At 67.5% G+C, this 56803-nt stretch carries 50 protein-coding genes (2 of these 50 cut by a window edge); 27 read left to right on the top strand and 23 right to left on the bottom strand.

Going from position 1 to position 56803, the window contains the following annotated elements; genetic code table 11:
* From rseP to N440_RS04250, 10 genes are all read left to right on the top strand, one after another.
* Positions 1-471: the 3' end of an RIP metalloprotease RseP gene (gene rseP / locus N440_RS04295; RefSeq protein ID WP_008264625.1), read on the top strand. 888 nt of this gene lie to the left of the window's left edge; the window shows 471 of its 1359 coding nt (coding positions 889-1359); its start codon lies beyond the left edge, outside the window; it ends in the stop codon at positions 469-471.
* A gap of 74 nt (positions 472-545) precedes the next feature.
* Entirely contained in the window at positions 546-2909 is a 2364-nt protein-coding gene (gene bamA, locus N440_RS04290) for an outer membrane protein assembly factor BamA (RefSeq protein WP_133934204.1), read from the top strand.
* A 385-nt stretch (positions 2910-3294) separates the two neighbouring features.
* Positions 3295-4317: a UDP-3-O-(3-hydroxymyristoyl)glucosamine N-acyltransferase gene (gene lpxD, locus N440_RS04285; RefSeq protein WP_133934203.1), complete on the top strand. Its 1023-nt coding sequence runs from the start codon at positions 3295-3297 to the stop codon at positions 4315-4317.
* On the top strand, positions 4314-4772 hold the full coding sequence (gene fabZ / locus N440_RS04280) for a 3-hydroxyacyl-ACP dehydratase FabZ (protein WP_006426901.1): 459 nt from the start codon (positions 4314-4316) through the stop codon (positions 4770-4772). The genes lpxD and fabZ overlap by 4 nt, the downstream gene beginning before the upstream one ends.
* A gap of 15 nt (positions 4773-4787) precedes the next feature.
* Positions 4788-5579, top strand: a complete 792-nt coding sequence (gene lpxA, locus N440_RS04275) for an acyl-ACP--UDP-N-acetylglucosamine O-acyltransferase (RefSeq protein WP_133934202.1) — start codon at positions 4788-4790, stop codon at positions 5577-5579.
* A 53-nt stretch (positions 5580-5632) separates the two neighbouring features.
* Positions 5633-6835 (top strand): lipid-A-disaccharide synthase, encoded by a 1203-nt coding sequence (gene lpxB, locus N440_RS04270; RefSeq protein ID WP_239684269.1) that lies wholly within the window; start codon positions 5633-5635, stop codon positions 6833-6835.
* Positions 6832-7491 (top strand): ribonuclease HII, encoded by a 660-nt coding sequence (locus N440_RS04265; RefSeq protein ID WP_133934201.1) that lies wholly within the window; start codon positions 6832-6834, stop codon positions 7489-7491. Before lpxB ends, N440_RS04265 begins: the two co-directional genes overlap by 4 nt.
* 210 nt (positions 7492-7701) lie before the next feature.
* Entirely contained in the window at positions 7702-11289 is a 3588-nt protein-coding gene (gene dnaE / locus N440_RS04260; RefSeq protein ID WP_133934200.1) for a DNA polymerase III subunit alpha, read from the top strand.
* 64 nt (positions 11290-11353) lie between these two features.
* Positions 11354-12223: a hypothetical protein gene (locus tag N440_RS04255; RefSeq protein ID WP_133934199.1), complete on the top strand. Its 870-nt coding sequence runs from the start codon at positions 11354-11356 to the stop codon at positions 12221-12223.
* 113 nt (positions 12224-12336) lie between these two features.
* Complete coding sequence (locus tag N440_RS04250) at positions 12337-13296, top strand: acetyl-CoA carboxylase carboxyltransferase subunit alpha (RefSeq protein WP_133934198.1); 960 nt, start codon at positions 12337-12339, stop codon at positions 13294-13296.
* A 325-nt stretch (positions 13297-13621) separates the two neighbouring features.
* Here the strand turns inward: N440_RS04250 and N440_RS04245 are convergent, their stop codons facing one another.
* Positions 13622-14077: a CopD family protein gene (locus N440_RS04245; RefSeq protein ID WP_014036492.1), complete on the bottom strand. Its 456-nt coding sequence runs from the start codon at positions 14075-14077 to the stop codon at positions 13622-13624.
* Between the two features lie 149 nt (positions 14078-14226).
* Between N440_RS04245 and N440_RS04240 the strand changes: the two genes are divergently transcribed.
* Both N440_RS04240 and phaZ read left to right on the top strand, forming a co-directional pair.
* Positions 14227-14817 (top strand): class I SAM-dependent methyltransferase, encoded by a 591-nt coding sequence (locus N440_RS04240; RefSeq protein ID WP_133934197.1) that lies wholly within the window; start codon positions 14227-14229, stop codon positions 14815-14817.
* Between the two features lie 93 nt (positions 14818-14910).
* Entirely contained in the window at positions 14911-16218 is a 1308-nt protein-coding gene (phaZ, locus tag N440_RS04235) for a polyhydroxyalkanoate depolymerase (RefSeq protein ID WP_133934196.1), read from the top strand.
* A gap of 143 nt (positions 16219-16361) precedes the next feature.
* Here the strand turns inward: phaZ and N440_RS04230 are convergent, their stop codons facing one another.
* Positions 16362-17351 carry a sensor domain-containing protein gene (locus N440_RS04230; protein WP_133934195.1) on the bottom strand — a complete coding sequence of 330 codons (990 nt, stop codon included), beginning with the start codon at positions 17349-17351 and terminating at the stop codon, positions 16362-16364.
* A complete protein-coding gene (locus tag N440_RS04225; protein WP_049458153.1) occupies positions 17348-17713 on the bottom strand; it encodes a PadR family transcriptional regulator in 366 nt (121 codons plus the stop codon). Before N440_RS04225 ends, N440_RS04230 begins: the two co-directional genes overlap by 4 nt.
* Before the next feature lie 136 nt (positions 17714-17849).
* Between N440_RS04225 and N440_RS04220 the strand changes: the two genes are divergently transcribed.
* On the top strand, positions 17850-18752 hold the full coding sequence (locus N440_RS04220; RefSeq protein WP_133934194.1) for a peptidylprolyl isomerase: 903 nt from the start codon (positions 17850-17852) through the stop codon (positions 18750-18752).
* 588 nt (positions 18753-19340) lie between these two features.
* Here the strand turns inward: N440_RS04220 and N440_RS04215 are convergent.
* A complete protein-coding gene (locus tag N440_RS04215) occupies positions 19341-20213 on the bottom strand; it encodes a DMT family transporter (protein ID WP_133934193.1) in 873 nt (290 codons plus the stop codon).
* 115 nt (positions 20214-20328) lie between these two features.
* Here N440_RS04215 and N440_RS04210 point away from each other — a divergent pair, with 115 nt between their 5' ends.
* Positions 20329-21273 carry a LysR substrate-binding domain-containing protein gene (locus N440_RS04210; RefSeq protein WP_133934192.1) on the top strand — a complete coding sequence of 315 codons (945 nt, stop codon included), beginning with the start codon at positions 20329-20331 and terminating at the stop codon, positions 21271-21273.
* 69 nt (positions 21274-21342) lie between these two features.
* Entirely contained in the window at positions 21343-21636 is a 294-nt protein-coding gene (locus tag N440_RS04205) for a hypothetical protein (RefSeq protein ID WP_005408721.1), read from the top strand.
* A 41-nt stretch (positions 21637-21677) separates the two neighbouring features.
* On the opposite strand, the gene N440_RS04200 is transcribed toward N440_RS04205, so the two are convergent.
* On the bottom strand, positions 21678-22460 hold the full coding sequence (locus tag N440_RS04200; protein WP_133935973.1) for a DUF4349 domain-containing protein: 783 nt from the start codon (positions 22458-22460) through the stop codon (positions 21678-21680).
* A gap of 32 nt (positions 22461-22492) precedes the next feature.
* Positions 22493-22849 (bottom strand): GFA family protein, encoded by a 357-nt coding sequence (locus N440_RS04195; protein ID WP_133934191.1) that lies wholly within the window; start codon positions 22847-22849, stop codon positions 22493-22495.
* A 112-nt stretch (positions 22850-22961) separates the two neighbouring features.
* Between N440_RS04195 and N440_RS04190 the strand changes: the two genes are divergently transcribed.
* Positions 22962-24770 carry a DUF885 domain-containing protein gene (locus N440_RS04190; protein ID WP_133934190.1) on the top strand — a complete coding sequence of 603 codons (1809 nt, stop codon included), beginning with the start codon at positions 22962-22964 and terminating at the stop codon, positions 24768-24770.
* Positions 24771-24853: 83 nt separating this feature from the next.
* Here the strand turns inward: N440_RS04190 and N440_RS04185 are convergent, their stop codons facing one another.
* On the bottom strand, positions 24854-25090 hold the full coding sequence (locus tag N440_RS04185) for a hypothetical protein (protein WP_049456456.1): 237 nt from the start codon (positions 25088-25090) through the stop codon (positions 24854-24856).
* Positions 25091-25255: 165 nt separating this feature from the next.
* Here N440_RS04185 and N440_RS04180 point away from each other — a divergent pair, with 165 nt between their 5' ends.
* The gene (locus N440_RS04180) at positions 25256-26254 is read left to right on the top strand and encodes a polysaccharide lyase (protein ID WP_133934189.1); all 999 of its coding nucleotides are present in this window, start codon (positions 25256-25258) and stop codon (positions 26252-26254) included.
* A 9-nt stretch (positions 26255-26263) separates the two neighbouring features.
* Here N440_RS04180 and agp read toward each other — a convergent pair whose 3' ends face one another.
* From agp to N440_RS04165, 3 genes are all read right to left on the bottom strand, one after another.
* Positions 26264-27475: a bifunctional glucose-1-phosphatase/inositol phosphatase gene (agp, locus tag N440_RS04175; RefSeq protein WP_133934188.1), complete on the bottom strand. Its 1212-nt coding sequence runs from the start codon at positions 27473-27475 to the stop codon at positions 26264-26266.
* Positions 27472-29304, bottom strand: a complete 1833-nt coding sequence (gene smrA / locus N440_RS04170) for a multidrug efflux ABC transporter SmrA (RefSeq protein WP_133934187.1) — start codon at positions 29302-29304, stop codon at positions 27472-27474. Before smrA ends, agp begins: the two co-directional genes overlap by 4 nt.
* A 132-nt stretch (positions 29305-29436) precedes the next feature.
* The gene (locus N440_RS04165) at positions 29437-30999 is read right to left on the bottom strand and encodes a serine hydrolase (protein ID WP_133934186.1); all 1563 of its coding nucleotides are present in this window, start codon (positions 30997-30999) and stop codon (positions 29437-29439) included.
* Between the two features lie 110 nt (positions 31000-31109).
* Here N440_RS04165 and N440_RS04160 point away from each other — a divergent pair, with 110 nt between their 5' ends.
* Positions 31110-31553: a VOC family protein gene (locus tag N440_RS04160; RefSeq protein WP_133934185.1), complete on the top strand. Its 444-nt coding sequence runs from the start codon at positions 31110-31112 to the stop codon at positions 31551-31553.
* Positions 31550-32425: a DUF72 domain-containing protein gene (locus tag N440_RS04155; RefSeq protein WP_133934184.1), complete on the top strand. Its 876-nt coding sequence runs from the start codon at positions 31550-31552 to the stop codon at positions 32423-32425. Before N440_RS04160 ends, N440_RS04155 begins: the two co-directional genes overlap by 4 nt.
* On the opposite strand, the gene N440_RS04150 is transcribed toward N440_RS04155, so the two are convergent.
* Positions 32346-32945 (bottom strand): Pr6Pr family membrane protein, encoded by a 600-nt coding sequence (locus N440_RS04150; protein ID WP_243831285.1) that lies wholly within the window; start codon positions 32943-32945, stop codon positions 32346-32348. The two genes, N440_RS04155 and N440_RS04150, sit on opposite strands and share 80 nt — an antisense overlap.
* A gap of 94 nt (positions 32946-33039) precedes the next feature.
* Between N440_RS04150 and N440_RS04145 the strand changes: the two genes are divergently transcribed.
* Positions 33040-33987 carry a DMT family transporter gene (locus N440_RS04145; protein ID WP_133934182.1) on the top strand — a complete coding sequence of 316 codons (948 nt, stop codon included), beginning with the start codon at positions 33040-33042 and terminating at the stop codon, positions 33985-33987.
* 30 nt (positions 33988-34017) lie between these two features.
* Here N440_RS04145 and N440_RS04140 read toward each other — a convergent pair whose 3' ends face one another.
* The 6 genes from N440_RS04140 to N440_RS04115 form a co-directional block, all read right to left on the bottom strand.
* The gene (locus N440_RS04140) at positions 34018-35178 is read right to left on the bottom strand and encodes an AAA family ATPase (RefSeq protein WP_133934181.1); all 1161 of its coding nucleotides are present in this window, start codon (positions 35176-35178) and stop codon (positions 34018-34020) included.
* Between the two features lie 163 nt (positions 35179-35341).
* A complete protein-coding gene (locus N440_RS04135) occupies positions 35342-36412 on the bottom strand; it encodes a sensor domain-containing diguanylate cyclase (RefSeq protein ID WP_133934180.1) in 1071 nt (356 codons plus the stop codon).
* A gap of 133 nt (positions 36413-36545) precedes the next feature.
* Positions 36546-37268 carry a pseudouridine synthase gene (locus N440_RS04130; RefSeq protein ID WP_005408708.1) on the bottom strand — a complete coding sequence of 241 codons (723 nt, stop codon included), beginning with the start codon at positions 37266-37268 and terminating at the stop codon, positions 36546-36548.
* A 34-nt stretch (positions 37269-37302) separates the two neighbouring features.
* Positions 37303-38967, bottom strand: a complete 1665-nt coding sequence (locus tag N440_RS04125; RefSeq protein WP_133934179.1) for a GGDEF domain-containing protein — start codon at positions 38965-38967, stop codon at positions 37303-37305.
* Between the two features lie 109 nt (positions 38968-39076).
* Complete coding sequence (locus N440_RS04120; RefSeq protein WP_049456446.1) at positions 39077-41497, bottom strand: EAL domain-containing protein; 2421 nt, start codon at positions 41495-41497, stop codon at positions 39077-39079.
* A gap of 227 nt (positions 41498-41724) precedes the next feature.
* Positions 41725-43671 carry a DEAD/DEAH box helicase gene (locus N440_RS04115; protein WP_133934178.1) on the bottom strand — a complete coding sequence of 649 codons (1947 nt, stop codon included), beginning with the start codon at positions 43669-43671 and terminating at the stop codon, positions 41725-41727.
* A 236-nt stretch (positions 43672-43907) separates the two neighbouring features.
* On the opposite strand from N440_RS04115, the gene N440_RS04110 reads away from it, so the two are divergent.
* The gene (locus N440_RS04110) at positions 43908-44129 is read left to right on the top strand and encodes an RNA-binding S4 domain-containing protein (RefSeq protein WP_006426190.1); all 222 of its coding nucleotides are present in this window, start codon (positions 43908-43910) and stop codon (positions 44127-44129) included.
* A gap of 11 nt (positions 44130-44140) precedes the next feature.
* On the opposite strand, the gene ubiM is transcribed toward N440_RS04110, so the two are convergent.
* The 4 genes from ubiM to N440_RS04090 form a co-directional block, all read right to left on the bottom strand.
* Positions 44141-45319, bottom strand: coding sequence for a 5-demethoxyubiquinol-8 5-hydroxylase UbiM (gene ubiM / locus N440_RS04105; protein WP_133934177.1), 1179 nt, complete (start codon positions 45317-45319; stop codon positions 44141-44143).
* Between the two features lie 80 nt (positions 45320-45399).
* On the bottom strand, positions 45400-45789 hold the full coding sequence (locus N440_RS04100) for an MAPEG family protein (RefSeq protein WP_133934176.1): 390 nt from the start codon (positions 45787-45789) through the stop codon (positions 45400-45402).
* Between the two features lie 11 nt (positions 45790-45800).
* Entirely contained in the window at positions 45801-46346 is a 546-nt protein-coding gene (locus N440_RS04095) for a DUF4019 domain-containing protein (protein WP_053449184.1), read from the bottom strand.
* Between the two features lie 58 nt (positions 46347-46404).
* A complete protein-coding gene (locus tag N440_RS04090; protein ID WP_133934175.1) occupies positions 46405-47568 on the bottom strand; it encodes a hypothetical protein in 1164 nt (387 codons plus the stop codon).
* 423 nt (positions 47569-47991) lie between these two features.
* On the opposite strand from N440_RS04090, the gene N440_RS04085 reads away from it, so the two are divergent.
* The 3 genes from N440_RS04085 (at position 47992) to N440_RS04075 (ending at position 51370) form a co-directional block, all read left to right on the top strand.
* A complete protein-coding gene (locus N440_RS04085) occupies positions 47992-49470 on the top strand; it encodes a DNA-3-methyladenine glycosylase 2 (protein WP_049458875.1) in 1479 nt (492 codons plus the stop codon).
* Complete coding sequence (locus N440_RS04080) at positions 49467-49958, top strand: methylated-DNA--[protein]-cysteine S-methyltransferase (RefSeq protein WP_049458877.1); 492 nt, start codon at positions 49467-49469, stop codon at positions 49956-49958. The genes N440_RS04085 and N440_RS04080 overlap by 4 nt, the downstream gene beginning before the upstream one ends.
* A gap of 161 nt (positions 49959-50119) precedes the next feature.
* Positions 50120-51370, top strand: a complete 1251-nt coding sequence (locus N440_RS04075; RefSeq protein WP_133934174.1) for an ectonucleotide pyrophosphatase/phosphodiesterase — start codon at positions 50120-50122, stop codon at positions 51368-51370.
* A gap of 100 nt (positions 51371-51470) precedes the next feature.
* Here the strand turns inward: N440_RS04075 and N440_RS04070 are convergent, their stop codons facing one another.
* Together N440_RS04070 and N440_RS04065 are read right to left on the bottom strand one after the other, a co-directional pair.
* Positions 51471-51650, bottom strand: a complete 180-nt coding sequence (locus tag N440_RS04070; RefSeq protein WP_004150462.1) for a 30S ribosomal protein THX — start codon at positions 51648-51650, stop codon at positions 51471-51473.
* Between the two features lie 110 nt (positions 51651-51760).
* The gene (locus N440_RS04065) at positions 51761-52174 is read right to left on the bottom strand and encodes a MerC domain-containing protein (RefSeq protein ID WP_008264835.1); all 414 of its coding nucleotides are present in this window, start codon (positions 52172-52174) and stop codon (positions 51761-51763) included.
* Between the two features lie 135 nt (positions 52175-52309).
* On the opposite strand from N440_RS04065, the gene N440_RS04060 reads away from it, so the two are divergent.
* The 3 genes from N440_RS04060 to N440_RS04050 form a co-directional block, all read left to right on the top strand.
* Positions 52310-54526, top strand: coding sequence for a TonB-dependent receptor (locus N440_RS04060; RefSeq protein WP_133934173.1), 2217 nt, complete (start codon positions 52310-52312; stop codon positions 54524-54526).
* A gap of 227 nt (positions 54527-54753) precedes the next feature.
* Positions 54754-55320 (top strand): TetR/AcrR family transcriptional regulator, encoded by a 567-nt coding sequence (locus N440_RS04055; RefSeq protein WP_053508296.1) that lies wholly within the window; start codon positions 54754-54756, stop codon positions 55318-55320.
* Positions 55320-56803, top strand: the 5' portion of a protein-coding gene (locus N440_RS04050) for an MFS transporter (RefSeq protein ID WP_133934172.1). 190 nt of this gene lie beyond the right edge of the window; only the first 1484 of its 1674 coding nucleotides appear in the window; it begins with the start codon at positions 55320-55322; the stop codon falls past the right edge of the window. Before N440_RS04055 ends, N440_RS04050 begins: the two co-directional genes overlap by 1 nt.

Here is a 56803-nt window from a genome sequence, read left to right as displayed (position 1 = left end):
AACCCGGTCTGGCAGATCGGCGTCGGTTTCCCCACCACCTACAGCCCCGCCTACGACACCCTGCTGCGCTATGGGCCGCTCGACGCGGTGACCGTGGCCGTTCGCGAAACCGGCCGCCTGGCCGCCGACTCGCTGGGCATGATGGGCCGCATCGTCACCGGCAAAGCCTCGCTGCAGAACGTTTCCGGGCCGGTCACCATCGCCCGCGTGGCCAATGTCTCGGCCAAACGCGGCCTCGACTGGTTCCTGCAGTTCCTGGCCCTGCTGTCCCTCAGCCTGTGCATCATCAACCTGCTGCCGATCCCGATCTTGGACGGCGGCCACCTGCTGTATTACCTTATCGAGTTGGTCAAGGGCAGCCCGCTGAGCGAGCGTGCCATCGCCGCCGGCCAATACATCGGCCTGGCGTTGCTGGCCGGGCTGATGGGGTTGGCGTTCTACAACGACATCCTCGGCCTGGTCCCGCGATGAACTTTTCCACGTTGTTGCCGTCTACAGCGTCGGCATCCCGCACCAATGAAATCGACCTTCCTACCGGACGTGACATGACGCGACTCCCCAATCGCCGCCTGCTGGCCCTCGCCCTCGCCGCCGTCACCGGCGCTCCCGCCCTGGCCCAGGCAGCCGAGCCCTTCACTGTCAGCGACATCCGCGTCGATGGCCTGCAGCGCATCAGCTCGGGCACGGTGTTCACCTACCTGCCGGTGGAACGTGGCGAGACCATCACCGACAACAAGGTCGGCGAGACCATCCGCGCCCTGTACAAGACCGGCTTCTTCGAAGACGTGCAGCTGGACCGCCAGGGCAACATCCTGGTGGTGACGGTCAAGGAACGCCCGGCGATCAACAAGCTGACCGTCACCGGCAACAAGGACATCAAGTCCGAGCAGCTGCTGAAGGGCCTGTCCGACATCGGCCTGACCGAAGGCGGCACCTTCGACCGCCTGAGCCTGGATCGCGTGACCCAGGAGCTGCGTCGCCAGTACAACGACCGTGGCAAGTACACTGTCGAGATCACCCCGACCGTGAGCCCGCTGGACCGCAACCGCGTGGACATCGCGATCGCCATCAAGGAAGGCAAGGCGGCCAAGATCCGTCACGTCAACCTGGTCGGCACCGAGAAGTTCGAGAGCAAGGACATCCTGGAAACCTGGGAGTCCAAGGAGCACAACTGGGCGTCGTGGTACCGCCGTGACGACCAGTACTCCAAGGAAAAGCTGTCCGGCGACCTGGAAAAGCTCAACTCCTGGTACCTGGACCGCGGCTACGTCGACTTCAGCATCGATTCGACCCAGGTCTCGATCAGCCCCGACAAGCGCGACATGTTCCTCACTGCCGGCGTGACCGAGGGCGCGCAGTACAAGATTTCCGAGATCAAGGTCAGCGGCGACACCATCCTCCCGCAGGAGGACGTCGAGCGCATGGTGATCCAGAAGTCCGGCGACACGTTCTCGCGTGCGCTGCTGGAATTCAGCTCGGACACCATCACCAACTCGCTGTCCAACATCGGCTACGCGTTCGCCAAGGTGAACCCGATCCCGACCACCAACCGCCCCGACCAGACCGTGGCGATCAACATGCAGGTCGTGCCGGGCCCGCGCGTGTCGGTGCGCCGCATCCTGTTCCGTGGCAACACCCGCACGTCCGACGAAGTGATGCGTCGCGAAATGCGCCAGTTCGAGAACAGCTGGTACTCGCAGGCCGCGATCGACCGCTCCAAGATCCGCCTGCAGCGCCTGGGCTACTTCGAGTCGGTGGACGTCGAAACCCCGGCCGTCAGCGGCAGCAACGACCAGGTCGACGTCGTCTACAACGTCAAGGAAACCACCTCCGGCAGCTTCGTGTTCGGCTTGGGCTATTCGCAGTCCTACGGCATGACCACCTCGGTGCAGCTGTCGCAGAACAACTTCCTCGGCGGCGGCAACCGCGTGTCGGTCGAAGCCTCGCGCAGCAGCTACCTGCAGCGCTATGGCTTCAGCTACACCAACCCGTACTTCACCGATGACGGCGTGTCGCTGGGCTACAACCTGTCCTGGCGCGAGCTGGACTACTCCGACTTCAACACCGCGCAGTACAACAGCACCAATGGTTCTGCGCAGGTGGTATTCGGCGTGCCGCTGACCGAGACCGACACCGTCTCGCTGATGTTCGGCATCGACAGCAACCAGATCACCACCTACCAGGGCTCGACCCCGCAATCGATCATCGATTACATCAACGCGGTCGGCCAGCGCACCTTCCATGCCTGGCGCACCGAGCTGGGCTGGGCACGCGACTCGCGCAACGACTACTTCATGCCGACCCGCGGTACCTATCAGCGCGTCGGCCTGGAAGCCACGCTGCCGGGTTCGACCATCGAGTACTACAAGCTGAACTACCAGATCAGCAAGTACTGGCCGATCATGCCGTCGCTGGTGATCAACACCCGTGCAGAAGTGGGCTACGGCGATGCCTATGGCAATGACTACACCCGCACGCTGACCAACCCGGACGGCACCACCCGCACCGTCACCGCGAGTGGCCTGCCGTTCTTCGAGAACTTCTACGCTGGCGGTACCAACTCGGTACGTGGCTTCGAAGACAACACCCTGGGCCCGCGCGAAGTCACCAATGGCTATCCGGAAGGCCAGCCGCTGGGTGGTTCGCTGAAGACCGTCGGTTCGGTCGAAGCCTACTTCCCACGCCTGTTCGACAGCCCGTCGGCGCGCGTGTCGGCCTTCGTCGACTTCGGTAACGTCTACAACGGCACCAAGAACTTCAAGGCCAACGAACTGCGCGTCTCCACCGGTGTCGCCCTGCTGTGGCGCGCCCCGGTCGGCCCGATCTCGATCAGCTACGCCTTCCCGCTGAAGAAGGAAGACGATGACAAGATCGAACGTCTGCAATTCACGTTCGGTGGCCAGTTCTGAGGAACTTTGTTCCTCAGAACTGATCCACTTCCGGTGAATTGCCCCCGCATTTCACCTATCCCCCGCGCCGTCGGCGCGCCCCCCTTAACAGAAGGGGGGCTCTCCACCAGACGGGGTGCGAAGCGCCGGGCTCTGCCCGGCGTTTTCGTTGATGCAGATGACACTGCACGGGACAGGCTTTTGGCCGCGCTCGCAGGGAACTGTCCAGAGGCGGCGGGTGGCCCTGGACAGGACCGTTGGCGCCATGGATGGCGCCATCGAGCACCATGGAGGGGCTTTTGCGTGTCCTGGCCAGGGCCACCCGCCGCCTCCCGCTCGTACCAGGCAGGCGCCAAGTCCTCGCCCCCCGCATGACCGCAATGGCGTCACACGTTAAACTCCCGCCGTGAATACTCCCACCTACACCGCCCAGCAACTCGCCGAGCAGTTCGGCCTGCAGGTCCATGGCGACCCCGCCACCGCCATCCATGGCGTGGCCACCCTCGCCCATGCCGGTCCTGGCCAGCTGACGTTCCTCTCCAATCCGCGCTACCGCGCCCAGCTGGCCGACAGCCAGGCCTCGCTGGTGGTGCTGCGTGCCGACGACGCCGAGGCCGCCCCGGGCGCCGCGCTTGTGGCCAAGGACCCGTACACGGCCTTTGCCAAGATCGCCGCGCTGTTCGACATCGCGCCGACACGGCCGCCGGGCATCCACCCCAGCGCCGTCATCGATCCCACCGCCCAGGTTGCAGCCAGCGCCCATATCGGCCCGTTCGTCTCCATCGGCGCGCGCGGCGTGGTCGGCGAGAACTGCATCATCGGCACCGGCAGCGTGATCGGTGAAGACTGCAGCCTCGACACTGGCTGCGAGCTGATCGCCCGGGTCACCCTGGTCACCCGGGTCAGGCTCGGCAAGCGCGTGCGCGTGCATCCCGGTGCCGTGCTCGGCGCCGATGGCTTCGGCCTGGCGATGGACGCCGGCAAGTGGATCAAGGTGCCGCAGCTGGGTGGCGTGCGCATCGGCGACGATTGCGAGATTGGCGCCAATACCTGCGTCGACCGCGGTGCGCTGGAAGACACGGTGCTGGACGACGACGTCCGCCTGGACAACCTGGTGCAGATCGCCCACAACGTGCAGATCGGCGCACACTCGGCCATCGCCGGCTGCACCGGCATCGCCGGCAGCGCCAAGATCGGCCGTTACTGCCTGCTCGGCGGCCACGTCGGCGTGGTCGGCCACCTCGAGATCTGCGACAAGGTCGTGATCACCGGCAAGTCCGTGGTCCGCAACTCCATCCATGAGCCGGGCGAGTACTCGTCCGGCACCCCGTTGACCGACAACCGCACGTGGCGCAAGAACGCCGCGCGCTTCAAGCAGCTGGACGCATTGGCTCGCCGCGTCCTGGCCGCTGGCAAGGAGAAAGAATGAACGACACGCTGCAGCTTCCTATCGACGTCTGCCAGATCCAGGAACTGCTCCCGCACCGTTACCCGTTCCTGCTGGTCGACCGGGTGCTTGAGCTCGACATCGAGGCCAAGCGCATCCTGGCGCAGAAGAACGTGAGCATCAACGAGCCCTTCTTCCAGGGCCACTTCCCGGGCCGCCCGATCATGCCTGGCGTACTGATCATCGAAGCGCTGGCCCAGGCCGGTGGCGTGATGACCCAGCTCACGCTCGGCCGTGACTCGCAGTCCACGCTGTTCTACATGGTCAAGGTGGAAAACGCCCGCTTCAACAAGCAGGTCGTCCCCGGCGACGTGCTGATGCTGGATGTGCAGATGAAGCGCCTGATCCGCAACATGGGCTGGTACTACGGCGAAGCCAAGGTCAACGGCGAAGTCGTTGCCTCGGCCGAAGTCATGTGCGCCGGCGCCAAGGGCTGATCACTGGAGGCAGGAATGACTGACAACGTACCCCGGATCCACCCGACCGCCGTCATCGATCCGGCCGCGCGCCTGGCCGATGACGTACAGGTGGGCGCGTTCACCCTGATCGGTGCCGATGTGGACATCGGTGCCGGCACGGTGATCGGCCCCCATTGCAGCATCCATGGCCCGACCCGGATCGGCCGCAACAACCGCTTCGTCGGCCACGCCGCCATCGGTGGCGAGCCGCAGGACAAGAAGTTTGCCGGCGAGCGCACCGAGCTGGTGATCGGCGACCGCAACGTGTTCCGTGAGTTCGTCACCGTCAACCGCGGCACCGGCGGCGGCGGCGGCGTGACCACCATCGGCAACGACAACTGGATGCTGGCTTACACGCACGTGGCACACGACTGCCATGTCGGCAACTTCTGCGTGTTCTCCAACAACACCACCCTGGCCGGCCACGTCACCGTGGGCGACTACGTGATCATCAGCGGCTTCGCCGGTGCCCACCAGTTCTGCCGCATCGGCGCGCATGCCTTCCTCGGCATGGGTGCGCTGACCAATGGCGACGTCCCGCCGTTCACCATGGTCGGCACCGATTCGCTCGGCCGCCCGCGCGGCATCAACAGCGAGGGCCTGAAGCGCCGCGGTTTCGATGCCGAGCGCATCTCGGCCATCAAGCGTGCCTACCGCACCCTGTACGTGGCAGGCCTGCCGCTGGCCGAGGCCAAGGTGCAGCTGACCGAACAGGCGCGTGACAGCGACGATGTGAAGGCGATGCTGGACTTCATCGAGCATGCCGAGAGGCCCTTGCTGCGATGAGCAGCACGACCGGCCAGGCGCCGGCCGGCGCCGCCGTGATTGCGCTGGCTTCGATGGCTGGCAGCGTTCCTGCGCAGCGGGTGCTCAGCGAGCGACCGTTGCGGATTGCACTGGTGGCCGGCGAAGCCTCCGGCGATCTGCTGGGTGCGGGCCTGGTGCGTGAACTGAAAGCAAGGTTCCCGAACGCCGAATTCGCCGGCATTGGTGGCGATGCCATGCGCAGCGCGGGCTGCCAGACCTGGCACGATGCCAGTGAGCTGGCGGTGATGGGCCTGACCGAAGTACTGCGCCACCTGCCACGCCTGCTGAAGCTGCGCTCCACGTTCCGCCAGCGTGCACTGGAATGGCAGCCGGACGTGTTCATCGGCATCGACGCACCCGACTTCAACCTTGGCATCGAGCGCTGGCTCAAGCAGCGCGGCGTGCAGACCGTGCACTACGTCAGCCCCTCGGTCTGGGCCTGGCGCGAGAAGCGCGCCGAGAAGATCGGCAACAGCGCCGACCTGGTGCTGTGCCTGTTCCCGATGGAGCCGCCGATCTATGCCAGGCATGGCATCGATGCGCGTTTCGTCGGGCACCCGATGGCCGACGACATCCCGCTGCAGGTCAACCGCGAGGAGGCCCGTGCCGCGCTTGGCCTGCCGACCTCGGCCAAGGTGCTGGCGGTACTGCCGGGCAGCCGGCTGGGCGAGATCTCGCGCCTGGGCGAACCGTTCTTTGAAGCCGCCTGGCAGGTCTCCGAACGCATCCCGGGCCTGCATGTGGTGGTACCGGCCGCCAACCCGGCGTGCAGGCAGCTGATCGAAGAACAGCTGTCACGCTCGGCGCTGCCGGTGGCCTATTCGCATGTACTCGACGGACAGGCGCGCGACGCGATGATCGCCGCCGACGTGGTCGTGCTGGCTTCGGGCACCGCCACGCTGGAAGCGATGCTGGTCAAGCGCCCGATGGTGGTCGGCTACCGCGTCAACGAGCTGACCTACCGCCTGGTCAAGGCGCTGGGCCTGATCAAGGTCGACCGTTTCGCGCTGCCCAACATCCTGGCCGGCCAGGACCTGGCCCCGGAGCTGATGCAGCACGACTGCACGCCGGACAAGCTGGCGGCGGCCATCCAGCAGTGGTTCGACCATCCGCAGCGCGCGGCCGACCTGCAGGGCACCTATGCGCGCCTGCATGAACGCCTGCGCCGCAACGCCTCGGCACGGGCCGCCGACGCCGTTGGCGAGCTGTTGATGCGCGATCGGGCAGCCGCATGAGCCGTCGCCACGCGGCAACGGCCAGCCTGGCCCTGTTCGATGGTGCGGCCGTGGTCGAGCCGGAGCGGTTGATCGCCGGCGTCGACGAGGCCGGCCGTGGACCGCTGGCGGGGCCGGTCGCGGTGGCGGCGGTGGTGTTCGATCCATCGCGGCCGCGCATCAATGGCCTGGACGATTCCAAGCAGCTCACCGCCACACGCCGCGAGCAGCTGCATGACCGCATCATCGAGCGGGCCCTGGCCTGGCATGTGGTGCTGGTCGACGTGGACACCATCGACCGCCTGAACATCTACCAGGCCACACTGCAGGGCATGCGCGAGGTGGTCGCCGCCGTGGCCCATGTCGCCGGCTTCGCCCGCATCGATGGCAACGTGGTGCCGAAGGGGCTGGTGCTGCCGGCACAGGCGCTGATCGGCGGCGATGGCATCGACCGCGCGATCATGGCCGCCTCGATCTTGGCCAAGGTCTCGCGCGACCGCTACATGCAGGACGTGCACGCTCGTCACCCGCAGTACGGCTTCGAGCAGCACAAGGGCTATGGCACCCCGGCCCACCTGGCCGCGCTGCGTGAACACGGCCCCTGCGGCGAGCACCGCCGCAGCTTCGCGCCGGTACGTGAATGCCTGGAAGCGCCGCAGGCATCGGCCATCGCCTGAGCCTGCGGCAGATGTAGAGCCGAGCATGGGCTCGGCTCTACAGGAAACGACCTCCGGTAGGCCTGAACCCGGCATTCTTCCGAGGCATGTCAAGAGCTTGTCGCGCCCCCCTGCCCTCGCTACCCTGACCGGGCACTCCAGCGCTTCCCGACCCCGGCGACGATTTCCCCCGTCGGCACCCGGGGCCCGCGCGCTCCAACCTGGTCCGGCATGTCCAACTCCCGCTTCGTACATCTCCACGTCCACACCGAGTTCTCGCTGGCGGACTCGACCATCCGTGTGCCGGCCAAGCCGGACCAGGCCGACCCGAAGAAGGCCAAGCAGGCCAACCTGCTGTCGCGCTCGGTCGAGCTCGGCCTGCCCGCGCTGGCGGTGACCGACCTCAACAACCTGTTCGCCCTGGTCAAGTTCTACAAGGCCGCCGAAGGCGTGGGCATCAAGCCGATCGCCGGCGCCGACGTGCTGATCGCCGAGGAAGGCCAGGACCCGTGGCGGATGACCCTGCTGTGCCGCGACCGCGAGGGCTACCTGAGCCTGTCGCGGCTGCTGACCCGTGCGTGGATGGAAGGTCATCGGCCGGAGGGCGGCGTCGCGGTGCACCCGGACTGGCTGAAGGCCGGCAATGCCAACCTGTTCGCGCTGGCCGGGCGTCAGAGCCTGGCCGGGCGGCTGGCGCTGGACGGCAAGCATGAGCTGGCCGAGCAGCAGCTGGCCGACTGGCAGCGCGTGTTCGGCGATGGCCTGCACCTGGAACTGACCCGTACCGGCCGCGAAGGCGAGGAAACGTTCAACCAGTTCGCGCTGATGGCCGCCGGCCAGCGCGGCCTGCCGGTGGTGGCAAGCAACGATGTGCGCTTCCTGTCGCCGTCGGATTTCAGCGCGCACGAAGCGCGCGTGTGCATCTCCACCGGCCGCGTGCTGGACGACCCCAAGCGCCCGCGCGAGTACAGCGACCAGCAGTACCTGAAGTCGGCCGAGGAGATGTGTGCGCTGTTCGCCGACATCCCCGATGCGATCGACAACACGCTGGCGCTGGCCGAGCGCTGCAACATCGAGATGCGGCTGGGGACCTACTTCCTGCCCAACTACCCGGTGCCCGACGACGAGACCCTGGACACCTGGATCCAGAAGATGTCGCGCGATGGCCTGGAAGAACGCCTGGAGAAGAATCCGCTGGCGCCGGGCAAGACCCGCGAAGAGTACTTCGAGCGCCTGGAGTTCGAGCTCAACACCATCATCAAGATGGGCTTCCCGGGCTACTTCCTGATCGTGGCCGACTTCATCCAGTGGGGCAAGAACCAGGGCATTCCGATCGGCCCCGGCCGTGGTTCGGGTGCCGGTTCGCTGGTGGCGTGGGCACTGAAGATCACCGATCTGGACCCGCTGCCGTACAACCTGCTGTTCGAGCGCTTCCTCAATCCGGAACGCGTGTCGATGCCCGACTTCGACATCGACTTCTGCATGGATCGTCGCGACGAAGTGATCGACTACGTCGCGCGCAAGTACGGGCGCGAACGCGTCAGCCAGATCATCACCTACGGCACCATGGCCGCCAAGGCGGTGGTGCGCGACTCCGGCCGCGTGCTGGGTTTCCCGTACGGCCTGGTCGACGGCGTTTCCAAACTGATCCCGAACATCCTCGGCATCCACCTGAAGGATGCGCTGGGAAAGGGCAAGGAAGGCCCCAGTTCGGAGATGGCCTCGCCGGAGCTGATCCAGCGCTACGAGACCGAGGACGATGTCCGCGACCTGATCGACCTGGCGCTGCAGCTGGAAGACCTCACCCGCAACGCCGGCAAGCATGCCGGTGGCGTGGTGATCGGCCCCGAGCCGCTGAGCGAGTTCTGTCCGCTGTACGCCGAACATGACGAGAACGGGCTCGGCAAGAACCCGGTCACCCAGTTCGACAAGAACGACGTGGAAGAAGTGGGCCTGGTGAAGTTCGACTTCCTCGGCCTGCGCACGCTGACCATCATCGACTGGGCGGTGAAGGCGATCAACAAGCGCCATGAGCGCGCCGGCATCCCGCCGGTGGACATCGCCGCGATTCCGCTGGACGACACGCCCACCTACAAGGACATCTTCGCCAACGGCAATACCGGCGCGGTGTTCCAGTTCGAATCCTCGGGCATGCGCCGCCTGCTGAAGGACGCGCGCCCCGACCGTTTCGAAGACCTGATCGCGCTGGTGTCGCTGTACCGCCCCGGCCCGATGGACCTGATTCCCTCCTTCAACGCGCGTAAGCACGGCCAGGAGGAAATCATCTATCCCGATCCGCGCACCGAAGCGATCCTGAAGGACACCTACGGCATCATGGTGTACCAGGAGCAGGTGATGCAGATGGCGCAGATCGTCGGCGGCTACTCGCTGGGCGGCGCCGACCTGCTGCGCCGCGCGATGGGCAAGAAGGTGCCGGCGGAAATGGCCAAGCACCGCGAGATCTTCCGCGAAGGCGCGGCCAAGGACGGCGTCGACGAGGCCAAGGCCGATGCGATCTTCGACCTGATGGAGAAGTTCGCCGGCTACGGCTTCAACAAGTCGCACGCCGCTGCCTACGCGCTGGTCAGCTACCAGACCGCGTGGCTGAAGCGCCATTACCCGGCCGAGTTCATGGCGGCCACGCTGTCCTCCGACCTGGACAACACCGACAAGGTGGTCGGCTTCCTCGACGAGGTGCGCAACCTCGGCCTGACCGTGCTGCCGCCGAAAGTGAACCAGTCGGCCTTCATGTTCGAGGCGGTGACGCCGGACACCATCCAGTACGGCCTGGGCGCGATCAAGGGCGTTGGCCAGGGTGCCTGCGAAGCGGTGGTGGACGAGCGCCTGAAGGGGGGCGAGTACAAGGACCTGCTCGACTTCTGCACGCGCGTCGGCTCGGCCAAGCTCAACCGGCGCACGCTGGAAGCGATGATCAACTGCGGCGCGCTGGATGAGCTCGGCCACAACCGAGCCTCGCTGATGCTGCAGCTGCCGGAGGTGATCAAGGCCACCGACCAGATGGCGCGCGAACGCGCGTCCGGCCAGAACTCGCTGTTCGGCGGCCCCGACCCGAGTGCAACCACGATCCAGCTGGACCTGCCCCAGGCCGAGGAATGGCCGTTGCTGCAGCGCCTGAACGGCGAGCGCGACACGCTGGGCTTCTACCTCAGCGGCCACCCGTTCGATCCGTGGCGCGACGATGTGCGCGACCTGGTGGGCAACGACCTGGGCTCGGTGGAGAAGATCTGGAGCGCCAACAGCGGCGGCGGCGGCGGCGAAAAGCGCTGGCGCCCGGAAGTGCAGACGGTGCTGGCCGGCCAGGTGGTCGGCGTGCGCCGCAAGGGCGAAAGCCAGATCTTCATCCAGCTCGAGGACGGTCGTGGCCGCGTCGAGTGCAGCGCGTTCTCCGACGCGATGGCCGAGTTCGGCCACCTGATGACCAAGGACCGCATCCTGGTGGTCAAGGGCGGCCTGCGCGAGGACGAGTTCAACGGCGGCTTCGCGCTGCGCATCCGCCAAGTCTGGGATTTCGACGAAGTCTGCGCCAACTACGCCACCCGGCTGTCGCTGCGCCTGGACCTGCGCCAGCAGCGCCCGGTCTGGGAACGCATCGACGCCCTGCTCGACCGCCATCGCCCGGGGCGCACCCCGTTGCGCCTGGACCTGCTGCTGAAGGGCCCGCAGGGCGGCGTGGCCGGCATGCTTGATGTCTCCGGGCAGAGCGCGGTGCGCATCGATTCCAAGCTGATGGAGGCGCTGCGCGCCGATCCCGCCGTGCGCACGCTGAAGGTGCGCTACAGCCCACCGTGGGCCAGCTGAGGCGGCCGCTCCGGTTTTCCTTTCACCCCTGTTTTCCCGTTCCAGATATCAAGGACGATGGCCGATGAAGACCCTCCTGTTCCCGTTCGCCGCCGCGCTGGCGCTGGCTGCCTGTTCGCCGTCGAAGATCGAGTTCCAGATCGACAATCCGACCGCCACGCCGCTGGCGCTGAGCATTGACGGCAAGGAGCTGCCGGTGGCCGCGCACGGTTCGCGCCCGATCTCGCTGGCCGTGGGCGAGCACCGCCTGCACAGCGAGAAACTCGGTGACGTGCGCTTCATCGTCTACGTCGACGGCCGTGGTGGCCTGATCAACCCGACCCTGAGCGAGTACGTCATCGCCCGCGAGATCTATGTCACCGACGAGAGCAAGCTGAAGAATTTCGGCGTTGGCAACAAGGGGATCGAGCTGGGCGGGGTCGACTTCGAAGGCCCGTTCGAGAAGAGCCACGCGCTGTTCATCGACAAGACCTGGACCTACGGCGTGCGCGAACCATTCCCGAAGGAAAAGGTGGTGGCCCATGTCGACTCCAGCGGCGGCCAGATCGTGGCAAAGGTGTTCACCGCCCCCGACTTCATCACCTACGTGGAAGAAGGCATGGGCGAACCCGGCGCGTTCAAGCGCGAGCAGCCGGCCGGCTACGTGGCCCCGGTATTCAGCCTGGAACCGGCTCCGGCCAGCCTGCCGGCGCTGGTGCCCGCCTTTGAAGCGCATGCCGCGCCCCTGCGCGAGGTCTATGCGCGCTGGCTGAAGGCCACCACCGCCGATGAACAGAAGGCCCTGCGCAAGCAGGACTTCGCCGCACAGATGACCTTCACTTCGGCCACCGCCAGCCTCGGCAGCGGCCTGGGCCGGGAGGCCAACGAGGCTTACAACGACTTCGTCTCGCAGCGCAGCCAGCTGATGGGGCACAGCGCCCTGGTCGTGCCCTGAGCTGACTGGCGCCCCCTGCCCGGCTGCGCTACCGTCGCCTTCCAGACGAGGGCGTACGGGCGGTTTGCACGCATTCGGCTAGAATTCCCCTCTTCTTTACACGACGGCTTCCGATGAATCCGAACTACCTCGACTTCGAGCAACCCATCGCCGACCTGGAAGCCAAGATCCAGGAGCTGCGCAACGCCAGTGCCGGGCCGGCGGTCAATGTCGAGGCCGAAGTGCACGCGCTGCAGGACAAGCTGCGCATGCGCACCGCGCAGATCTTCCGCAACCTGACCTCATGGCAGGTGCTGCAGCTGGCCCGTCACCCCTCGCGCCCGTACACCGCCGACTACATCCGCATCATCTGCGATGAGTTCCAGGAACTGGCCGGTGATCGTGCCTTCGCCGACGACAAGGCCATCATGGGCGGCCTGGCCCGCATCAACGGCCGCGCGGTGATGGTGATCGGCCATCAGAAGGGTCGCGACACCAAGGAAAAGATCAAGCGCAACTTCGGCATGCCCAAGCCGGAGGGTTACCGCAAGGCGCTGCGCCTGATGAAGATGGCCGAACGCTTCGGCCTGCCGGTGCTGACCCTGATCGACACCGCCGGCGCCTGGCCGGGCATCGACGCCGAATCGCGCGGCCAGTCCGAAGCGATCGCACGCAACCTGATCGAGATGGCCGAACTGAAGGTGCCGATCATCTGCACCGTGATCGGTGAAGGCGGCTCCGGCGGTGCGCTGGCGCTGGGCGTGGGCGACCGCACCGTGATGCTGGAGTACTCGGTGTACTCGACCATCACCCCGGAAGGCTGCGCCTCGATCCTGTGGAAGGACGCCGGCAAGGCCAAGGACGCGGCCGAGCAGCTGGGCCTGACCGCCCCGCGCCTGAAGAGCCTGGGCCTGGTCGACAAGGTCGTGCGCGAGCCGACCGGCGGCGCCCACCGCAACCCGATGCAGATGGCCAAGCGCCTGAAGGCCGTGCTGCTGAACGAACTGGACGCGCTGGAAAAGCTGTCCACCGAACAGCTGCTGGAACAGCGCTACACCCGCCTGCGCAGCTACGGCACGTACGAAGCGGCGTGATCGCTACCTGACGTCGGATAAAAAAGAGCCGGGCAGATGCCCGGCTTTTTTTGTCTGTACCTCGCACAGCATCTACGCATGGCGTGAATCTACTGGGTGCAGCTGCGGCCGTTGACGTTCGGGTCCGCCATGAGTGAGCCGAGCATCGCAGGGGAATCAGGGGCGAAGAGGCGCCGGTGTCTGAGCGCAGCGAGTTCGGCGCCGTCCCCTGATTCACCGAGAAGCGCAGGGAACCGGTGCGCAGCACCGGCTCGCGTTCGGCGGCGTGTTCTTTGGTTACTTTCTTGCACGGGCAAGAAAGTGACATGTTCGAGCACGCGGGATCTCAGAACGGCTTGGCCAGCACCAGCCACACGATCGGAATGAACGCCAGCAGCGGAATCTCGTTGATCCAGCGCAGCGCGCGTGACGACGGCAGCGCCCGGCCCTTGGCCACACCCTTCAGCAGGCGCCCGATCCAGATGAAATACGCCAGCAGCACCACCACCAGCCCCAGCTTGGCATGCAGCCAACCAGCGCCGCCCGGCGCGACCATGGTCGGGAAATCCGGGATGACCTTGTAGCCCAGCCACAGCACCAGGCCCAGCAGGAAGGCCAGGCCGAACATCGAATGGCCGAAGCGGTACAGGCGCAGGCCCATCAGCTGCAGGCGCTCGGTCACCGCCGGCTGGCCCGCGGTTTCGGCCAGGTTGACCAGGATGCGCGGCAGATAGAACACCGTCGCCATCCACGCCACCACGAACACGATGTGGAAGGTCTTCACCCAGTAGTAGCTCTGCATGCGCTTGCTCCGGCGGCTGGCGTAGATGGGCGGTCATTCTCGCATGCCGTGGCCGGACCACCCCGCGTGCCACCGCCGCGACACATCGACGCATGGCGCGCCGCAACACCGTACGATAGGCGCCGTTTTCCCCGATCATGCACCGCCCCATGGACAAGACCTACGACGCCGCCTACTTCCAGCGCTGGTACCGCCGCGCCGACATCGGCGGCAGCGCCCGCCTGGCACGCAAGGTCGCGTTGGCCGTGGCCAGCGCCGAGTACTACCTGGAGCGGCCGATCCGCAGCGTGCTGGACATCGGCTGCGGCGAAGGCGCCTGGCGCGCGCCGCTGCTGAAGCTGCGTCCGAAAGTCGAATACCTCGGCTTCGACAGCAGCGAGTACGCTGTGCGCCGCTACGGCCGCACCCGTAACCTGCATCTGGCCCGCTTCGGTGATTTCGCCTGGTTGCGGCCCTGCGCCCCGGTCGACCTGCTGGTCTGCTCGGACGTGATGCACTACGTGCCCAACCGCGAACTGCGTGCCGGCCTGGCCGGCGTGGCCGAGCTGACTGGCGGCGTGGCCTTCCTGGAGACCTTCGCCGCCGAGGACGCGTTCGAAGGCGATCACGATGGCTTCCAGGCCCGCCAGGCGCGCTGGTACCGGCGCGAACTGGCCCGCCACGGCCTGCAGCCGGTAGGGTCGCACTGCTGGCTCGGCCCCGCCCTGGCAGGTGATACGGCCGCGCTGGAACGGATGTGAATCCGGATTCATTATTTTCATCCGACTTAACCTGCGGGACACCCGGATGGGATATGCTGCGCGGCAACATATGACCATACATATTCGGTCGTCATGCTCTATCAACTGCACGAACTGACCCGCAACCTGCTCGCCCCCTGGGTGCACCAGGCCCAGGCCAACGCCAAGTTCTTCGCCAACCCGGGCCACTGGTGGTCGCAGATGCCGGGTGCCGATCGCCTGGCCGCGGTCAACGAGTTGTTCCATCGCATCGGCAAGGATTACGAGAAGCCCGAGTGGGGCATCAACGAGATCGACGTCGATGGCGAGCGCGTGCCGATCGTGGTGCACGAGGAAGTGAGCAAGCCGTTCTGCAAGCTGCTGCGCTTCAAGCGCCACAGCAATGAAGCCGACCAGCTGCACACCATGCTCAACCAGCCGTTCGTGCTGGTGGTGGCGCCGCTGTCCGGCCACCACGCCACCCTGCTGCGCGATACCGTGCGCACCCTGCTGCGCGACCACCGCGTGTACGTCACCGACTGGGTCGACGCACGCATGGTGCCGGCCAGCGAAGGCGAGTTCGGCCTGGACGACTACATCGCCTACATCCAGGAATTCATACGCCACCTTGGCGTGGAGCGCCTGCATGTGGTGAGTGTGTGCCAGCCGACCGTGCCGGTGCTGGCCGCGGTTTCGCTGATGGCCAGCCGTGGCGAGCCGACGCCGCGCACGCTGGTGATGATGGGTGGCCCGATCGATGCGCGCTGCAGCCCGACTGCAGTGAACAACCTGGCCACGCAGAACCCGCTGTCGTGGTTCGAGAACAACGTCATCCACACCGTGCCGCCCAGCTACCCCGGCGCCGGCCGCCGCGTGTATCCGGGCTTTCTGCAGCATGCCGGCTTCCTGTCGATGAACCCGAGCCGCCATTTCAGCTCGCACTGGGATTTCTACACCGACCTGGTCAAGGGCGACCTGGAAGACGCCGACGCGCACCGTCGTTTCTACGATGAGTACAACGCGGTGCTGGACATGCCGGCCAAGTACTACCTGGACACCATCCGCGTAGTGTTCCAGGACTTCCTGCTGCCGCGCGGCGAGTGGGTGGTCAATGGCGAGAAGGTCGATCCGTCGGCCATCCGCGATACTGCACTGCTGAGCATCGAAGGCGAGCTGGACGACATCGCCGGCCTCGGCCAGACCGAAGCGGCGCAGGCACTGTGCACCGGTATCAGTGCGGACCGCCGCGAGCATTTCATCGTCGAAGGTGCTGGCCACTACGGCATCTTCAGCGGCCGCCGTTGGCGCGAAGTGGTGTACCCGAAGGTGCGCGACTTCTTCGCCGCGCATGCCGAGGCGCCGGCGGCGAAGGCCACGAAGAAGAAGAGCAACGTCACCCCGCTGCGCCGCAAGGCGGGGTAAGACGCCAGTGTGAGTGCCGACCTTGGTCGGTACGCCTGTGCCAACCAAGGTTGGCACCTACCGAAGCCGAGCCCGCCAGGTATGTCGATGGCGGATGGAGCGTGCCAACCGAGGTTGGCACCTGCCAAAGCGTGGATTCGCGGTTACAGCCGCACCAGCAGGTTCTTGGCGATCAACCCGTGCAGCTTGCCGATGCCGCGCGCCAGGTGCAGGGTCAGCACCAGCAGCAGCGCACCCACGGCTGCAACCACGATCGCTACCAGCGGCGAGGCCGCCATCGGCAGCACATTCACGCCGTCGACATAGATGCCCGGGATGTCGCCGCTGAAGATCGCCGCCACCGGTGCCCAGATCATGCCCAGCGACAACGACAGCAGCGTCACCGCGATGGTGAAGTAGATGATGCCCAGCGGCAGCATCAGCACGAAATACAGCAGGGTCAGCCAGGTGCGGCCATCGGTGAACATGTCGCCGATACGCTGCAGCCAGGTGCGGCTGCGGTCGGTGTAGCGCGGACGGCGTGGCATGCGTTCGCCCAGCAGTGCTTCCACCAGCCGCCCTTCCAGCAATGCCAGCCCGCGCACCGAGCCGAAGAACAGCACGGTCAGCGGAATGCCGACGATCAGGATCAGCAGGCCCAGCGACAGCGACAGGCCGGTCACCACCCAGGTGAAGAAGAAGATGCCGGTGGCCAGCGACAGCAGCATGTAGAACAGCGCGCCGTAGGTATGCGGATCCGCCACCACGCCGAAGACGCGCGCCAGCAGTGAGCGCTGAACCGGCGCCGGCGGCGGTGCGGCCGGCTCGACGCCACTGGCCTCGGCTGCCGCACGCAGCACCGGCGAGGTATCCGCACGCGGCGTGCGCAGCGCGCGGTTCACCGTCACTTCGGTCTCGCGGTAGATCTCGGCCACTTCGTCCGGCGCGCCATAGCTGCCGGCGACGTCGGCGATCACCTCGGCCTCGCTGCGGCCGGGCTGCGCCGCCAGCTCCGAACGCAGGTACTCCTCGGCGTCGTACAGGGCGTCCTGCACCATCGCCGGGTCGGCGCCTTCCAGCGCCGCGCGCAGCTGCGCCAGGTACTGCGGAATGGTGGTCGGCAGGGCACGGCCTGCCAGGCTCGGGTCGTTCATTGCGGTACCCCCTCCAACACGGAATCGACGGAATCACGGGTGGCCTGCCAGGCCTGGCGCCATTGCGCCAGCACCTCGCGGCCACGTTCATTGATGCGGTAGTAGCGCCGCGGCGGCCCGCTGCTGGACGGCTCGACATGGCTTTCCAGCAGGCCGGCCCCTTCCAGGTTGCGCAGCACCGGGTACAGCGCGCTCTGCTTGCCGCTCAGCACGCCCTCGCCCACCCGCTCCAGCTCCTTGGCAATCAGGTAGCCGTACAGCGGCTGCCCGGCCCGGGCGAGCACCGCCAGCAGGGCCAGCGACACGGTTCCAGCGCTCAGCTCCTTCTGGAACTTCTTCAGGTGGACATCGTCTTCGACCATGACCGGCCCTCCACTACGTTGAAGTCCACAGTAGTGCGAAGTTCGGTATAGCGAATGTGTCGTTAGTCATCGTGCCGGTTGGCGTGGCCGGGCCGCTCGCGCAGAATCGAAGCCTCGTTCATGTTCCGGGGATCCCATGCCGCACCGCCGTCGCCTTGCCCTGACCGCCCTCGCCCTGTCCTGCCTGCTGCCCGCGCTGGCCAGCGCGGCCACGCCCTACCGCAGCCCGCAGCAGATCCTCGACGCGTCGGCAGCCAGCGACTGGCGCACGCCGGACCCGGCCAACCTGCTCTACATGGACCTGCCGGCTGGCCGGGTGATCATCGAACTGGCGCCGCAGTTCGCCCCGCGCCATGTCGCCAACATCCAGACCTTCGCCCACGAGCACTTCTGGGACGGCACCAGCATCTACCGTTCGCAGGACAACTTCGTGGTGCAGTTCGGCGATGCCGACGCCGATGACGCGGCCAAGGCCAAGCCGTTCGGCAGCGCCGAGCGCAAGCTGCCCGCCGAATTCGAACGCGCCAGCGCCGGCCTGAAGGTGAGCGTGTTGCCGGACCGCGATGGCTGGGCGGCGCAGACCGGCTTCGTTGACGGCTTCCCGGTCGGCCAGGATCCGCAGGCCGGCAAGGCCTGGCTGGCGCACTGCTACGGCATGCTCGGCGCCGGCCGCAGCAACGAGGAAGACAGCAGCATCGGCGCCGAACTGTACGTGGTGACCGGGCAGTCGCCGCGCCAGCTGGACCGCAACATCACCCTGGTGGGACGCGTGTTGAAGGGGATGGAGCTGCTCAGCGCGACCCCGCGCGGACCGGCGCCGATGGGTTTCTATGCCGACCCGAAGCTGCGCACGCCGATCGTGTCGATCCGCCGTGCCAGCGACGTGCCAGCGGCCGAGCGCACGCCGATCCAGGTGCTGCGTACCGATTCGAAGACCTTCGCCGAAACGGTGGAGGCGCGGCGCAATCGCGTGGATGATTTCTACAAGCGCCCGGCGGGGCATATCGATCTCTGCAATATTCCGGTGCCGGTGAAGTAACGCCGTTGCAGGTTCTGCGCGTGGCGCGTGCTGAAGGCGCTTCATCGTTCATGGGCGTCACTTTTCTTTTCGCGCGAAAAGAAAAGTAACCAAAAGAAACGCGCCGCCACACCGCGAGCCGCCGTGCTTCGCACGTCGGTACCCTGCGCTTCTCGGTGAATCAGGGGACGGTGCCGAACTCGCTGCGCTCAGACATCGGCACCTCTTCGCCCCTGATTCCCCTGCGATGCTCGGCTCGCTCAAGGCGGACCCAGATCAAAGGCCACAGCCGCGAGTGCGAGCAGCGACAGTGCCGGACCATGCACGGCGAATGATGCGGTCGCTTTGGACGTTGGGTCCGCCTTGAGCGAGCCGAGCACCGCAGGTCCGGCGAGGGCGAAGAGGCGCGGGTGTCTGAGCGCAGCGAGTTCCCGCGCCGTCCCTCGACGGGCCGAGGAGCGCAGGGTACCGGTGCGCAGCACCGGCTCGCGGCTCGGCGGCGTGTTTCTTTGGTTACTTTCTTTGCACGAGCAAAGAAAGTGACACCTCCCCGCAGGCGCGGAAAAGAGCTGCCGGGCAGCGCCCGGCACTACCAGGGTGTCGAAGCGCTCAACCCTTCTGGCTGACGGCCACGCTGCCGAGAATCAGGCCACCGGCAATCAGCATCTGCACCGTCACCGCTTCCCCCAGGAACAACCACGCAAACGCCGCGCCGAACAGCGGAATCAGGTAGGTCACCGTCGATGCGCGTGACGGGCCGATGCGACCGATCAGGCGGTAGAACATCAGGAACGCCAGGCCGGTGCAGGCCACGCCCAGCGCGATCGCCGCACCCCACGCCTTGAGTGGAATCGCCGCCTGTGGCCAGTGGCTCACCGCCATTGGCAGCATCCACAGCGAGGCGCACGACAACGTCGCCGCAGCAGCGGCTGCCGACGGCAGGCCGGTCATGTGGCGCTTCACCAGATTTACGCCCAACCCGTACAGCAGCGATGCCGCAGCGCCGGCGATCACCGCGGTGCCGATGCTCAGGCCCGACACCTTGGCCGTGGCCAGCACCACCACGCCGGCAAATCCGACCAGCAGCGCACCGGCACGGCGCATGCCGATCTTCTCGCCGAAGAACAGGAAGGCGATCAGCGCGGCGAACAGCACCGTCATGGCATTGCAGATCGCACCGATCGCGGCCGGTGCCTGTTCGGCGGCATAGGCGAACAGCACGAACGGCAGCGCCGAGTTGATCAGGCCGATCGGGGCCAGCCACAGCCAGCGCCGCGGCGGGAACTGCGCGCGGGCGTGCCACAGGAACGGCAGCAGCACCAGCGCGCCCAGCATCAGCCGCACCTCGACCAGGGCAAAGGGGCCGAACGACGGCACCGCCACCCGCATGAACAGGAACGAGCAACCCCAGATGGCGCCCAGCAGGGTCAATTCCAGCGGCGTGCGCCAGTCGCGCTCGGCCGCCTGTGGGACCGCGTTCATGCCCTGCCTCCGTCCATCGTCGGTTCCTCGCCAAGGCACACAGGATCGGGCGAAGACGCCCGCCGCACAAGCGCGTAGTATCGCTGCCAGCCACAAATATGGTTTGAGGCTGGACATGCAGCTACGCCCTTCCCTGCTCCCCGCGCTGGCCGTGTTCGCGGTCGCCGCGCGCCACCAGAACTTCGCCCAGGCCGCACAGGAACTGCACCTGACCGCCAGCGCGGTCAGCCATCATGTGCGCCGCCTGGAGGAAGTGCTGGAAACGCGCCTGTTCCTGCGCCATGCCCGCGGGGTGCGGCTGACCGCCGAGGGTCGGCAGCTGGCCGATGCCGCCAGCGCCGCTTTCACCGATGTGGCCGCCGTCGCCCACCACCTGCATCCCGCTGCGGACAGCGTGCCACTGCGGATCACCACGCTGCGCTCGTTGTCGTACTGCTGGCTGCTGCCCCGGTTGCCGCGCTTCACCCAGGCCCACCCGCACATCCGCATCGAGCTGCATACTGGCAGTGGGCTGGATCGCTACGACGACAACGGCCCGGAAGTCGGCATCCGTTATGGGCTGGGCCAGTGGCCCGGCCTGCGCGCGCAGCACCTGATGGACGACTATCTGTTCCCGGTGGCGTCACCGGCGCTGGCCGGCGTTGAATCGCTGGCCGATCCGGCACGCATCGCCGGCCTGCCACTGCTGACCGACCTGTCGCCGCAGGGTTGGCGCGACTGGTTCCGCCATGCCGGCGTGCGCCCGCCCTCGCCGCTGCCGCCGATGCATACCTTCGCCGACAGTACCGATGCGATGCGCGCCGCGGTGTACGGCATGGGCGCGGTGCTGGCGCGCACCCACATCGCCCAGCCCTACCTGCAGCGCTACGAGGTGGTGCGCCTGCCCGGACCGGCGCTGAAGGCGCGCTATGCCTATCACGTGGTGCACGCGGAAGGACAACCGCCAAGCCAGGCCGCTCGCCTGTTCATCGACTGGCTGCTGGAGCAGGCGCAGGACGAGCGCACGCCGATACCCGCGCTGCCGGACAGCCTGCTGGGACGCCCGGCCACGCGCGACTGACTGCGCCCTCACCCGTTCTTTGCTTCGCGCTGGCTAGGCTGCTGTCGAACCCCACAACGTACCCATGCCATGGCCATGCTGCGACTGCGCATCACCGGAACCGAAGACGACGCCCGCGCCATCAGCGACCTGCTGCTCGGCCTGGAGGGCATCGAACACGTCGAGGAAACCGACGACCTGATGCCGCACATGGACGACGACGATTCCAGCTCGGCCGGACTGTCCGATGACATCGGCCCGGGCATCCACGAACTGGAAGTGGAAGTCGGCAATGAAAGCACCGCGCAGAAGGTGCGCGATGCGGTGCAGGAACTGGCACTCGAGCTGGACGTGTTCGTCGAATACGAAACCGACGAAGGCTGACGCTGGCAGTGCCGGCCAAGGGCCGGCACCCCACAGACGGATCAGGGAGTGGGCGGCAGCTTGCGGCGACGACGACGGCGCAACCACGCGCGCACGCCCCAGGCGGAGATCAATGCCAACACGCCCACCGGCAACAACGCGGCGGCGGCACGGATCAGGAACGCAACGCTGGTGCTGAGGATGCTGCCCGATTCACGCAGTGCGTCACCGATTTCGCTGCGGCTGCGCTGGCCGGAGGTGGTGTCGAAATGGAGCGTCACCAGCTGGGTATCGATGCGCCGGCGCTGCTGCGCGGCCTCCTTGTTGGCCTGCTCGACGCCCGCCTCGATCTCCGACAGGCGCGTGGTGATCGCCATCAGGTCCTCGACCTTCAGATCCTTGCGCTCCTGGTAGGACAGCAGCCGCGCGTGCTCCTTCTCCAGCCGCGCCCTGGTCAGCGCGGTGTCGGCCACCTGCTGTGCGAGGTCCTCGGCGCGCGTACTGCGCGACTGCAGCGTGCCGCCCTCGCCGGCCATGGCGATCAACGGCTCGGTCCCCTTGGGCGCGATACGCACCTTGACCTCGCCACTGGGCTGCTCGCCACTGCGCTGGTCGACCTGCAGCACCGCACAGTCGCCGAACGTCGCGCTCTGGCAGGCCTGGGCGATCTGCCGGATGCGGGGCGCGATCTGCGCCGCGTCCAGCTGCACCTGCACGTCATGCTCGTAAGCAAGGAACGCGCCTTCCGGCGAAGCAACGGCGGCGTCGGCCGCACTTGCGCCTGCTTCCGCCGCCCGCTGGCCACTCTGGGCGCAGGCAGCCAACGCCAGCAGCAGCACCGGCATCGCCGCGGCCCGCGTCCACGCACGCAGCGGCCTCAAAGCGCAGCTCCGTCGTAGGACATCACCGCCAGCGTGGCCAGGTCCACCTGCGGCACGCAGCGCACGTTCACCGCCACCATCAGCGCGCCGGTACGCGGATCCACCGCTTCGCTGTACGGCGCGATGCCGCATTCGCGGCAATGGTGGTGGTCGATGTGCGCCTTGTTGAAGTGGTAGGTGGCCACGTCGGCCGGGTCGGTGGTCAGCTGGAACGCCTCGCGCGGAGCGAACCACAGCAGACCGCCGCGGCGCCGGCACATCGAGCAGTTGCAGTCGATGACATCGCTGATCGGCGTTTCGGCCTGTACGGTGAATGCGATCCTGCCGCAATGGCAGCTTCCCTGGTATTCCATGTCCTGCGCTCCGCTGGAGAGTCCTTGTCGGCGCCCATGGTAATCCTATGGCACGGGGACAAAGCAGCCCCAGCGGCCTATGCTCGGGGTTTGACCCTGTACAGGAACGCCGATGCGCCCGCATCTCCTTGCCCTCGCCCTGGTCGCCGCCCTGGCCGGTTGCCAGCCGGCCGACGCCCCGACCACCGGTTCCACCCCGGCCGCCAGCCAGCAGGCCGGTGACGCCGCCGTCGATGCCGCCTTCGCCGATCTGTCCAAGCGCGCCCTGGACACCTGGATGCAGCTGTCGCCGGTCAGCGCCACCCAGATCGGCGACCACCGCTACGACAGCGAGCTGGACGACCTGAGCGCCGCCGGCCAGCAGAAGACCGTGGCCGCCTACAAGGCGCTGCTGGGCGAGCTGGACAAGATCGAGGTGGCCAAGCTGGGCCGCGAGAACCAGGTGGACGCGGCGATCCTGCGCAACCAGCTGCAGTCGGAAATCTGGAATGCCGAAGTACTGCAGTCCGGCAAGTGGGACCCGCAGCTGTACAACGGCATTGCCGGCAGCGCGATCTATGGCCTGATGGCACGCGAGTTCGCGCCGCTGCCGGAGCGCCTGAAGTCGGCCACCGCGCGCATGGAAAAGCTGCCGGCGATCTTCGCCCAGGCCCGCGAGAACCTGGACCCGGCCCGCGTGCCGAAGATCCACGCCGAGACGGTGGCCAAGCAGAACAAGGGCATCCTCAGCATCGTCGATACCTTCATCACCCCGCACATCGGTGAACTGCCGCAGGCCGACCAGCAGCGCCTGCAGGCCGCCATCGACGGCCTGAAGAAGGCAGTGGACGAGCAGCAGGCCTGGCTGGACAAGACCCTGGTGCCGAACGCCAAGGGTGACTTCCGCATCGGTGCGGAAAAGTACGACCAGAAGCTGAAGTTCGCGCTGAGTTCGTCGCTGTCGCGCCAGGAGATCGGTGAGCGTGCGCGCGCCGAACTCAAGCGCGTGCGCGAAGACATGTACGGCATCGCGCAGACCGTGCTGAAAGACAAGCCGGGTGCGCCGGAGATGCCGGCCCAGCCGACCGACGAACAGCAGCAGAAGGCGATCGAAGCCGCGCTGGAACTGGCCTACGCCGACAAGCCGGCACGCGACAAGGTGGTTGACGATGCCAAGGCCGCGCTGGAGCAGTCCACCGCGTTCGTGCGCGAACACGACCTGGTGACCCTGCCCGACGCGCCGGTGGACATCATCCTGATGCCGGAATTCCAGCGTGGCGTGGCCGTGGCCTACTGCGATTCGCCGGGCCCGCTGGACAAGAACCTGAAGACCTTCTACGCCGTGTCGCCGATTCCGGACGACTGGAACGAAAAGCAGGTCGACTCGTTCCTGCGTGAGTACAACTCGCGCATGATCCACCTGCTGAGCATCCACGAAGGCACCCCGGGCCACTACCTGGAGGGCTGGCACTCGGCCAAGTTCCCCTCCACCCTGCGTGCGGTGCTGCGTTCGGGCCTGTTCGCCGAAGGCTGGGCGGTCTACACCGAGCGCATGATGCAGGAGCAGGGTTACCTCAACAACGACCCGCTGTTCCGCCTGGTGCAGCTGAAGTTCTACCTGCGCACGATCTCCAACGCGATCCTCGACCAGGGCGTGCACGTGGACAACTGGGATCGCGAGAAGGCGATGCACCTGATGACCCACGACGCGTTCCAGCAGGAAAGCGAAGCAGCGGGCAAGTGGGTGCGTGCGCAGCTGACCTCGGCGCAGCTGCCGACCTACTTCGTCGGTGCGCAGGAACACTTCGACACCCGCAAGGCGGTGCAGGAAAAGCTGGGCGACAAGTTCAGCCTGAAGGCGTACCACGACCAGGTGCTGTCCTACGGCGCACCGCCGGTGCGCTTCGCCCGCCAGCTGATGCTGGATCAGCCGATCGAGTGATTGATCGGGTGTGAGATGAAGCGGAGCGGCCCGGGGAACCCGGGCCGCTTTTTTTGTTCGCCCCTGCTTGGGCTGCTGCCGGGTCAGAGCAGATGGATGTACATTTTCTTTGAGCCCAGCCGCAGATCTACGAAGTACTCAACGCCACAGCCACGACAGGCTGCAGGGCAATCCTCATCGCTGCCCCGCTCGTTTTCCAATGAGCCAGCCACTACCGGGTATCCGCACTCGAAACAGTTGAAAGCCACATGGTTGCCATGCGGATCCGCAGGGATCTCGTCACCCTCACCGTCCATCACGAGAAAATCCGTGATTTTCATCGCCACTCCCTCCCGCTGAATTGATGACGACAGACTAGCCGACTCTTGAGCTTCAGGCGCCGCTCCGGTCCTGAACACTTGCAGAGCGGGCTTGCGCGGCCTCACAACTGGCAAACGACTCCGGGCGCATCGTTCGCACGGCCTTCCCTTTCCCTGCAGGTTCCAATGCGGATACTCGCGCTACGCCTCGGCCTCCTTTCCGCTGCCTTGGCGGCCGGCACGGCCTTCGCCGCCTGCCCGTCGCCGCCGGCCGGGCAACCCGACATCCGCGCCCTGGGCTACTACACCGACAAGGCCGGTTCGGTGATCGACCCGGCACTGCACCAGCAGAACCACGATGCCACCGCGCCGCTGGACCGTTATGCCGCCGACGTGGCGCGCATGAGCGACGACTACCTGCGCGACGGTGATCGCGCCGCGGCGCAGTGCACGCTGGCGTGGCTCGGCGCCTGGGCGAAGGACGGCGCAATGCTCGGGCAGATGATCCGGGTCAACAACGATCAGTCGTTCTACATGCGGCAGTGGATGCTCGATGCGGTGGCGATGGCCTACCTGAAGGTGCATGACCAGGCCGACCCGCAGCAGCGCGCGCGCATCGATCCGTGGCTGCAACAGCTGGCGCGTGCCAACCTGGCGTACTGGGACAATCCGAAACGGCGCCGCAACAACCACTACTACTGGGGCGGCCTGGGCGTGCTGGCCACCGGTCTGGCCACCGATGACGAGGCCCTGTGGCGGGCCGGCCACGCCGCCTTCCAGAAGGGCATCGATGACATCCAGGACGATGGCAGCCTGCCGCTGGAAATGGCGCGCGGGCAACGCGCCCTGCACTACCACGACTATGCACTGGCACCGCTGGTGGTGATGGCCGAACTGGCGCGGCTGCGCGGCCAGGACTGGTACGCCAGCAGGGATCACGCCATCGACCGCCTTGCCCGCCGCGTCATCGAAGGCAGCAAGGACCCTGCATGGTTCAACGAACAGACCGGCGTTGCACAGCTGCCGCTGCAGGCCAGCGGTTGGGTCGAGTTCTACCGGTTGCGCTCACCGGACGGTGGCCTGTTCGACGCGGCGCACGCACGCGGCCCGTTCCACTCGCCGCGGCTGGGGGGCGATCTTACCCTGATGGCCACGCACGGCATCGTGCGCGCGCCGCTGCGTTAGCGGCGTGGCTCAGCGGGCTGCCGGATGCAGCAGGCGCTGGAATTCGGCGACGGTGCAGCCTTGTGCCGCGCACCCCGGCACACGCAGCGCGACGCGGCCCGGCGGCTGCGCCTCGGTCAGCGGCTGCGCATCACGCAGCTGCGCGCTGGTCGGGTAGACGTAGGCCAGGCGGATACGCTCCACGCCGCTGTGGCGGTCACGCCAGCGCTCGAACTGCAGCAGGCCACCGATCGGTGTCTTTTCATACTGGCCCGGCAACGTGTAGTCGGTGACGCCCAGCGCCGCCAATACGGAACCGATGTTGGAATCGTGGCCGACCAGCAGGGTCACCTTCGGCGACGCGGGATCTTCCAACAACGCATCCACGCGTGCCAGCAGCGGGGCAGCCACATCCCGTGCCACCTCGGGTGTTCCGAACAGGATGTCCTGGTAGCCGTTGCGGATCTGCGCCAGTGCCTGCCATTGCGCCTCCGTGTTCAACCGGCCCCAGCCTTCGCGCGGAATGCCACTTCCCTGGTAGTGCTCCATCAGCAGGGCATCGACCAGCCCGCTGGCCAGGGCCAGGGATCCGGAGACGCGCGGCTCTTTGCCCGCCTCTGCGCTGAAGCGGGTGCCGGCCAGGGTCAGACGGCAGTCACTATGGCCCTCGCACGCCGCCGACTGCGGATAGCGGGTGATCGCCTCCACCACGGACAGGGCCGGCTCCAGCTGCGAACGTACCAACGCCTGCTGCATCGCCGACTGCGCGCGTTCGCGGAAGGCCGCGTCATCGTGGTGGATCACCGGGTTGAACAGCGGGTCCATGGTGCCCAGCGGCATGCGCTGTTCAATCACAACGTGGCAGCCCGGGAAGGCACCGGCCACGAAAAACTGCGCGGTGGCCTGGGTACGCTGCAGGCTGTTGGCATGGGCGTGGAAGTCGGCGGGCCGCGGGCAATCCGACTGCGGCAGCAGATGCGCCTGGCGCAGCCACTGGCCCATGTAGCGGCCCATGTAGACCTCCAGCACGCCGCCCTTGGTGGTCAGCTCACCCGCAGCGACGTCCCAGCGCGGCCAGGTTTGCGGTGTCGCGTTGGCAAGAGCGCCGGAGCCCACCACCGGCGCGCGCAGGTTGTGGCGGCTGAGCAGGACGACCTGCTCGAGCTGGTCGCCTTCCACCGGCGCTGTCGCCGCCGTTGCGGCCGGGGTCGCCAGGCCGAGTGCCAGCAGCAGAGCGATCACTGATCGGCCGCCACGAAACCACCGGTCTGCCGCGCCCACAACCGCGCATACAGGCCGCCGGCCGCAATCAGTTCGGCATGGGTACCGGTCTCGACGATGCGGCCCTGGTCCATCACCACCAGCCGGTCCATGCGCGCGATGGTCGACAGCCGGTGCGCGATCGCGATCACCGTCTTGCCGCCCATCAGTTCGTCCAGGCTGTCCTGGATCGCTGCTTCCACTTCCGAGTCCAGCGCCGAGGTCGCCTCGTCCAGCACCAGGATCGGTGCGTCCTTCAACAGCACGCGGGCAATGGCGATGCGCTGGCGCTGGCCACCGGACAACTTCACGCCACGCTCGCCGACATGCGCGTCGTAGCCGCGACGGCCCTGCCCGTCCACCAGCGTATCGATGAAGGCTTCGGCACGCGCCTTGGCCACCGCGGCACGCAGCTGGCCCTCGGTCGCATCGGGACGGCCGTACAGCAGGTTGTCGCGGATCGAGCGATGAAGCAGCGAGGTGTCCTGGGTGACCACGCCGATCTGCTGGCGCAGGCTTTCCTGGGTGACATGCGCAATGTCCTGGCCATCAATCAGGATGCGGCCGCTTTCCAGGTCGTACAGGCGCAGCAGCACGTTGACCAGGGTCGATTTTCCGGCGCCGGACGGGCCGACCAGACCGATCTTCTCGCCCGGCTTCACCACCAGGTCCAGGCCGGCGATCACGCCGCCCTTCTTGCCATAGTGGAAGTGGATGTCCTGGAAATGCACGCCGCCACGGGTCACCTGCAGCGGCACTGCATCCTCGCGGTCCTGCACGGTCAGCGGCTGGGCGATGGTGGTGATGCCATCCTGCACCGTGCCGATGTCCTCGAAGATGCCGTTGATGGTCCACATGATCCAGCCGGACATGTTGTGGATGCGGATCACCAGGCCGGTGGCCAGGGTGATCGCGCCGACCGTGATGTGGCCGCCGTTCCACAGCCACAGCGCCAGCCCGCAGGTACCGGCAATCAGGAAGCCGTTGACGATGGCGATGGTCAGGTCCATGCCGGTGGTGATGCGGGTCTGTGCGCGGTGCTTGACCGCCAGTTCCTGGATCGACTCGGCCACGTAGGCCTGCTCGCGCCCGCCATGGGCGAACAGCTTCAGCGTGGGGATGTTGGTGTAGCCATCGACGATGCGGCCCATCGCCTTGGAGCGCGCTTCGGAGGCGATCCAGGCCCGTTCCTTGGCGCGCGGCACGAAGTAGGCCAGGATCACCGCATAGGCCAGCAGCCACAGGATCAGCGGCACCATCAGCCGCCAGTCGGCCTGCGCGAACAGGTACAGCGCCGTGCCGGTGTAGACCACGATGTACCAGAGCGAATCGACCATCTGCACCGCCGACTCGCGCAGCGAGGTGCCGGTCTGCATCACCCGGTTGGCGACGCTGCCGGCGAAGTCGTTCTGGAAGAAGCTCAGGCTCTGCCGCACCACGTAGTTGTGCATCAGCCAGCGCGAACGGTTGCTCAGGCCCGGCACGATGGCCTGGTTGACCAGCAGGTTGTGCAGGCCGACCAGGATCGGCCGTGCGATGACCGTGATGAACAGCATCCAGCCCAGTTCATTGGCGTGGCGCTTGAAGAAATCGGCACCCGGCTGCTCAGCGACCATGTCGACGATGCGGCCCAGGTAATCGAACATGGCCACTTCCACCAGCGCCAGCAGCAGGCCGGCGATGAGCGTGGCCAGCAGCACCGGCCACACCGGGCGCAGGTAGTGCAGGTAGAACGGCAGCACCTTGCGCGGTGGCATCCGCCCGTCCACGGGCGGGAACACCGGAATCAGGGATTCAAACCAACGGAACATTGCATTCCCTCGCCTCTTGCAAGCGGCGGAGTATCCCACGCCGGATGTGTACGCCAGCCGACGATCGCCTGATCACTCCGGTCGTCGCCCGCCTTGGCGGGCGCCCTACCGCAGGCCAACCAAGGTTGGCCTCTACCGGGCCACCGGGGTGAACAGCAGGTCCTGGAAATCGAAGCTGAAATCGGTCAGGTCGGAGATCGATTGCATGCGCACGTCGCGCACCTTGCCATCCGGGTCCAGATTGAAGTTCACGAACGCATCGGCGTTGAGCGAGCGATCATCCCAGCGCACGATGAAGGTGTCGTGCTGCCAGTGCTCCAGGCGACCGCTCAGTTGTGCGGTCTTCATGAAGCGCAGGCGCAGGCCCTTGCCCTCGCTGCTGACCTGCATGTCGCCATACCAGCGGTCGCGGAACGTCCCGGTGTAGCCCGCCAGGGCCAGCGACGGCGTGCTGCGCTTGTCCCGTGCAGCCTGGTGCTTGGCCCAGGCTTCATCGGCCTTGTCCTGGCCCTTGGCCAAGGCCTTGGCGTAGGCATCGACCCAGTCGTGCCTCTCGCCACCCAGGTAGGCATCGAGCACGCTCAGGGTGATCGCGTTGAACGCCGCGCCCACTTCCTGGTTGGTCAGCACCACCACGCCCAGCTTCTCGCCCGGCACCAGGGTCAGCCGCGAGACCATGCCCGGCCAGCCACCGGTGTGCCAGACCAGCTTCTGGCCGCGGTAATCGCTCAGGCTCCAGCCTTCGCCATAGCCGGCAAAGTTGGCCCGCGCCGGGGCCAGCTCCGGCACGCTCGGCGCCGGGATCGACTGCGGCGTGATCATCCGCCACATCTGCTGCTGGCTCTTCTCAGTGAACAGCGGCGTGCCATCGGCCAGCTTGCCCTCGGCCAGCTGCACCTGCATCCAGCGCGCCATGTCATGCGCGCTGGAATAGATGCCACCGGCGCCGGCATTGTTCGACCAGGTCAGCGGCGCAACCGTGCGCAGGTCCTTGAAATCGTACTTGGCGTGGCCGACGGCCGCCGTGTCGCCCGGCTTCAGGTGATCAGCGTTGTAGCGCGTGCCGGCCATGCCGACCTTGTCGAAGATGCGGGTCTGCAGGAACTGCTGGTAGCTCATGCCCGAGATGTGCTCGATCACCTGCTGCGCGACCGCGTACAGGATGTTGTCGTAGGCATAGCTTTCGCGGAAACCGCCCTTCAGCGGCACCTTGCCCAGCCGCTGCACCACTTCGGCGTTGCTGTAGGACGTGGTCGGCCAGAACAGCAGGTCACCGGCACCCAGGCTCAGGCCACTGCGGTGCGAGAGCAGGTCGCGGATCGTCATCTGCCCGGTCACGAACGGGTCGGACATGCGGAACGACGGCAGGTGGTCGATCACCTTGTCATCCATCTTCAGCTTGCCGTCTTCGGCCAGCAGGTTCAGCGAAGTGGCAGTGAACGCCTTGGTGTTGGACGCAATGGCAAACAGCGTGTCGGCCTGCACCGGCTCCGGCCTGCCCTGCTCGCGCACGCCCCAGCCGCGTTCCAGCACCACCTGGCCATCCTTGACCACGGCCACGGCAATGCCGGGCACGTCGAACTGCGCGCGCACGCGCTCGACCGTCGCATCCAGATCCTGCAGCGGCGTCGGGGTCGACGCGCTCGCCATGGTCGTGCAGGCCAGCAGCACGGCGCCTCCAATCCAGGTTTTCATCCAGCACCATCTCCGAACAGGGGTCGCGGCCATGTGCAGGCCGTCACCGGGGTTTCGCGGAATGGTAACGGTCAGCGGCGCACCCTGCCCTGTGCCATAGGAGGGGTGTCATGGGCGAGAACAGCCAGCCTGGCAACGGCTCCACCATCATTCCGTGCCTGCGCTACCGCGACGCGCTGGCCGCCATCGACTGGCTGCAGCGCGCCTTCGGCTTCCATGCCCAGGCCGTCTACGCCGACGGCGAGACCGTGTTCCATGCGCAGCTGACCTTCGGCCACGGCATGATCATGCTCGGTTCGGCCAGCAACCAGAGTGCGTGGACCGAGCACACCGCCCTGCCTGACGAGGTCGGTGGACGCCAGACCCAGAGCGCGTGCGTGATCGTCACTGATGCCGATGCGCACTACGCCCGCGCCAAGGCCGCCGGAGCACGCATCGTCATCGACATCGCCGACCAGGACTACGGTGGCCGCGGCTACGCCTGCGCCGACCCGGAAGGCTACCTGTGGTGGTTCGGCAGCTACGACCCGTGGCGCGCGGACCACGGCCAGTGACGGCCGCTTCCCGGCACGCGGCCATCCGCTGCGGCATCGGTGGCTGGGTATTCCCCGAATGGCGCGGCGGCACGTTCTATCCGGACGGGCTTGCGCAGCGCGAAGAACTTGCGCATGCCAGCCGTGCGTTGCGCTGCATCGAGATCAACGGCACCTTCTACCGCACGCCCACGCCGGCCCAATGTGCGCAATGGGCGGCGCAGACGCCGCCGGACTTCCGTTTCTCGATGAAGGCACCACGCTACCTGGTGCAGCGCCGCGACCTGTCCAGCACGGTGAAGGCCGCCGCCCCGTTCCTGCAGGCGGCGCTCGCGCTCGGCGACCGGCTCGGTCCGTTGCTGTGGCAATTCGATCCACGCCATCCGGCCGATGCCGAAGCGCTGGACGCACTGATGGCACAGCTGCCGAAGCAGCTGGACGGTGTACCGCTGCAGCACGCACTGGAAGTACGCAACGCCGCCGCGCACGGCCCGGCGCTGGTTGCCGCCGCCCGCCGCCACGATGTCGCCCTGGTGATCGAGGACAGCGACGAGGCGCCACTGCACGGCGACATCAGTGCCGGTTTCGTCTATGCGCGGATCAAGCGCAGCCAGGCCCGCTTGAAGGAGGGCCTGCCAGCGCCGGTGCAGCAACGCTGGGTCGAACGCGCACGACGCTGGTCACAAGGCGCGCCCGTGGACGACCTGCCCTGCCTGACCGAACCGCCCCCGGCCAGGCCCCGCGAGGTCTACCTGCTGTGCATCGGCGCGGGCAAGGCACGCAATCCGGCGGCGGCGATGGCATTGCAGCGGCTCAGCGACGGCGCCAGCGATCCAGCGCCCACAGCATCGTCCAGCCCAGCACGAACACCGCGGCCACGCGCAGCACGTTGATCGCGAAGGCCACCGCGCCGATCCGTTGCACCTCAAGGAACGGGTACGGCGCCTGTCCCAGCAGCCAGGCCAGGCTCATCGCCCAACCGAGATAGGCCAACGGCAGCCACAGCACCACCGCCAATGCACGCCAGCGCAGGGCGCCGTGCGGCAACAGCAGCAGCCAGCCGCCCAGGTACAACAGTGGCACGGCGTAGTGCAGCCCCATATCCACCCACCACTGCAGGCCAGTAGGTCGCCAAAGCGCCTGCAAGGCCAGCACGTAGACCAGGCAGGTCACGCCGATGCACAGCGCCATCGCCGCGGCCACGGTCGCGCCCAGCGCGCGGCCGCGTGCCAGCCATGCACACCCCAGGCACACGCCCAGATTGCTGAGGATGGTGAAGTAACCGAAGAAGCGCAGGGTCGCCGCGACCATGCCCGCCTCGCCGCCGGGCCCGCCCAGCAGCAACAGGTACTGCAGCAGCAGCGAGGTGGCAGCGACCAGGGCGGTCAGCGCCGCCCATCCACGCACGGACATCGGGCCTGCAGGCATGCGGATACCTCGCCGGGAACGGGGCGCAGCGGCGACCATGACCATCGCCGCGAACCTGCGCTTGCCGCACAATACACGGATGAGCACACCCGACACCCGCAAAGCACTCTGGCAGATCCATTTCTGTGTCCTGCTGTGGGGCGTCACCGCCATCCTCGGCAAGCTGATCACCCTGCCCGCGCTGCCGTTGGTGTGGTGGCGCATGCTGCTGGTGACGGCAATGCTGGCCCTGCTGCCGCGGGTCTGGCGCGGGTTGCGCACCCTGCCCTTGCGACTGGTGGCCGGTTACGCGGGCATCGGTGCGTTGGTCGCCCTGCACTGGCTGACCTTCTATGGCGCGGTGAAGCTGGCCAATGCCTCGGTGGCCGCCACCTGCATCGCGCTGGCACCGGTGTTCACCTCGATCATCGAACCGTGGGTGGCCAAGCGGCCGTTCCAGCTGCGTGAACTCGCCTTCGGCCTGGCCGTGCTGCCCGGCGTGGCGCTGGTGGTCGGTGGCGTACCCGATGGCATGCGCCTGGGTGTGTTGATCGGCGCAATTTCGGCACTGCTGGTGGCGGTGTTCGGCTCGCTCAACAAACGCATGGTCAGCCACGCCGATCCGCTGACAGTCACCGCGCTGGAGCTGGGTGCGGGCACCCTCACCCTGACCCTGCTGGCACCGCTGATGCCGTACCTGCTGCCGGCACTGGCCGGCCCGCTGTGGATCGTCCCGGACCTGCACGACGGCATCCTGCTGCTGGTGCTGGCCGGCTTCTGCACACTGCTGCCGTTCGCGCTGGCGCTGGTCGCGCTGCGCCACCTGAGCGCCTACACGGTGCAGCTGGTCACCAACCTGGAACCGGTCTATGCCGTGCTGCTGGCGGTGGTGCTGCTGCGCGAACAGCACGAGGTCACCCCGTGGTTCTACCTGGGCGTGGCGATCATCGTCGGCGCGGTGTTCCTGCACCCTTTGCTGAACCGACGCAAGCCGGTGCAGCACCCGGAGATTCTCGGTACGGCGGAAGCACGCAACATCGCTGATTGAACGCATCCACGCGGGGCATCGATCGCCGTATCACCGCTGCGGCCAGTGCCACGGCGGGACGTCCAGAAGGCCCTGCCCGCTCAGCAGCGTGCGCCCGTGTTCCTTGTGCAGATGCAGCGAATGGCATCCCGGCGCCTGTTCCAGCGCCGCGATCAGGCGGCTGGCGTGTGACACCACCCATACCTGGCTGCGCGCACTGGCGGCAATGATCAGCCGTGCCAGTGCCGGCAGCAGGTCCGGATGCAGGCTGGTCTCCGGCTCGTTCAGCACCAGCAGCGGCGGCGGCCGTGGCGTGTGCAGGGCGGCGGCCAGCAGCAGGAAGCGCAGGGTGCCATCGGACAGTTCCGCCATCGACAACGGCCGCAGCAGGCCGGGCTGGTGGAAGCGCAGGGCCAGCCGACCGTCCAGCTCGTCGAAGCCCACCGAGGCCCCCGGGAAGGCATCCTCAACGCTGCGTGCCAACCCGACCGGATCTCCGATCTCGAGGATGGTGACCCAGGCCGCGGCCAGATCGCGGCCGTCGTGATGCAGCACCGGCGTCCGCGTGGCCATCGCCGGCTGTCGCGCCGGCGCATCGGCATCGCTGCGGAAGTGATCATAGAAGCGCCAGCGGCGGATGTACTCACGCAGGGCGATGGTTTCCGGCATGCGCTGCGGATCACCGACCTGGGTGAACAGGCTGTCGAACAGCGACAAGCGGTCATCGATCAGATCCCAGCCGCGCGCATGGCGTTGCCGCACCATCGCTCCGCGGCGATCGACCAGCAGGTTGGCGCTGCGCAGGAACGGCCCTGCCCAGATCGCCTCGGCCTTGATCTGCGGGTCCAGTGCAAACGCCGAACGACTGGGCGGCGGGTAACCCAGATCGATGGCGTAGCCGAATTCGTCAGTGGCAAATCCCAGTTTCAGGCCCACGGAAGCCTGCCGCGGGCCGCCCTGCAGCGGAATCTCACCGGCCATCACCCGGCGATCAAGGGTTTCGGGGCCGGCCCATAGCGCCGAACCGAGCCCGCCTTCACGGGCCAGCACCGCCGCAACGCCGCCCTGTGCGGTTTCCGCCAGCAGGCGCAGCGCGCGGTACAGGCTGGATTTGCCGCTACCGTTGTCGCCGGTGACCACATTCAACTGCTGCAGCGGGAGCACCAGCCCATGCAGCGAGCGATAGTGCGCGATGGCCAGGGTCTGCAGCATGCTCGAGGTCCGTGGAAACAGGACCGCCATGCTGGCCGGTCCTGATCGCACGAGCTGCGACGCGATGTGAATCGGGGAGAGCATCCACGCATGGCGTGGATCTACTGGAACGGGATCGAATCACCACGCATCGCATGCGTTCAGCACGCGAGTCGCCGGTGTTTCAGCCCGCCAGCTCCACCCGGTTGCGGCCGTTGCCCTTGGCGCGGTACAGCGCCTTGTCGGCGCGTGCCAGCATCTGGTCCACGCTTTCGCCGGACTGGTGCTGGGCAACGCCGATGCTGATGGTCACCGGGAAACCGAGCGGCAGCTCGGCTACCGCCAGGCGAAGGAACTCGCATTGCCGTTCGGCCGCGCGCAGGTCGGTGGCGGGCATCACCGCCACAAACTCCTCGCCACCGTAGCGTGCCGCCATGCCGCGACCGGCGAAGTGCGAGCGCAGCAGCGTGCCCAGCTCGGCCAGCACCCGGTCGCCGGTGGCATGGCCCTGGAAGTCGTTGATGTGCTTGAAATGGTCGATGTCCAGCAGCGCGACACAGGCTGCACCGGGCTGCGCGCCGTTCATCGCCACGGCCTCTTCCAGCGCCGCCGCCATCGCGCGCCGGTTGGGCAGGCCGGTCAGCGCATCGGTCCGGCTCTGTTCGGCCAGATCGGCATTCTGGGCCAGCAGCACATCCTGGTACTCCGACAACAGTCGCTCGTAATCGTCGCGTTCCAGCATGTGCTTCTGGATGTCGAGCGCGAAACGGCGCAGCTCCATCACCAGCATCACCTGCCGCGACAGCGCGGCCAAGGCCTCGGCCTTGTCACTGGCCAGGCGTTGCGGATGCGCGTCGAACACGCACAGTGTACCCAGCGGCAGGCCGTCGGAACTGATCAGGGGCGCACCCGCGTAGAAGCGGACATGCGGATCGCCGGTCACCACCGGATTGTCATGGAAGCGGATGTCCTGCAGCGCGTCCTCGACCACCATGATCTGTTGCGGCTGCAGGATGGCGTGGCCGCACATCGATTCGCTGCGCAGGTTCTCCGCAGCGTCAATGCCCTGGATCGACTTGAACCACTGCCGTTCGACATCGATCAGGGTGACGGCGGCCATCGAGGTACCGCAGACCGCCTTGGCGATCACCACCAGGTCATCGAAGGATTTCTCGCGCTCCGAATCCAGGATGCGGTAGCGGTACAGCGCCTCAAGCCGAAGGGCTTCGTTGGCAGGCTTGTCGGGCTTGATCATGCAGCGTCATGTTCCGGCAGGTCACTGCGAAGTCTAGCCGATGCGGATGCGCAATCCGCGTGCCGGGGGTGCCGGCCGCGGGCCGGCATCCCGGGTACATCGAAGGCACATTGCAGCCGGCCAGCGGCCGGCCCTACCAGTCCAGCTGCTTCGGCAGCAGGCCCTGCAGCTCCTGCTCGGTCAGGTTGCGCCACTGGCCCGGCTTCAGCGCACCGATCTTGATGTTGTCGATGCGCACGCGGCGCAGCTGGGTCACGCGGTAGCCGAACTCGGCCGCCATCAGGCGGATCTGCCGGTTCAGGCCCTGCTGCAGGGTGATGCGGAAACCGAACTTGGCGATCCGCGAGGTCTTGCATGGCAGCGTCATCTGGTCGTGGATGCGCACGCCGCGCGCCATGCCGCGCAGGAACTCGTCGGTGACCGGCTTGTTCACCGCCACCAGGTATTCCTTCTGGTGCCCGTTCTCGGCACGCAGGATCTGGTTGACGATGTCGCCGTTGCTGGTCATCAGGATCAGCCCTTCCGACTCCTTGTCCAGGCGGCCGATCGGGAAGATGCGCTGTTCGTGGCCCACGAAGTCGACGATGTTGCCCTTGACCGATGTTTCGGTGGTGCAGGTGACGCCCACCGGCTTGTTCAGCGCGATGTAGACGTGGCGGCGGGCGCCGGGCTTGCGGGCGACGCGGGCGCGCAGCGGCTGGCCGTCGACCAGCACCTGGTCTTCCTCGCCCACCACCGCGCCGGTGCCGGCCGGATGGCCGTTGACGGTGACGCGGCGGGCGGCGATCAGGCGATCGGCCTCGCGGCGGGAGCAGAAGCCGGTGTCGGCAATATGTTTGTTGAGTCGGGTGGTCATCGCCCTATTATCCGGCATCGCCGCCCGCCGCGCCTCATGCCGGCGCGGCCGGATCAAGCTCTTCGCCGTCGAACACCCGGTTGCGGCCGGCACGCTTGGCCACGTACATGGCATGGTCGGCCCGCCGCAGCAGCCCGGCCAGATCGTCCTCGCCCGGTCGCCATTGCGCCAGTCCAATGCTGGCGGTCACTTCCAGCCCCGGCACCTGCAGTGCCTGGCCGGCCTCGGTGATGCGCTGGCGCAGGCGGTCCAGCCGCGCCGACGCGGCTTCGCGCGGCATGCCCGGCATCAGCAGCAGGAACTCCTCGCCACCCATCCGCACCACTTCATCCTGGCTGCGCACCGCCGCGCGCAGGGCGCGCGCGACCGCGACCAGCACCTGGTCACCCACCGCATGGCCATGGCGATCGTTGATGTCCTTGAACAGGTCGATGTCGAGGAAGCCGATCACCAGCGGGCCGCGCTCACGGTCAACCTGCGCCAGGTGGCGGGCCAGCTGCTGCAGTCCCGCGCGCCGGTTGGGCAGGCCGGTCAGGCCATCGGTCTCGGCCAGCTGGCGCAGTTCATCGCGCTGCTGGCGCAGCCGCCCGAGCCGTTGGTTCATGGCGTAGGCGGCCATCATCAGCAGCCAGGTCACCGCCAGCTGCAGTGCCTCCACCCGGTACTCCAGCAACCATTCGGCTGCACTGGCGTCGGCGATGATCAGTACCAGCATCGGCGCCAGCGCGGCCAGCCCGGCCTGCGCCCAGCGGTCGCCGCGCCAGCGCGCCCAGACACCGGCCAGCAACGCCAGCCCGCACCCCAGCAGATAGGTCACCTGCAGGCCCTGTGCGACCCAGGCCAGCTGGCCCCAGCGCAGCCACGGCACCAGCACGGCCAGTGCCAGCAGCCCCCACAGCACGATCGCCTGCAGGGGCCGCGAACGGGGCAGCGCGCGGTCGCCGCCGTTCAGCCGCCACAGCGCCGGCAGCACCAGTGCCTGGGTGGCCGCGGTCAGCGAAAGCAACCACCAGGCCCCGCGCTCGCCCACCGGCAGCCAAGGCTCCGGGTAGCCGCTGAGGCCACCGAGGATCGCCTGCCACAGCACCAGCACGGCGGTGCCGGCGATGTAGACCAGGAAACTGCGGTCGCGCGTGGTCAGGAACGCCATCAACGCCGACAGCGCCAAGGCGATGGCCACGGCAATGCAAGCAGCGCGCACCAGCAGGCGGGCGGTGTCGTTCTGCTGCACCGGGCTGGGCGCGCCCAGCCGCAGGGTCGGCACCCAGCGCGTCTTCAGCGGCGTCTGCCAGGAGACCAGGAACGGCGCGTGGCTGCCGGCCGGCGGCACCGCGACCAGGCCGATGCCTGCGCGGAAGCGCGAATCGCGGGTGCGGGCATCGTGCATGTTGCCGCAGATTTCGCGGTCACCGTGCTGGACCCGGACCTCGCCGGCGAACACGTTGAACACGTCCAGCGCCTGTGGCTGGCCCGACCAGCCCCCGGGCGGCGCGGGCACTTCCACCTGCTGGCGGGCACCGGACAGCATCTGCGGCGTGCACGCGCGATGTGGAGTCGGCGCGTCGGTGCCCCCCCCGACCAGCAGGTAATCGCGGCCCGATACGGCCTCGGCAGCCTGAAGCGGCCACGGTATCGCCCACCACATCAGCAGGACGGCCAGCACCACTCCTGTTCCATACCCCCACTGCCTGCTGCCCACGCCACGTCCTGTTCCTGCTTACGTCCGCGCCCACTGCACGTCGCCCCTGGCGCGCATTATCGCAGCCGGGCGCGCCGCGCATGTGTAGACCAAAGTCGTCGCCGTCCGTTCAGCCCGCGCCCTGCGGCCCGTTCACCGCCACCAGCCGGAAGGGCTTCAGGTCGGTCAGGGTCATCCGTTCCAGCGGCTGCGGCCGTTCGATCGCATAGCCCTGCAGGCCCTGTACCCCCAGCCTGGTCAGCGCGCCGGCCACCTCGGCGGTCTCCACCCACTCGGCCACCACTTCCATCTGCAGCTCGCGCCCCAGCTCGCTGATCGCCCGCACGGTGGCATGGCTGACCGGGTCGGTGTCCATGTCGCGCACGAATGCACCATCGATCTTCAGGATGTCGGCCGGCAGCTGGCGCAGGTAGCCGAACGAGGACAGGCCGGACCCGAAGTCGTCCAGCGCCATCCGGCAGCCCCGCGCCTTCACCGCATCGATGAAGGCGCGCGCCTGGCTGAGGTTGCTGATCGCAGCGGTCTCGGTGATCTCGAAGCACAGCTTGGATGCCAGTGCGCGGTTGCGCTCGAGCAGGTCGCAGACGAAGGCCAGGAATCCTGGCTCGGCGATCGACTGGGCCGAAACGTTGACGTTGCACAGGCCGAGCTGGCGCACGTGCGCCGGGCAGACCTGCAGGTGCCGGAACAGCAGCCCGAGCACGTGGCGATCCAGCGCCACGGCCATGCCGTAGCGTTCCACCGCCGGCATGAACTGGCCGGGCAGATGCAGGCTGCCGTCGGTGCCGCGCATGCGCACCAGCACCTCGTAGTGCAGGTACGAGGGATCTCCCACCCGGGCGATGCGCTGCGCATACAGCAGCATGCGGTTCTCGGCCATCGCCAGGCTGACGCCCTGCAGGCGTTCGGCCTCCAGCCGCCGTTCTTCCAGCGCCATGCGGTTCTCGTTGAAGCAGTGCACGCGGTTGCGGCCCGCCTGCTTGGCCGCGTAGCAGGCGCTGTCGGCGGCACTCATCAGCCAGTTCACGTCGGGCGCATCGGCACTGACCTCGACCACGCCGATGCTGCAGCTCAGCTGCGGGCTGCCCTCGCTGATCGGGAAGGTGGCCTGGCCCAGGTTGCGGATCACCCGCTGCAGCACCCGCTTGGCTTCGTCCTGGCCGGCATGGGCGAGGAACACGGCGAACTCATCGGCGCCGAGCCGGCCGACCCAGTCGCCATCGCGCACGGCCGCCACCAGGTAATCGGCGAAACTGCGCAGCATCTGATCGCCGGCGGCATGGCCGAAGCTGTCGTTGACCAGCTTGAAATGATCCAGGTTGATGTAGCACAGCGAATGCGTGCCGCCGTCACTGCGCACCTGCAGCAGCGCGCGTTCCAGCAGCCGTTCGATCTCGCGGCGGTTGATCAGCCCGGTCAGCGGATCGTGGCTGGCGTGATGCTCGATCTCACGTGCCAGCGCATGGTTCTGGCTGACATCCTCGATGATCGCGAACACCGACAGCCCCCCGCTGCTGTGCACGCCGGTACCACTCCAGCGCCCCCAGACCAGGCTGCCGTCGCGCCGCCGGAAGCGCAGTTCGCTTGGCCGCAGCTGCCGGTCCCAGTCGATGCGGCCGACACCGTCGATGACCAGTTCGCCGTCCATCAGCAGATCGTGCAGTGACATCTGCAGCAGCACATCGCGACGATAATCGAGAATATCCGCCATGGCCTGGTTGGCCTCGATCACCTTGCCATCGGTGTCGAGCTTGAGCATGCCCACGTTGGCCTGGTAGAACGCCGCGCGGAAACGGCTCTCGTGTTCGGTCAGGTCCTTGCCGACGCGACGCGCCAGCGCCACGGCCATCAGGCTGATCGCCAGCACCGACAGGCCCGCAACCATCAACGTGGCCAGCCTCACCAGCGTCGCCATCCGCAACAGCGCCTGCGAGAACGCCTGGCTCTGCACCTGCATCCGCCGATCAAGGTCACCCAGTTGCTGCAGGTAGCGGTCACGTGCGGCGGTCGGCAGCGGGTCACTGCCGTGCCGCAGCTGCAACTCATCGATCAGGCGCTGCACCGCCATCAGGTCGCCGTCGGTCTTCCGCCACAGCGCGGTTGCTTCGCGGAAGGCACCGATATCGCGTGCATAGCGGAACGAGAACACCAGGCGCGGAATATCGGCGCGCGCATTGCCGCCCTGCAGGAACCCCTGCCTGGCCTTGGCTTCATCCGGCTCCGCCTGTTCCAGCGCCAGCCGCGCCTGCAGATCGCCCAACGGCACCTGCAGGGCCTGGCGTGCGTCGTCCAGGTCCTGGGCATCGCCCCGCGCCAGGTAACGACTGAGCGCGGCGGTTGCATCCTGCTGACCGCGCGACCAGTAGCCCTGGCCGGCAATCCAGGCGGTGGAGGCCGCCTGCAGTTCCTGGATCAGCGCGGACAGTGCGACCAATCCAATCGCCATGCCCGTCAGCAACGCAAATCGCAGTCCCAGGCCACGGGTCATGGGAACCCGTCGGCTCTGCTGGTCCGTGCCACTCCTACCCATCCCGGATCCCCCCGAATGTGCTGCGGTGACAACCTCCCTTGGAACCGCCCCAGCCTAGGACCGGGAATGTGTTGACCATGCGAAAAAGGGGACGGAGGGGATTAAGTCGTTTTCGGCATAAGCGCGTGGCCTGCCATTTACGACTTAATCCCCTCCGTCCCCTTTTTGCAGGCCCGAAACGGGCAACGCCAGCCCGAAGGCTGGCGTTGTCAGGGCTGCGGTGCGGCTCAGTAGCTGCGCGGGCCGCGCGGCTTGAAGCCGTCACGACGCGGCGGGCGGCTGTCGCGGTCACCGCCACGGTCGCCACCGTGACCACCCGGACCACCCGGGCCGCCACGACGCGGACCACCCGGGCCGCCCGGGCCACGCTTGTCGAAGCGCGGCTTGAACGGACGCGGGGCCGGGTTGGTGTCTTCACCCGGCGCCAGCGCGCGCATCTGCAGCTGCTGGCCCGACACCCACACCTTCTGCAGGTGCGACAGCACGTCCGGCGGCATCTGTGCCGGCAGGTCCAGCAGCGAGAAATCGTCGTGGATGTCGATGCGGCCGATGAAGCGGCTTTCCAGGCCGGCTTCGTTGGCGATGGCGCCGACGATGTTGGCCGGCTTCACGCCATGCTGGTGGCCGACCGAAATGCGGTAGGTCTCCATGCCCTGCTCCGGCGCACCACGCGGCGGAACCTCGCGGCGCGGGCGCTGCTCGAAACCACCTTCGGCATCGTCACGACGCGGGCCACGCTCGAAACGCGGGCCGCGCTCGTTGCGGTCGAAGCGATCGCCACGCTCCGGGCGGTCGCCACGGTCGAAGCGCTCGCGCGGCGCACGCTCTTCGCGCGGGGCACGCACCGGCGCCTGCAGCAGGAACGGGGTGTCACCCTGCAGCATCTTGGCCAGCGCGGCGGCCACTTCGATGGCCGGCACGTTCTGCTCGTTCTCGAAGCGCTCCAGCAGCTGGCGGTAGAAATCCAGGCCGCCGGCGCCGAGGGTCTCGCTGATGCGCGAGGTGAACTTGTTGATGCGGGTGTCGTTGACCGCTTCCACGCTCGGCAGCTGCATCTCTTCGATCGGCTGGCGGGTGGCGCGCTCGATCTGGCGCAGCATGCCCTTCTCGCGCGGGGTGGCGAACAGGATCGCCTCGCCGCTGCGGCCGGCACGGCCGGTACGGCCGATGCGGTGCACGTAGCTTTCGGTGTCGTACGGGATGTCGTAGTTCAGCACGTGGCTGATGCGTTCCACGTCCAGGCCACGGGCAGCCACGTCGGTGGCGACCAGGATGTCCAGCTTGCCTTCCTTCAGCATGGCGATGGTGCGCTCACGCTGGGCCTGCTGCATGTCACCGTTGATGGCGGCAGCGGCCAGGCCACGGGCCTGCAGCTTGCTGGCCAGTTCTTCGGTGCCGGCCTTGGTACGGGCGAAGATGATCATCGCGTCGAACGGCTCGACTTCCAGGATGCGGGTCAGCGCGTCCAGCTTGTGCATGCCGCTCACCCACCAGTAGCGCTGGCGGATGTTGGCCGAGGTGGTGGTCTTGGCCGCGATGGTCACTTCCACCGGGTCCTGCAGGTAGGTCTGCGCGATGCGACGGATCTGCGGCGGCATGGTGGCCGAGAACAGGGCCACCTGGCGCTGCTCCGGCAGCTTCTTCAGCACGGCTTCGACGTCGTCGATGAAGCCCATGCGCAGCATTTCATCGGCTTCGTCCAGCACCAGGGTCTTCAGCTCGGACAGGTCCAGGGTGCTGCGGTCCAGGTGATCGATCACGCGGCCGGGGGTACCGACCACGATGTGCACGCCGCGGCGCAGCGCCGACAGCTGCTGGCCGTACGGCTGGCCGCCGTACACCGGCAGCACGCGGAAGCCCGGAATCTTCGACGAATAGGACTGGAACGCCTCGGCCACCTGGATGGCCAGCTCGCGGGTCGGCGCCAGGATCAGGGCCTGGGGCTTGATCTGCTGCAGGTCGATGTTGGACAGTACCGGCAGTGCGAACGCAGCGGTCTTGCCGGTACCGGTCTGGGCCTGGCCCAGCACGTCGCGGCCTTCCAGCATCGCCGGGATGGTGGCGGCCTGGATCGGCGACGGGGTTTCGTAGCCGATGGCGGTGACCGCCTGCATCACGGGCTCGGACAGGCCGAGCTGCGCAAACTGCAGCGGCGCTTGGGAATCTTGGGACATGGGGAACTCCGAAGGCACTGCCGTCGTTCTGGCAGTGCGATAAAAAAGGGATGGTCCGCGCTTTGGGCGCCCTTCTTATCGCGTGCCCTGGCGCTGCTCGGTCGGAGGAGATTTCACTCGCTCAGAGCGGAATGATACCGCATTGATCCTGAACGAGGCGTACAGCTTTCCAGGCGCGTGCCGTCATGCCCGGTGCTGGCGCACAATACGCGCCCTCTTCCCAGGAACCCCGCTCCATGCAGATTCTCGAATTCGACCTCGACGGCGACTACGTCGAACTCAAGCAGCTGCTCAAGCTGGCCGACCTGGTCACCAGCGGCGGCGAGGCCAAGATGGTCATCAGCGAAGGCCAGGTATTGGTCGACGGTGAGGTTGAACTGCGCAAGGCCTGCAAGATCCGCGCGGGCCAGGTGGTCGAGTTCGCCGACAGCCAGATCCGCGTGCTGGCTGCCGGCTGATCTGAACCCGTTCAGGCCACGCGCTGGGTCAGGTGCGAGGCGATCAATTGCCTGAACGGCGCCACGCCCTGCGCCACGCGCAGGCCGGCCGCACGCAGCAGCCGCGCCGGGCGTCGATCGTCGGTGTACAGGCTGGCGATCGCGTTGGTGGCCTCGTACAACGGCCGCGACGCCAGTCGATGGCCACGCTGATAACGGGCCAGCATGCCCTCGGCCGCGATGTCGGCACCACGCCGCTGCTGCTCGACGATGCCCTGCGCCAGCCGCTGTGCGCTGGCCAGGCCCAGGTTGAAGCCATGCGCGGTGACCGGGTGCATGCCCACCGCCGCATCGCCGACCAGCGCAGAGCGCTCGCCCACGAACCGGTGCGCATATACCCCTACCAGCGGATACGCCTGCGGCGTGGCCACCGGCTGCATCCGGCCCAGGCGGTGCTCGAAGCAGGCACTGATGGCCTCACCGAAGGCCACCTCGTCCATCGCCAGCAGTTCCTCGATCTGCCGCGGCGGCAGCGTGATCACCGCCGATGCCTGGCCCTCGTTGAGCGGCAGCAACGCCATGGTGCGGCCATAGCCGAACCACTCCCACGCGGTGTGGTGATGATCGCGCTCGACCTGCATGCGGCAGACCAGCATCGACTTGCCGAAGTCGCGCATCTGCGCGCCGATGCCGAGCATGCGACGGGTTGCCGAAAAGCGGCTGTCGGCGGCCACCAGCAGCCGCGCGTGCAGCTTGCTGCCGTCGTCCAGCGTAGCCACGTGGCCCTGTGCATCGGCCTGCACGCCGAGCACCTTGCGGCCATCGAACAACTCCAGCCCATCCTGGCCCTGCACGGCATCCCACGCGGCGCGGCGGATCAGATGGTTGGGCACCAGCCAGCCCAGCGGCTGGCCGTCGACCTGGCTGCTGGCGAAGGTCAGCGCGAACGGCGAGCCGCCGTTCATCACCCTTGCGTCGCGCAACTCGGCCACTTCGGCCTGCGCCAGGCGCTGCCACAGCCCCAGCTGTTCCATGCTCTGCCGCGAGGCATGGGTCAGCGCGATCTCGCGACCATCAAAGGCCGCCTCGGCCAGTACCTGGCGCGGCTGCACCTCCACCAGCCCGACCTGCAGGCCGCTACCGGCCAGCGCGCGTGCGAAGCACAGGCCCGCCGGTCCCGCGCCGACCACCACCACGTCCATCCTGCGCATGCGCGCCTCCTGCCGTTGATCCAGTCCGCGCCAGCATAGCGCCGCGTAGCTGACCGGCCTTGATCTGGATCAGGCCCGGCTCACAACAACGCGAACACCAGCGCCAGGATGGCCAGCAGCGATACCGCCCAGACCAGGCTGCGCACATAGGGCACGCCGGCGGCATACAGCGGCAGATAGACCACCCGCGCCCAGAAGTAGGCCTGCGCGGCCAATGCGGTGGTGTCGTTGCCACGCCCGGCCAGCACCACCGCGATCGCGGCGGCGGCGAAGAACGGGAAGGTCTCCAGGAAGTTGGCCTGGGCCCGCTGCAGGCGGCCGGCCAGCGCACTGAGCGGCCGGGCCTGGCCATCACGCGCCGAGGCATTCCACTTCAGGCCGCGCTCGCGGGTGACCACGGTGGAGGTAGCGAAGATGTAGACAAAGCCCAGCAGCACCGACCAGGCCAGCATCGTCAGTTCAGTTGCCATCATTGCGCTCCTCAGGGTGCCGATGCACGCAGGCTGTAACCGGCCAGGCGCCACACCTGGTCCTCGTCGAAACGGAACGACACCAGTTCGCGTACCGGCTGCGCGCTGTTGGCGAAGCGGGTCGGGAAGCTGACGTTGATGTACAGGCCTTCGGGCACGGCGGCACCGGCGCCGTACTTGACCCGGGTGATGGTCGGCTGGCCGCGGCCGGCCATCGCGCCCAACCGCGTGCGCTCGGTGGTCAGTTGGCTGACGAAGGCCGCCTTGGGCACCGCACGTCGCGCGACGGCGGAGGCGCCTTCCCACAATTCGCCGGCACGATTGGCATCGACCAGCTGCGCCGCCTTCACTGCGGCCGCGCCCATTTCCGCGTCCTGCTTCTGCACCTGCGCCTGCTGCGCGGCGGTCAACGCCGGGGCACCGGCGGTGGCCGGCTTCGCAGCCGCCGGCGATGCCGGCGCCGGGCGCGCGGGTGCAGGGGCGGGCGTGGCCGGCGCAGGCACCTGCGCCAACACAGTGAAAGGCATCAGGGACAGCAGCAGGAGCACGCGCTTCATGGACACCGCCGGTTACCGGGAAAGAACCGCAGTCTACGCCAGCGCAGTGAGCTGTTCGTCAGCGCGCGTGGGCGCTGCCCTCGACCACCGCAGCGTCGGCCTGTGCGGCAGGCTTTCCGGCGTCCGCCGGCGCCTGCTCGGCCACCGGCGGCGGCTCGGACGGTGCCGGTGGCAGCGTCGCCACATCGATCTCCGACAACGGGCTTTCTTCCGGGCATACCGCATCCGGGAAACCGAAGCGCTGCTTCAGTGCCTGGCCACAGCTGTTGATCGATTCCATGTCAGCGCCTTCGCGCTTGCACTGCTGGTCGAAAGCGATCAGGAACGCATCCTTGCGCTGTACGAAATCATCACCGCAGGCGCGCATCTGCTTGATCCGCTCCAGGTCGTCCTGAACCGCGTTGGTGCCATCCAGGCCGTACTGGCGCAGCTCGTCGGGGGTCAGCAGGCGCAGGCTGCGGTTGGGCACGGTCATCATCAGATCGGCGACGCCTACCGCCACGCCGTTGCGCTGCAGATAGTCCTTCACGTTGTCGTAGACCTCGTGCAGCTCGCGGTTGAGCTCGGCGCGCGAGGTGGCCTTGGAACTGATGCGCATCATGCGGTGGATGCCGACCTTGCCCGACAGCAGGCGGTTGTCGCCGGCAGCCAGCACGAACACGCAGGCACTGTGGCAGATCGAGCCTTCGCGCACCCAGATCGTCCAGCCCGCCTCACCGATGCTGTCACCGGCAACGATCGCCGATTCCACCTGGCCACCACTGGAATCCAGATCGAGGATGCGCTTGTGGATCTTCTGCTCATCGGCAACCACGGCCAGCCGCCACATCATCTCGGCGAAGCCCGGATTGATCTTTCCGGAATAGCGCACGCGCATCAGCCCACGCTCGGTACACGGCGCCAGCGCCTGGCTGATCTGATCGCGCTGCAGGCCCTCCAGCTCGACGCCATCGCCGGCCTCGCCGGCGTACTCGGTGCTGCAGCTGACCCAGGCGCGGCCATTCTCCAGCTGCGCCTGTGGCCAAGGCCGATCCGCCCGGCTGCGCGGCGGCGCAGGCGGCGGCGGTGCGTCAGCCGCATTGATCGACACCATGTTCTCGCCATCACTGGCCGGCGCCCGCGCGGCCTTGTCGGCGGCGGTCACATTGCCCGGATTCTCCAGCTGACTACAGCCCCCCAGGGCCAGGCACAACAGGGGCAACCAGCGGAGTTTGGCGGACATCGGGCAACCGGTCTTCAGGGAAGCAAGGGCCACAGTCTACCTTTCCAGCGCGCGCATTCAGCGCGCGGCACTGAACCCCTTCTGACCCTGGGGAAAGCGTGTCGACCAAGGTCGACACCCACCAACAGCAAAAGCGTGCCGACCAACGGTCGGCACCCACCAACAGCAGCGACCGACTGTCAGAGGTGGGGCGGTGTGGGTTGGCAGGACCGTTGGCGCCATGGATGGCGCCATCGAGCCCCCATGGACGGGTTTACGGCGTGTCCTGCCAGCCCACACCGCCCCGCCATCCCACGGACTGCCAGCTTTTGATTGAGACGTTGACGTTGCAGGTGCAGGGCTGCAAGCCCTGCCAGAACCCTCTCCAGCATCCATGTCCGAATCCGGCGAGTATCCCCGCCCGCACCCGCCTAGACTGGCGCCATGGACACCGCCCTCGCCCTCGACACCGCCGCCTGCGACCGCGCCCGCCTGGCCCGCGACGCACGCTTCGACGGCGTGTTCTTCACCGCCGTGCGCAGCACCGGCATCTACTGCCGCCCGGTGTGCCCGGCGCCACCACCGAAGCCACGCAACATCACCTATTACCCGACCGCCGCCGCGGCCGCTGCGGCCGGCTACCGGCCGTGCCTGCGCTGCCGCCCGGAACTGGCCCCCCAGGCCCAGCAGGCACTCGCCGGGCAGACCGTGCAGCGCGCCCTCGCCTTGATCCAGGGTGGCTTCCTGCAGGAACAACCCGTAGCAGACCTCGCAGAGAAGATCGGACTCAGCGCACGCCAGCTGCAACGCCTGTTCGTCGAACACCTGGGCGCGACACCCGGACAGATCCACGCCACCCATCGCCTGCTGCTGGCCAAGCAGCTGTTGACCGAAACCACGCTGCCGGTGACCGACGTCGCGCTGGCCGCCGGCTATAACAGCCTGCGCCGCTTCAATACCGCGTTCCTGCAGGGCTGCGGCATGGCCCCCACCGCGCTGCGCCGCCAGCACCAACCCCTCGCCGCCGATGAGGGGGGCCTGGTACTGCGCCTGGCCTACCGGCCACCGCTGGACTTCCCACGCATGCTGGCCTTCCTGCGCAAGCGCAGCCTGCCCGGCATCGAACTGATCGGCGAAGACAGCTACCAGCGCGTGTTGGGCACGCCTGAGCGGCCCACCCTGCTGCGCGTCACCGCCGATCCGAAACGGCCGGAACTGCACCTGCAGCTCAGCGCCGTCGATCCGCGCCTGATTCCAGACATCGTGCGTCGCGTGCGCCGCGTGTTCGATCTGGATGCCGACCTGCAGCAGGTGCACGCCGCACTGGGCGAAGAACCGCTGCTGGCGCGCGGCATCGCCGAACGCCCCGGGCTGCGTGTTCCTGGCGGCTGGGATGGATTCGAAGTGGGCGTGCGCGCGGTGCTCGGCCAGCAGGTCAGCGTCGCCGCGGCCACCACGTTCGCGCGCCGCCTGGTGGATGCCTTCGGCGCACACCTGCCCGGCATGCCGTCCGATTTCGATCGCCAGTTCCCTGCACCGGAAGTGCTGGCCGAGGCACCGCTGGAATCGATCGGCCTGCCGCGCAGCCGTGCCGCCACGGTGCGCGCGCTGGCAGCCGCCTGCGCCAGCGGCCAGCTCGATTTTGGGCCTGGCCAGGCGCTGGAAGAATTCGTCACCCGCTGCGTGGCATTGCCTGGCATCGGCCCGTGGACCGCGCAGTACATCGCCCTGCGGGGTCTCGGCCAGCCTGATGCTTTCCCTGCCGGCGACCTGGTGCTGCAGCAGGTCCTCGGCCATGCGCAGGGCCAGCGCCTGAGCGAGCGCGCGACAGAAGCACGCTCGCAGCCCTGGCGGCCGTGGCGCGCGTATGCCGTGCTGCACCTGTGGCACCTGTCCGGCACTTTCGTTGGAGAACCGACATGACCCTGTTGTTCGACCGTTTCGACAGCCCGATCGGCGTGCTGACCATCGCCGGTGACGAGCGCGGACTCGCGCATGTGCTGTTCCCGGAAAACCGCCATCCGGCACGTGGCCGCGACGACTGGCACTACGCCCCGGATGCGCTGCCGGAAGCCCGCCAGCAGCTGCTGCAGTTCCTGCACGGCGAACGCAGCAGCTTCGATCTGGAACTGGCACCGCGCGGCACGCCGTTCCAGCTGCGCGTGTGGCAGGCGCTGGCGCTGATCCCGTTCGGGCAGACCTGGAGTTACCTGCAGCTGGCACAGCACCTGGGCCAGCCCAGCGCAACACGCGCGGTGGGCGCCGCCAATGGCCGCAACCCGTTGCCGATCATCCTGCCCTGCCATCGCGTGATCGGCAGCAACGGCGCACTGACCGGGTTCGGCGGCGGCCTGGAGACCAAGGCCGCGCTGCTGCGCCTGGAACAACGCCAGGCCCCGTTGTTTGCATGAGGGCCGGCCCGGCTGCGTACTGCGTTGCCGTGGGTAGGTCTCGACCTTGGTTGACACGGGCGCGCCGACAGGCGCGGGGATAAGGAAGAATGCGCGGACACGCTGCGCCCTTCGGCGCAGCGTGTCTTGGGCCGGTCATTGCGCCGGCTTATCATGCACGGATGACTTCCGTACGCCTGACCTGCGCGCTGGCGCTGCTGCTGCCGTTGGCCGCCTGCACCACCGCGCCCGCGCCCTCCGCCTCCGTTGCCACGCCCGTTGCTGCGGCTGCGCCGCCGAAGCTGCTGCTGATCTCCATCGACGGCCTGCGCGCCGACGCGCTCGATCGCGGCCTGACCCCGAACCTGCAGCGGCTGATCGACGGCGGCGTGCGTGCACGCTGGATGACCCCGTCCTATCCGTCACTGACCTTCCCCAACCACTACACCATCGTCACCGGCCTGCGCCCGGACCACCACGGCATCGTCAACAACAGCATGGACGACGAGGCACTGGGCCGTTTCGAGCTGAGCAACCGCGAGGCGGTCACGACCAGCGCGTGGTGGGGCGGCGAGCCGATCTGGGTCGGCGCCGAGAACGCCGGCGTGCGTTCGGCCACCACCTCGTGGCCGGGCAGCGAGTCGGAAATCCGCGGGGTGCGCCCGAGCCAGTGGCGCATCTACGACGGCCAGGAACCGCTGGAGCAGCGTGCCGGCATCGTGCTTGACTGGCTGGGACAGACCGATGCCGATGCGCCGCGCCTGACCACGCTGTACATGGAGCACGTGGACAAGGCCGGCCACCACTACGGCCCGGATTCGAAGCAGTATGCCGACGCCATCGTGCGCGCCGACCAGATCGTCGGCCAGGTGCTGGATGGACTGCAGCAGCGCGGGCTGGCGTCGACCACCAACGTGATCGTGGTGTCCGACCATGGCATGGCCAGCGTCGCCGATGGCCACGTGATCGCCACCGAATCGATGGCCGATCCGGCCATCGCACGCAATGTCAGCCAGGGTCAGTCGGTGGGCTTCGCGCCGGTCGCGGGCCGCGAAGCAGACGCCGAGCGCGTCCTGCTCGGCCGCCACACCCACTACGAATGCTGGAAGAAGGAAAACCTGCCGCCGCGCTGGCACTACGGTACGCACCCGCGGGTGCCGCCGATCGTCTGCGCCATGGATGAAGGCTGGGATGCCCTGCATCGGGACCGGATCGCCAAGCGCACCAAGCAGGATCGCGGTTCGCATGGCTACGACAACGCCCTGCCGTCCATGCGTGCGGTGTTCGTGGCCAGTGGCCCGTCGTTCCGCCAGGGCCTGGTGATCGATGGCTTCGACAACGTCGATGTCTACCCGCTGCTGGCGCATCTGCTGCAGGTGCCGGCCGCGCCGAACGACGGCAACCCGGAAACGCTGAAACAGACTCTGCGCTGACGCCGCCGTAGAGCCGGGCCCACGCCCGGCTCGGCGAACAGGCATAAAAAAACGCGGCGCCAGGCGCCGCGTTTTTTCTTGAAGCGGTCGACCGGCCGGATCAGGCCTTGGCGACAGCCTTCTTCGCCACAGCCTTCTTCGCCGGAGCCTTGGCCACGGTCTTCTTGGCAACCGGGGCGGCGGCGCCTACGGCGACCTTGCTCGCGGTGTGCGAACGGGCGTTGCCGTAGCTGGCGTTGTAGCGCTTGCCCTTGGCGGTCTTGCGGTCACCCTTACCCATGTCTTCAACTCCTCAAGTGTGAAATCTGGTTACCCCGTACTGACACGGGTTCGGCGGGGCCGCCTTGCTGGGCGCCCCCGCGCACGATCAGAAATCCTATCACGGAGCGCCTAGTGCGCGCAGCTGGCGTCGTGCACGTGGCCGTGGTTGAGGCGCAGGTTGACCAGGTGTGCGACGCCCACCAACAGGCCGCCGATGGTCATCACCACCGCATGCGGCACCGCGTTGTGATGCAGCGGGTCGTACAGCACGCCGGCCCACAGCGCGACCAGGCCCGGAATCAGGAAACCCAGCGCGCGCAGCGCGCCATGCCGGCGATAGCCCCAGACCAGGCTGAACAGCCCGAGCAGGGTCACGAACACCACCAGGGCCTGCTCCACGCCGTCGCTCAACCAGAACGACAGGCCCAGCGACGGCGCCGCCGCCAGCAGCACGGGGATCACCGCGCAATGCACCGCGCACAGCATCGAACCAGTGGCGCCGAATCGGTCGAGCAGGTGGCGCAGGCGTGAGGACAGGGACATGACTTCCAGCAGGGTCGGCGAATCGTTATGGAATAATATAACATCCGTTCCCGACCCGCACGGTTTCCCTCCCCCTGTCCCATCGACGGGATTCGTGCGCCCCGTGATTGATACATTGTAACAAAGGACCTGCCCATGCCCGCCCACACCCCTCGGCTCAAGCCGCATTCCCTGGCCCTGGCCCTCGCCGCCCTGCTGCCGTCCGTTGCTTTTGCTGCCGGCCAGGACAGCGCCCATCGTGACCGCCACCTGACCGAGCTGTCGTCGGTCCAGGTCACCGCATCGCCGCTGCAGGGCGATGCCGAATCGCTGGCGCGCCCGGTCGAGGTTCTCGCCGGGGAACGCCTGGACGAGCAGAAGGCCGGCACCCTCGGCGATACCGTGGCCAAGCTGCCCGGCGTACAGAGCACGTTCTTCGGCCCGGGCGTCGGCCGCCCGATCATCCGCGGCCAGGAAGGCCCGCGCGTTGCGGTGCTGTCCAACGGCATGGGCAACATGGATGCCTCCACGGTCAGCGCCGACCATGCCACCAGCATCGAGCCGTTCCTGGCCGACCAGATCGAAGTGCTGAAGGGGCCGGCCACGCTGCTGTTCGGCAGCGGCGCCATCGGTGGTGCAGTCAACGTGGTCGATGGCCGCATCGCGCGCGAACTGCCGGAGCGCCCGCTCAGCGGCCGTGCCGAACTGCGCGGCAATTCGGTGAACAACGAACGCAGCGGCATGTTCCGCCTCGATGGTGTCAGCGGCAACGTCGTGCTGCATGTGGACGGCCTGGTGCGCAACGGCGACGACTACCGCATCCCGGGTTACGCGGTGATCGACAGCCTTGAAGATCACCACGACCACGACCACGACCACGATCATGACCACGATGCGGCCGAGGGCGAAGAACCGCGCCGTGGCCGCCTGGACAACAGCTCGATCCGCACCCGTGCCGGTGGCGTCGGCGCAACGTGGCTGGGCGACGGCGGTTACTTCGGCGTATCGGCCAGCACCTATCGCACCAACTACGGCATTCCCAATGGCGCGCACGTGCACGCCGACGGTGATGATCATGGTCATGACCACGGCCACGACCACGGCGATGAAGAGGAAGGCGGCGACGAGCATGACGTGCGCATCGACATGGTGCAGAACCGCTTCGAGACCAAGGCCGGCATCTACGACCCGGTCTCGTTCCTGAAGAACATCAACGCACGCGTGGCCTACACCGACTACGAGCACGTGGAGCTGGAGGCTGGTACGCCGTCGACCCGCTTCACCAACCGTGGCATCGAAGCGCGCCTGGAAGCGGTGCAGCAGCAGATCGGTGGCTGGGACGGTGCCTTCGGCCTGCAGTTCGGCAACAGTGATTTCGGCGCCAAGGGCGAAGAAGCCTTCGTTCCGGATACCGGCACCAGGAACATCGGCCTGTTCGTGCTGCAGGAAAAGCAGTTCGGCCCGTTCAAGCTGGAACTGGGCGGTCGCCACGACCAGGTCAAGCTGGACCCGACCGGTGACTACCGCCGCCGCACCTTTGGCGCCACCAACCTGTCCGCTGCGGGCATCTGGAAGCTCAACGACGCGGTGGACCTGCGCATTGGCGTGGACAGTTCCGAGCGTGCGCCGACCAATGAAGAGCTGTACGCCGCTGGCGCACACATCGCCACTCGTTCGCTGGAAATCGGCGACGCCAACCTGAAGACCGAGCGCGGCCAGCGCGTGGAACTGGGTATCCACACCCACAGTGAGCGCCTGGACTTCTCCGCATCGGTCTACCAGACCAAGTTCAAGGACTTCATCTACCTGGCCGACACCGGCGTCACCGAGAGCCTGCCGGTCCGTGCCTGGACCCAGCAGGACGCGGTATTCCGCGGCGCCGAGGCCGAAGCGCTGGTGCACCTGTTCGAAGGCGGGGCCGGTGATTGGGACCTGCGCCTGTTCGGCGATTACGTGAAGGCCAAGCTGGATGGCAGCGGCAGCCGCAATCTCGACATCGCGGTGCCGCATGGCGACCACAACCACAACTACACGGTGGAACTGGCCAACACCGGCTACCTGCCGCGCATCGCTCCGGCCCGCGTCGGCGCCGACCTGCGCTGGTCGAAGGATGGCTGGCGCGCCTCGGTCGGCGCGGTGCGTTACAGCCGCCAGAAGGACGTCGCGCAGAACGAGGAACCGAGCAACGGCTACACCCTGGTCGACGCGCACCTGGCCTACCGTTGGGACCGCAACGCCAGCAACAGCTACGAGGTGTTCCTGGATGGCAGCAACCTGACCAACCGCGAAGTGCGCCCGCATACCTCGCTGCTGCGCGACTACTCGCCGCTGCCGGGTCGTGGCGTCGCTTTCGGCATCCGCGCGTTCTTCTGATCGCGCACGACGGGGTCGGAGCCCTTTCCGCAGGAAAGGGCTCCGAACCTCCACCACCCACGCATGGCGTGGATCTACAGCATCTCCAGCGGGGGCCTTCGGGCCCCCGTTTTCATTTCCGCCAACACCATCACGCAAGCGTCACAAAGATGTGCGTACGACAACAAACGGACAATCCCGTCACTCAATGTCTCGCCAACCGGACATTAATGTCCGAAAATGAACCCATGACCGCTCAACGTGCCGATGCTGCTGCCCGCCGTGCCCTCATCCTCGACGCCGCCGACCATGTGTTCGGCCAACATGGCGTCACCGCTCCACTGGACCTGGTGGTCGAACGCGCCCAGGTGGGTCGCGCCACCCTGTACCGCAACTTCCCCGACCGTACCGCGCTGATCCAGGCGCTGCTGCAGCGTACGGTTGACCGCATCCGGCGCCAGGTCGAGCAGCTCGGCGACCGCGACGACGCCCTGTTCGAGGTGTTCGAGGGCATGGCCCAGCGCATCATCGATTCGCCTGCCCTCGCCGATTACTGGCGTGCGGTGGATTCGGACGTGCCGGCCATGCGCACCGCGCGCGAGACCGTGCGTGACCTGCTGGAAGCGCCGATCGCCCGTGCCAAGGCCGCCGGCCTGTGCCGCGCCGACCTGGAGAAGACGGATATTTCACTGATCTCGGGCATGCTGGGTGCGGCCCTGCGCGGCAAGACCCGCGACGAGCGCGCCCAGCTGGCCGGGCGTGCCCTGCAGCTGCTGCGCGGGGGTCTGCAGGGAGCACCCAGCGAGGCGCGCTGATGGTCCAGCCGTATCTGAAGCCGGTTCCGGATTGGGAGGAGCACGAGAAGCCGACCATGCCCGGTTCGGCGTCGATGCCCTGGCATCCGCCCCATCGACGCGTGGCCTATGCACTGGTGTCGCTGCTGGTGGCGATCACCGGCGGCCTCGGCAATGCGCTGGTCACTGCCAACCTGCCGTTCCTGCAGGGCCAGCTGGCGCTGACGCCGACCCAGGGCAGCTGGCTGGTGGCCGCGTATGCGATGGTGAATGTCACCGCCAACCTGCTGGCCTTCAAGTTCCGCCAGCAGTACGGCATCCGCCTGTTCGCCGAGATCGGCCTGGGCCTGTACGCAGCGCTGGCGGTGCTGCATCTGTTCGTCGGCAGTTTCGAGACCACCCTGCTGACCCGCGCCGCCAGTGGCTTCGCCGGCGCCGCCTGTTCAACACTGGGCACGCTGTACATGCTGCAGGCGCTGCCGCGCCGCTTCACCGGCAACCTGCTGGTGGTGGGTGTGGGCCTATCGCAGCTGGCGGTGCCGATTGCCTGGATCGTCTCGCCGGGCCTGGTCGATACCGGCCAGTGGCACCAGCTCTATTCGTTCGAAGCCGGCCTCGCCCTGTGCGCGTTCGCGGCGGTGGTGGTGCTGAAGCTGCCGCCCGGCATCCAGATCAAGGCCTTCGAGCCGATGGACTTCCTCACCTTCGCCCTGCTCGCCCCTGCCGTTGCCCTGCTGGTGATCGTGCTGGCACAGGGCTATACGCGCTGGTGGCTGGATACGCCGTGGCTGGGGTGGGCACTGGTCGCCTCGATTGCGTTGTCCACCACCGCCTTCATCATCGAGCACTACCGCCGCAACCCGCTGCTGCAGACGCGCTGGCTGGCCAGCCTGCCGGTGCTGCACTTCATCGTCGGCGCGTTCCTGATCCGCTTCCTGACCACCGAGCAGTCCTACGGCGTGGTCAACCTGATGCGCACACTGGGCATGGGCCCGGACCAGCTGCGCCCCCTGTTCGGCGTGATCCTGGCCGGCGTGATCACCGGCATCGCGGCGGCGGCACTGACGTTCGGGCCGAAGCGGCTGATTGCCCAGCTGCTGATGGCGATCCTGCTGCTGGGTACCGCCGCTTTCTTCGACCAGCACCGCACCAGCCTGGACCGGCCGCACGACTTCTATGTCAGCCAGTTCCTGGCCTCGGTCGGTGCCGGCATGTTCATGGGCCCGCTGATCATGCTCGGCATCTCCGCCGCACTGAAACAGGGCGTGGACCACATGATCACCTTCCTGGTCACGCTGTCGATCACCCAGACCCTGGGTGGCCTGGCCGGTTCGGCGGTACTCGGCACCTTCCAGCTGCATCGCGAGCAGCTGTACTCCAGCGCGTTGACCAGCCAACTCGATCCGGCCGACCCGGTGGTCGCGCAGCGCCTGCGCGTGCAGCAGCAGCTGTACAGCGCGCAGATCACCGATCCGGTCCTGCGCAGCGCGCAGGGCAGCGCGCA

Source organism: Stenotrophomonas sp. CC22-02 (assembly GCF_004365115.1).
In the GTDB taxonomy this organism is placed as follows: domain Bacteria; phylum Pseudomonadota; class Gammaproteobacteria; order Xanthomonadales; family Xanthomonadaceae; genus Stenotrophomonas; species Stenotrophomonas forensis.
This window is presented reverse-complemented; position numbering and strand designations above follow the sequence as displayed.

What these genes read in the sequence shown, in the direction of transcription:
- N440_RS04185 (WP_049456456.1), bottom strand. Translation starts at nt 25,090, where the DNA reads ATGAAAATCACGGATTTTCTCGTGATGGACGGTGAGGGTGACGAGATC.
- N440_RS04135 (WP_133934180.1), bottom strand. Translation starts at nt 36,412, where the DNA reads ATGATCAAGCCCGACAAGCCTGCCAACGAAGCCCTTCGGCTTGAGGCG.
- N440_RS04090 (WP_133934175.1), bottom strand. Translation starts at nt 47,568, where the DNA reads ATGTCCGCCAAACTCCGCTGGTTGCCCCTGTTGTGCCTGGCCCTGGGG.
- N440_RS04120 (WP_049456446.1), bottom strand. Translation starts at nt 41,497, where the DNA reads ATGGGTAGGAGTGGCACGGACCAGCAGAGCCGACGGGTTCCCATGACC.
- N440_RS04085 (WP_049458875.1), top strand. Translation starts at nt 47,992, where the DNA reads ATGGACACCGCCCTCGCCCTCGACACCGCCGCCTGCGACCGCGCCCGC.
- phaZ (WP_133934196.1), top strand. Translation starts at nt 14,911, where the DNA reads ATGCTCTATCAACTGCACGAACTGACCCGCAACCTGCTCGCCCCCTGG.
- lpxA (WP_133934202.1), top strand. Translation starts at nt 4,788, where the DNA reads ATGACTGACAACGTACCCCGGATCCACCCGACCGCCGTCATCGATCCG.
- N440_RS04245 (WP_014036492.1), bottom strand. Translation starts at nt 14,077, where the DNA reads ATGCAGAGCTACTACTGGGTGAAGACCTTCCACATCGTGTTCGTGGTG.
- N440_RS04230 (WP_133934195.1), bottom strand. Translation starts at nt 17,351, where the DNA reads ATGAACGACCCGAGCCTGGCAGGCCGTGCCCTGCCGACCACCATTCCG.
- N440_RS04215 (WP_133934193.1), bottom strand. Translation starts at nt 20,213, where the DNA reads ATGAACGCGGTCCCACAGGCGGCCGAGCGCGACTGGCGCACGCCGCTG.
- N440_RS04115 (WP_133934178.1), bottom strand. Translation starts at nt 43,671, where the DNA reads ATGTCCCAAGATTCCCAAGCGCCGCTGCAGTTTGCGCAGCTCGGCCTG.
- N440_RS04265 (WP_133934201.1), top strand. Translation starts at nt 6,832, where the DNA reads ATGAGCCGTCGCCACGCGGCAACGGCCAGCCTGGCCCTGTTCGATGGT.
- N440_RS04100 (WP_133934176.1), bottom strand. Translation starts at nt 45,789, where the DNA reads ATGGCAACTGAACTGACGATGCTGGCCTGGTCGGTGCTGCTGGGCTTT.
- N440_RS04070 (WP_004150462.1), bottom strand. Translation starts at nt 51,650, where the DNA reads ATGGGTAAGGGTGACCGCAAGACCGCCAAGGGCAAGCGCTACAACGCC.
- dnaE (WP_133934200.1), top strand. Translation starts at nt 7,702, where the DNA reads ATGTCCAACTCCCGCTTCGTACATCTCCACGTCCACACCGAGTTCTCG.
- bamA (WP_133934204.1), top strand. Translation starts at nt 546, where the DNA reads ATGACGCGACTCCCCAATCGCCGCCTGCTGGCCCTCGCCCTCGCCGCC.
- N440_RS04145 (WP_133934182.1), top strand. Translation starts at nt 33,040, where the DNA reads ATGAGCACACCCGACACCCGCAAAGCACTCTGGCAGATCCATTTCTGT.
- lpxB (WP_239684269.1), top strand. Translation starts at nt 5,633, where the DNA reads ATGGCTGGCAGCGTTCCTGCGCAGCGGGTGCTCAGCGAGCGACCGTTG.
- N440_RS04250 (WP_133934198.1), top strand. Translation starts at nt 12,337, where the DNA reads ATGAATCCGAACTACCTCGACTTCGAGCAACCCATCGCCGACCTGGAA.
- fabZ (WP_006426901.1), top strand. Translation starts at nt 4,314, where the DNA reads ATGAACGACACGCTGCAGCTTCCTATCGACGTCTGCCAGATCCAGGAA.
- N440_RS04080 (WP_049458877.1), top strand. Translation starts at nt 49,467, where the DNA reads ATGACCCTGTTGTTCGACCGTTTCGACAGCCCGATCGGCGTGCTGACC.
- N440_RS04130 (WP_005408708.1), bottom strand. Translation starts at nt 37,268, where the DNA reads ATGACCACCCGACTCAACAAACATATTGCCGACACCGGCTTCTGCTCC.
- N440_RS04195 (WP_133934191.1), bottom strand. Translation starts at nt 22,849, where the DNA reads ATGGAATACCAGGGAAGCTGCCATTGCGGCAGGATCGCATTCACCGTA.
- N440_RS04240 (WP_133934197.1), top strand. Translation starts at nt 14,227, where the DNA reads ATGGACAAGACCTACGACGCCGCCTACTTCCAGCGCTGGTACCGCCGC.
- N440_RS04140 (WP_133934181.1), bottom strand. Translation starts at nt 35,178, where the DNA reads ATGCTGCAGACCCTGGCCATCGCGCACTATCGCTCGCTGCATGGGCTG.
- N440_RS04075 (WP_133934174.1), top strand. Translation starts at nt 50,120, where the DNA reads ATGACTTCCGTACGCCTGACCTGCGCGCTGGCGCTGCTGCTGCCGTTG.
- N440_RS04255 (WP_133934199.1), top strand. Translation starts at nt 11,354, where the DNA reads ATGAAGACCCTCCTGTTCCCGTTCGCCGCCGCGCTGGCGCTGGCTGCC.
- N440_RS04150 (WP_243831285.1), bottom strand. Translation starts at nt 32,945, where the DNA reads ATGTCCGTGCGTGGATGGGCGGCGCTGACCGCCCTGGTCGCTGCCACC.
- N440_RS04060 (WP_133934173.1), top strand. Translation starts at nt 52,310, where the DNA reads ATGCCCGCCCACACCCCTCGGCTCAAGCCGCATTCCCTGGCCCTGGCC.
- N440_RS04205 (WP_005408721.1), top strand. Translation starts at nt 21,343, where the DNA reads ATGGCCATGCTGCGACTGCGCATCACCGGAACCGAAGACGACGCCCGC.
- N440_RS04055 (WP_053508296.1), top strand. Translation starts at nt 54,754, where the DNA reads ATGACCGCTCAACGTGCCGATGCTGCTGCCCGCCGTGCCCTCATCCTC.
- N440_RS04110 (WP_006426190.1), top strand. Translation starts at nt 43,908, where the DNA reads ATGCAGATTCTCGAATTCGACCTCGACGGCGACTACGTCGAACTCAAG.
- N440_RS04095 (WP_053449184.1), bottom strand. Translation starts at nt 46,346, where the DNA reads ATGAAGCGCGTGCTCCTGCTGCTGTCCCTGATGCCTTTCACTGTGTTG.
- smrA (WP_133934187.1), bottom strand. Translation starts at nt 29,304, where the DNA reads ATGTTCCGTTGGTTTGAATCCCTGATTCCGGTGTTCCCGCCCGTGGAC.
- N440_RS04065 (WP_008264835.1), bottom strand. Translation starts at nt 52,174, where the DNA reads ATGTCCCTGTCCTCACGCCTGCGCCACCTGCTCGACCGATTCGGCGCC.
- N440_RS04210 (WP_133934192.1), top strand. Translation starts at nt 20,329, where the DNA reads ATGCAGCTACGCCCTTCCCTGCTCCCCGCGCTGGCCGTGTTCGCGGTC.
- N440_RS04165 (WP_133934186.1), bottom strand. Translation starts at nt 30,999, where the DNA reads ATGAAAACCTGGATTGGAGGCGCCGTGCTGCTGGCCTGCACGACCATG.
- ubiM (WP_133934177.1), bottom strand. Translation starts at nt 45,319, where the DNA reads ATGCGCAGGATGGACGTGGTGGTGGTCGGCGCGGGACCGGCGGGCCTG.
- N440_RS04225 (WP_049458153.1), bottom strand. Translation starts at nt 17,713, where the DNA reads ATGGTCGAAGACGATGTCCACCTGAAGAAGTTCCAGAAGGAGCTGAGC.
- N440_RS04190 (WP_133934190.1), top strand. Translation starts at nt 22,962, where the DNA reads ATGCGCCCGCATCTCCTTGCCCTCGCCCTGGTCGCCGCCCTGGCCGGT.
- N440_RS04200 (WP_133935973.1), bottom strand. Translation starts at nt 22,460, where the DNA reads ATGCCGGTGCTGCTGCTGGCGTTGGCTGCCTGCGCCCAGAGTGGCCAG.
- N440_RS04180 (WP_133934189.1), top strand. Translation starts at nt 25,256, where the DNA reads ATGCGGATACTCGCGCTACGCCTCGGCCTCCTTTCCGCTGCCTTGGCG.
- N440_RS04160 (WP_133934185.1), top strand. Translation starts at nt 31,110, where the DNA reads ATGGGCGAGAACAGCCAGCCTGGCAACGGCTCCACCATCATTCCGTGC.
- N440_RS04220 (WP_133934194.1), top strand. Translation starts at nt 17,850, where the DNA reads ATGCCGCACCGCCGTCGCCTTGCCCTGACCGCCCTCGCCCTGTCCTGC.